General features: G+C 38.8%; 38 protein-coding genes and 2 pseudogenes. 11 read left to right on the forward strand and 29 right to left on the reverse strand.

Going from position 1 to position 45502, the window contains the following annotated elements:
- Both ACINWC141_RS17050 and ACINWC141_RS17055 read left to right on the forward strand, forming a co-directional pair.
- Positions 1–711, forward strand: a pseudogene (locus tag ACINWC141_RS17050) (IS3-like element ISAba22 family transposase); the annotation flags it as partial.
- Positions 712–1214: 503 nt separating this feature from the next.
- Complete coding sequence (locus ACINWC141_RS17055) at positions 1215–2633, forward strand: aspartate ammonia-lyase (RefSeq protein WP_009393346.1); 1419 nt, start codon at positions 1215–1217, stop codon at positions 2631–2633.
- A gap of 54 nt (positions 2634–2687) precedes the next feature.
- Here ACINWC141_RS17055 and ACINWC141_RS17060 read toward each other — a convergent pair whose 3' ends face one another.
- Entirely contained in the window at positions 2688–4865 is a 2178-nt protein-coding gene (locus ACINWC141_RS17060) for a TonB-dependent siderophore receptor (protein ID WP_034679026.1), read from the reverse strand.
- A gap of 554 nt (positions 4866–5419) precedes the next feature.
- On the opposite strand from ACINWC141_RS17060, the gene ACINWC141_RS17065 reads away from it, so the two are divergent.
- Positions 5420–6706: an MFS transporter gene (locus tag ACINWC141_RS17065; protein WP_009393348.1), complete on the forward strand. Its 1287-nt coding sequence runs from the start codon at positions 5420–5422 to the stop codon at positions 6704–6706.
- Between the two features lie 39 nt (positions 6707–6745).
- Here the strand turns inward: ACINWC141_RS17065 and ACINWC141_RS17070 are convergent, their stop codons facing one another.
- Genes ACINWC141_RS17070 through ACINWC141_RS17105 form a run of 8 tightly spaced genes read right to left on the reverse strand, consistent with a single transcriptional unit; the run spans position 6746 to position 13957 of the window.
- Positions 6746–7027, reverse strand: coding sequence for a DUF971 domain-containing protein (locus tag ACINWC141_RS17070; RefSeq protein WP_009393395.1), 282 nt, complete (start codon positions 7025–7027; stop codon positions 6746–6748).
- The gene (locus ACINWC141_RS17075) at positions 7011–8009 is read right to left on the reverse strand and encodes a HEAT repeat domain-containing protein (protein WP_009393407.1); all 999 of its coding nucleotides are present in this window, start codon (positions 8007–8009) and stop codon (positions 7011–7013) included. The genes ACINWC141_RS17070 and ACINWC141_RS17075 overlap by 17 nt, the downstream gene beginning before the upstream one ends.
- Positions 8006–8845, reverse strand: coding sequence for an ABC transporter ATP-binding protein (locus ACINWC141_RS17080; protein WP_009393344.1), 840 nt, complete (start codon positions 8843–8845; stop codon positions 8006–8008). Before ACINWC141_RS17080 ends, ACINWC141_RS17075 begins: the two co-directional genes overlap by 4 nt.
- 1 nt (position 8846) lies before the next feature.
- Entirely contained in the window at positions 8847–9701 is an 855-nt protein-coding gene (locus ACINWC141_RS17085) for an ABC transporter permease (protein ID WP_009393411.1), read from the reverse strand.
- Positions 9702–9735: 34 nt separating this feature from the next.
- Positions 9736–11166, reverse strand: coding sequence for an ABC transporter substrate-binding protein (locus tag ACINWC141_RS17090; protein ID WP_009393404.1), 1431 nt, complete (start codon positions 11164–11166; stop codon positions 9736–9738).
- A 19-nt stretch (positions 11167–11185) separates the two neighbouring features.
- Positions 11186–11431 (reverse strand): 4Fe-4S dicluster domain-containing protein, encoded by a 246-nt coding sequence (locus ACINWC141_RS17095; RefSeq protein ID WP_000864073.1) that lies wholly within the window; start codon positions 11429–11431, stop codon positions 11186–11188.
- Between the two features lie 20 nt (positions 11432–11451).
- A complete protein-coding gene (locus tag ACINWC141_RS17100; protein WP_009393394.1) occupies positions 11452–13185 on the reverse strand; it encodes a fumarate reductase/succinate dehydrogenase flavoprotein subunit in 1734 nt (577 codons plus the stop codon).
- Between the two features lie 28 nt (positions 13186–13213).
- Positions 13214–13957, reverse strand: coding sequence for a GntR family transcriptional regulator (locus ACINWC141_RS17105; RefSeq protein WP_000080816.1), 744 nt, complete (start codon positions 13955–13957; stop codon positions 13214–13216).
- A 241-nt stretch (positions 13958–14198) separates the two neighbouring features.
- Here ACINWC141_RS17105 and chrA point away from each other — a divergent pair, with 241 nt between their 5' ends.
- Positions 14199–15548 carry a chromate efflux transporter gene (gene chrA / locus ACINWC141_RS17110; protein WP_009393378.1) on the forward strand — a complete coding sequence of 450 codons (1350 nt, stop codon included), beginning with the start codon at positions 14199–14201 and terminating at the stop codon, positions 15546–15548.
- A gap of 18 nt (positions 15549–15566) precedes the next feature.
- On the opposite strand, the gene ACINWC141_RS17115 is transcribed toward chrA, so the two are convergent.
- Positions 15567–16421 (reverse strand): helix-turn-helix domain-containing protein, encoded by an 855-nt coding sequence (locus ACINWC141_RS17115; RefSeq protein WP_005305027.1) that lies wholly within the window; start codon positions 16419–16421, stop codon positions 15567–15569.
- 166 nt (positions 16422–16587) lie between these two features.
- Between ACINWC141_RS17115 and ACINWC141_RS17120 the strand changes: the two genes are divergently transcribed.
- Positions 16588–17505 carry a DMT family transporter gene (locus ACINWC141_RS17120; protein ID WP_009393377.1) on the forward strand — a complete coding sequence of 306 codons (918 nt, stop codon included), beginning with the start codon at positions 16588–16590 and terminating at the stop codon, positions 17503–17505.
- Positions 17506–17536: 31 nt separating this feature from the next.
- On the opposite strand, the pseudogene ACINWC141_RS17125 reads toward ACINWC141_RS17120, so the two are convergent.
- From ACINWC141_RS17125 to ACINWC141_RS17140, 4 genes and pseudogenes are all read right to left on the reverse strand, one after another.
- Positions 17537–18541, reverse strand: a pseudogene (locus ACINWC141_RS17125) (homoserine dehydrogenase).
- A 109-nt stretch (positions 18542–18650) separates the two neighbouring features.
- A complete protein-coding gene (locus tag ACINWC141_RS17130) occupies positions 18651–19442 on the reverse strand; it encodes a sulfite exporter TauE/SafE family protein (RefSeq protein ID WP_009393352.1) in 792 nt (263 codons plus the stop codon).
- A 250-nt stretch (positions 19443–19692) separates the two neighbouring features.
- Entirely contained in the window at positions 19693–21348 is a 1656-nt protein-coding gene (locus ACINWC141_RS17135) for a bifunctional protein tyrosine phosphatase family protein/NAD(P)/FAD-dependent oxidoreductase (protein ID WP_009393374.1), read from the reverse strand.
- A gap of 12 nt (positions 21349–21360) precedes the next feature.
- Positions 21361–22056 carry an MBL fold metallo-hydrolase gene (locus tag ACINWC141_RS17140; RefSeq protein WP_009393393.1) on the reverse strand — a complete coding sequence of 232 codons (696 nt, stop codon included), beginning with the start codon at positions 22054–22056 and terminating at the stop codon, positions 21361–21363.
- A 191-nt stretch (positions 22057–22247) separates the two neighbouring features.
- On the opposite strand from ACINWC141_RS17140, the gene ACINWC141_RS17145 reads away from it, so the two are divergent.
- Entirely contained in the window at positions 22248–23519 is a 1272-nt protein-coding gene (locus ACINWC141_RS17145) for a sigma-54 interaction domain-containing protein (protein ID WP_009393371.1), read from the forward strand.
- A 69-nt stretch (positions 23520–23588) separates the two neighbouring features.
- On the forward strand, positions 23589–24500 hold the full coding sequence (locus ACINWC141_RS17150) for a bestrophin family protein (RefSeq protein WP_009393363.1): 912 nt from the start codon (positions 23589–23591) through the stop codon (positions 24498–24500).
- Positions 24501–24548: 48 nt separating this feature from the next.
- Here ACINWC141_RS17150 and ACINWC141_RS17155 read toward each other — a convergent pair whose 3' ends face one another.
- From ACINWC141_RS17155 to ACINWC141_RS17180, 6 genes are read right to left on the reverse strand one after another with little or no spacing between them, the layout of a single operon-like run.
- Positions 24549–25607 carry a 2,3-butanediol dehydrogenase gene (locus tag ACINWC141_RS17155; protein WP_009393396.1) on the reverse strand — a complete coding sequence of 353 codons (1059 nt, stop codon included), beginning with the start codon at positions 25605–25607 and terminating at the stop codon, positions 24549–24551.
- A gap of 29 nt (positions 25608–25636) precedes the next feature.
- Positions 25637–26422: an acetoin reductase gene (locus ACINWC141_RS17160; RefSeq protein ID WP_009393368.1), complete on the reverse strand. Its 786-nt coding sequence runs from the start codon at positions 26420–26422 to the stop codon at positions 25637–25639.
- A 26-nt stretch (positions 26423–26448) separates the two neighbouring features.
- The gene (gene lpdA, locus ACINWC141_RS17165) at positions 26449–27852 is read right to left on the reverse strand and encodes a dihydrolipoyl dehydrogenase (RefSeq protein ID WP_009393397.1); all 1404 of its coding nucleotides are present in this window, start codon (positions 27850–27852) and stop codon (positions 26449–26451) included.
- A 10-nt stretch (positions 27853–27862) separates the two neighbouring features.
- Positions 27863–29398: a dihydrolipoamide acetyltransferase family protein gene (locus ACINWC141_RS17170; RefSeq protein WP_034679032.1), complete on the reverse strand. Its 1536-nt coding sequence runs from the start codon at positions 29396–29398 to the stop codon at positions 27863–27865.
- 1 nt (position 29399) lies between these two features.
- Positions 29400–30419 carry an alpha-ketoacid dehydrogenase subunit beta gene (locus ACINWC141_RS17175; RefSeq protein ID WP_004792520.1) on the reverse strand — a complete coding sequence of 340 codons (1020 nt, stop codon included), beginning with the start codon at positions 30417–30419 and terminating at the stop codon, positions 29400–29402.
- 13 nt (positions 30420–30432) lie between these two features.
- Positions 30433–31395, reverse strand: coding sequence for a thiamine pyrophosphate-dependent dehydrogenase E1 component subunit alpha (locus tag ACINWC141_RS17180; protein ID WP_009393349.1), 963 nt, complete (start codon positions 31393–31395; stop codon positions 30433–30435).
- A gap of 359 nt (positions 31396–31754) precedes the next feature.
- Here ACINWC141_RS17180 and lipA point away from each other — a divergent pair, with 359 nt between their 5' ends.
- Positions 31755–32741 (forward strand): lipoyl synthase, encoded by a 987-nt coding sequence (lipA, locus tag ACINWC141_RS17185; protein ID WP_009393362.1) that lies wholly within the window; start codon positions 31755–31757, stop codon positions 32739–32741.
- 156 nt (positions 32742–32897) lie between these two features.
- Complete coding sequence (locus tag ACINWC141_RS17190; protein ID WP_009393415.1) at positions 32898–34037, forward strand: hypothetical protein; 1140 nt, start codon at positions 32898–32900, stop codon at positions 34035–34037.
- 48 nt (positions 34038–34085) lie between these two features.
- Here the strand turns inward: ACINWC141_RS17190 and ACINWC141_RS17195 are convergent, their stop codons facing one another.
- Positions 34086–34838: an iron-containing redox enzyme family protein gene (locus ACINWC141_RS17195; protein WP_009393398.1), complete on the reverse strand. Its 753-nt coding sequence runs from the start codon at positions 34836–34838 to the stop codon at positions 34086–34088.
- A 319-nt stretch (positions 34839–35157) separates the two neighbouring features.
- On the opposite strand from ACINWC141_RS17195, the gene ACINWC141_RS17200 reads away from it, so the two are divergent.
- Entirely contained in the window at positions 35158–36387 is a 1230-nt protein-coding gene (locus tag ACINWC141_RS17200) for a GGDEF domain-containing protein (RefSeq protein WP_009393400.1), read from the forward strand.
- A 292-nt stretch (positions 36388–36679) separates the two neighbouring features.
- Here the strand turns inward: ACINWC141_RS17200 and ACINWC141_RS17205 are convergent, their stop codons facing one another.
- From ACINWC141_RS17205 to ACINWC141_RS17240, 8 genes are all read right to left on the reverse strand, one after another.
- Positions 36680–37405, reverse strand: coding sequence for a hypothetical protein (locus ACINWC141_RS17205; protein WP_009393409.1), 726 nt, complete (start codon positions 37403–37405; stop codon positions 36680–36682).
- 332 nt (positions 37406–37737) lie between these two features.
- Positions 37738–38829: a chorismate synthase gene (aroC, locus tag ACINWC141_RS17210; protein WP_009393354.1), complete on the reverse strand. Its 1092-nt coding sequence runs from the start codon at positions 38827–38829 to the stop codon at positions 37738–37740.
- 12 nt (positions 38830–38841) lie between these two features.
- A complete protein-coding gene (gene prmB / locus ACINWC141_RS17215; protein WP_009393381.1) occupies positions 38842–39846 on the reverse strand; it encodes a 50S ribosomal protein L3 N(5)-glutamine methyltransferase in 1005 nt (334 codons plus the stop codon).
- Positions 39847–40084: 238 nt separating this feature from the next.
- Entirely contained in the window at positions 40085–41290 is a 1206-nt protein-coding gene (gene trpB, locus ACINWC141_RS17220; protein WP_009393401.1) for a tryptophan synthase subunit beta, read from the reverse strand.
- Between the two features lie 37 nt (positions 41291–41327).
- Positions 41328–42515 (reverse strand): vWA domain-containing protein, encoded by a 1188-nt coding sequence (locus ACINWC141_RS17225; protein WP_009393405.1) that lies wholly within the window; start codon positions 42513–42515, stop codon positions 41328–41330.
- Positions 42516–42530: 15 nt separating this feature from the next.
- Positions 42531–43382 carry an AAA family ATPase gene (locus tag ACINWC141_RS17230; protein ID WP_004642719.1) on the reverse strand — a complete coding sequence of 284 codons (852 nt, stop codon included), beginning with the start codon at positions 43380–43382 and terminating at the stop codon, positions 42531–42533.
- A 29-nt stretch (positions 43383–43411) separates the two neighbouring features.
- Positions 43412–43798 (reverse strand): hypothetical protein, encoded by a 387-nt coding sequence (locus tag ACINWC141_RS17235; protein ID WP_081400208.1) that lies wholly within the window; start codon positions 43796–43798, stop codon positions 43412–43414.
- Positions 43791–44096, reverse strand: a complete 306-nt coding sequence (locus ACINWC141_RS17240) for a YcgL domain-containing protein (protein ID WP_005304960.1) — start codon at positions 44094–44096, stop codon at positions 43791–43793. Before ACINWC141_RS17240 ends, ACINWC141_RS17235 begins: the two co-directional genes overlap by 8 nt.
- A gap of 413 nt (positions 44097–44509) precedes the next feature.
- On the opposite strand from ACINWC141_RS17240, the gene ACINWC141_RS17250 reads away from it, so the two are divergent.
- Positions 44510–45502, forward strand: a protein-coding gene (locus tag ACINWC141_RS17250) for an IS3 family transposase (RefSeq protein ID WP_155757871.1) whose coding sequence is annotated in 2 segments (ribosomal slippage) — positions 44510–44762 and positions 44762–45502 — 994 coding nt annotated over the 2 segments. Because the reading frame shifts where the segments join, the coding sequence is not laid out codon by codon here. This gene is flagged as partial in the annotation.

Raw genomic sequence — 45502 nt, forward strand, 5'->3', positions numbered from 1 at the left:
GCCCATGAGGAGACAAAGCAGAGCTATGGTTATATTCGATTAACCAAATACTTACAAGCTCAGGGTATAAAAATGAGTATGTACGCTGTACGTCAGATAAAAGCGCTGAACCACCTGTATTGTAAGCGACACAAGCGTTTTAAAAGGACTACGAATAGTGACCATAATCGAGCGATCTATGAAAACCTGCTGGAGCAACAATTCTCAATGACTAGACCAAATCAAGCATGGTCAAGTGATATTACGTACATATGGACTGTTGAAGGATGGCTGTATTTAGCAGCGGTAAAAGACCTTTACACGAAGCAAGTGGTTGGCTATAGCTTAAATGAGCGCATGACAACACAGCTTGTTTGTAATGCGCTAAATATGGCTATTCACAATCAAAAACCAACCAAAGAACTGATTGTGCATTCAGACAGAGGAAGTCAATATTGCAGCCAGGAATATCGAAATATACTTGAGCAATATGGTTTTCAAGGTTCAATGAGCAAGCGCGGAGACTGTTACGATAATGCACCGATTGAAAGCTTTTGGGGAATACTGAAAAATGAGTTAGTGCATCATTACAACTATCAAACCAGAGAAGAAGCCAAAGCAGATATTATAAAATACATTGAGTTATTTTATAATCATCGAAGAATTCAAAAGGGTTTGGGTTTTAAGACACCAAATCAAATGGCCGAAGACTTTTATAAGTTGGCTGCCTAGAATCTCCCAAGGGAAAGTCTCCTGATAATTCAGCGTATATCATAGTATGTAAAACTACCCAAAATAATTAATGCAGCTGTGACTTTTAACATAAACTTAAAACTAAGATTTTTTCGTATTATAGTGATTTTTATGTGAAATGCATCACATTTTTATATAAATTTGTTAGATAAGCTACACTTCAAATGTTGTTATACGCGTAAATTTACTTGATATTTCACTTAAATTAATAAGTCTAAAATTTGCTATTCAGTTATTTTTTAAATTGCATATCCATTTCTTTCATCATAGAACTTTTTATTTTTAATTTTTCTAAAAAGTAAACCATTAATTTACAAAATAAAATTTAGATATAATTCATAAAGAAAAAATTTTTTCTATTTTCGGTTTGGAAAAGGGAAAACCTGTTATGCAAAAAATGCATAATTAACTTGATAAATGCATTAGAAGTGAAGCATTTCGAAAACTAATATGAATTATCTCCTCTACTAATTCGAAGTTTAATGATGAACGCTGAAATTACCACCCGTATCGAGAAGGATCTTATTGGTTATAGAGAAATCAATAATAATGATTATTACGGAGTTCAAACATTACGTGCTCTAGAAAACTTTAACTTAACACAAAGCAGAGTTGGAAATTTTCCTCATTTAATTAAAGCATTAGCAATGGTAAAGCTTGCTTGTGCTGAAGCTAACTATAATCTTAAAAGCTTAGATCAAACTAAATTTGAAGCAATTGAATACAGCTGTAATCAACTTATTCGCGGTAATTTTCACGACCAGTTTCCGATTGATATGATGCAAGGTGGTGCTGGTACTTCAACCAATATGAATGCAAATGAAGTATTGGCGAATGTTGCTTTAGAATATATGGGACATTCAAAAGGTCAATATCAATATCTACATCCAAATAATGACATTAACATGTCACAGTCAACAAATGACGTGTACCCTACTGCGATTCGTTTAGGTTTGTTATTAAGCTTAGATGAACTAAATCTTCCTTTTAATAACTTAATTTTAAGTTTCCGCAACAAGTCTCAAGAATTTGCTCATATCTTAAAAATGGGTCGTACCCAGTTGCAAGATGCTGTGCCAATGACATTAGGTCAAGAGTTTGGTGCTTTTGCGGTAACTTTACAAAAAGACCTTGAGCAAATTAATACGCTTATTCCAAATGTTTTGGCTTATATGAACCTTGGCGGAACAGCGATTGGTACAGGAATTACTACTGAATATAGTTACCGTGAACTTGCGATTCAAGCACTTGCAAAAATCTCTGGTAAAAAAATTAAGTCATCTCCTGATCTAATCGAAGCAACTTCGGATATGGGCGATTTTGTTCTTTTATCTGGTTTATTAAAACGTACCGCAACTAAACTTTCAAAAATTGCCAATGACTTGCGTTTACTTTCAAGTGGTCCACGTACTGGTATCAATGAAATTAACTTAGAAGCACGTCAACCAGGTAGTTCGATCATGCCGGGTAAAGTAAACCCAGTCATTCCTGAAGCAATGAACCTTGCTTGCTTCCAGATTATTGCAAATGATTTGGCTGTAACTTTAGCGGCTGAAGCAGGTCAACTCCAGTTAAATGCAATGGAACCTCTTATTGCTTTTAAACTATTTGAATCTATGGATTTGCTTGGTAACGCGATGGCCATGTTCCAAAGTAAATGTATCGATACGATTACGGCGAATCCTGAGCACTGTAAAGCTTTAGTTGAAAACTCAATTGGTATTGTGACTGCACTTAACCCATATTTGGGTTATGAAACTACAACTCGTATTGCTAAAACTGCAAACGAAACTGGACAAAGTGTATTGGCTTTAGTTCAAAATGAAGGTTTATTATCAGCACAAGTGCTTGATGAGATCTTGTCGATTAATAATATGGTTAAACCAAAAATGTCGGCTTAATTCCTGAAATAAAAAAGGAGCTTTTATAAGCTCCTTTTTTATTTGTTCTATACTTTAAAAACTAAAAGTTGTAGAGAACTGAGCTGTACGTGGATTACCTAAGAATAAATAGTCATCCCCCATAAATGCCCCTACATCACGCCAATATTTCTTATTAAATAAGTTATCAATATTGAATCTAAAAGTTGTGTCATGCCCAGCAAAACTTGTTTTATAGGCAGCACCAATATTAAAGACGCTATAGCCACCTACTTTTGCTGTTCCCTCTTTGTTTGCATACTTACTACTACTATATTGCATACCGCTGAGTAATCTTAACCCTTCAACTGAAGGTACTTTATAAGATAACTGTGCAGTTGCGCGGACCTTTGGTACATTTTGAGTTTGATGACCTTTGTAGCTGTCACTCTCAATATCAACAAGGCGAGATTTGGTATAGGTAATGCCAGAGCTTACATCGAGTGTATCAGTTAAGGCACCAGTTAAACCTAATTCAATACCTTGGTTGTGCTGTTCACCTTGCTCAACAAATTCTAATTTTCCTTCAGAATTTGTAGTCGCATATTGATTATCTTGTTTTAAATCAAAAATAGCTGCTGTTAATAAAAAGTTGCGTATTTGTTGCTTAACACCAAGTTCATATTGTTCAGAATTTCTAGGCGATAGAACTTCTAGAGCATTATTAGCAAACCATGGAGCCTCACCACCATCCGATAATCCTTTGGCATATGAAGCATAAAGATTAGTTTTAGCAGTTGGGCTATACATGAGCGCTAATTGCGGTAAAAACTTATTTAAATCTGTGTCTCGACTTTGCTGCCCATCTGGCTGATAGGCTTGCTCATCAAGATGAATAAGTTTTCCACCCAATAACGTTGACCATTGATCATTAAATTGAACTCGGTCAGATATGGTGAAAGCAGTCTGATCACTCTCTAGAGCTTTGTAACGATCACCTGGACTTTCTGATGATGGACTGTAGTCAATCGTATCTTCATAGATATTGCCTGTTCCTACCGCTACATTTAGTGGTGTATGGTGCTTTAAGGTTTTATATGTACGTTGTAATTCGAAAGTTACTTGATGCTGAATATTGCCAGTGTTGAATTGACCATTTAACCCAGCAGCGAACTGGTTAGTAATACGTGTATCATCTGGGCTGCGAAAATCGTAAATATCATAATTACCGTGTTTATCAAAAGTATTGCCTAAACCAGTAACTTCACAAATATCGTTATAACATCCCCATGGGAAAGCACTATTATCATCAATCACAACACGACTTTGTGATGCACTTAAGCTACCATTCCATTGATCGTTAAATGCATATTGATATTTTAAACTCGCATTTACACTGTTATTTACAACCGGTTTACTCCAAGACTGATAACCCAATAAACGGTCTTGATCTACATTTGTTGGTACTTCTTGCCCATCAAGCAGTTGATAACCCGGTACAGAACGTTGACTTTGATGCTGAGCTTCAACATCAAACAGTAACTTAGAGCGATCATTAATTTTCCAGTCTAAAGCAACTGAACCAAACTCACGTTTACCATTTGCATGATCGACATTTGGGTGAATACTTTCATGCGCTAAATTGATTCGATAGCCAAACTTTTCATTAATAAAGCCACCTACATCTGTTGCTAGTGTATAACCACCTTCTGAATTTGCATCGACGGTAATAGTTTTAACATCGGCAGGTCTTTTCGTTACATAGTTGACTACACCACCTGGAGTCGACATGCCACTTTGAATCGCAGAAATACCTTTTAATATTTCAACTTGCTCTTTATTTTCTAAAGCTACATTTTGCTCGCCACGTATGGTATGGCCATTAATGAGATAACTTGTGCCTAAATCGAGTGCAAAGCCACGAGCCATAAAATTAGGATAATAACCAATTGCAGCGTAGCCATCCCCTAACGATGAATCATTTTTAATAACATCAGTCAGTGTTTTTGCATGTTGATCTGCTAGGCGCTCCGAGGTAATGGTCGTAATAGAGGCAGGAACTTTCTTTACATCGCCTGTTTGAAAACCAGATAAATTAACTTTTTTTGGTGTATATAGAGCATCACTATTTTGTGTGGCGTTCACAGTAATGGTTGGGAGCTGCGAAACCTCCGCTTCATTTGCATAAACAACAGATGCTATAAGTGCAATAGATGAAGCCAATGCTGTTTTAGAGCATGTTATGAAGTGAAGATTTAACGTGTGTCTTTCCATTGAATAACGACCTGCTCATAGCGTACATAATATAAGTGTGCTAAAAATCGGAGGTATTCCCTATTTTTGGCCCCGAAAGAATACAGTGACAAATATCCAGAAACAACAGATTATCTAATTTTTAGATCAAGTAAATTTTGTGTAATAAAGCGTCATCATTATATGAATTTCATTTATTTTCTTTGAAATTGGGACTATAACTTTTTAAGTATTACCAAATAATCAAAATGAAACTAAGCTCAGAAATAGGTCTAGACCAAGGAGGAATACAATAAAAAATATGCTGGATAAATTAGATGTTTGATTTTAAATAAAGTTTATAGTGCAGTGATCATTTAATTAAATTAAGGAAATGTTCGATAATCGATAAAAATATCTTTAAATCGAACAAAAGATCATAGAATCACTAGAATGGAAATTTAAAATTATAAAAAATGAATGGAGAGAAATTCTAAGAAAGTACTCAGGATTGAGTGATATTTAAAAATTCATTCTATTTCCTGTTCAGTACATCTGAAAATTTCTATTTTTTTCTGCTAACTGACGGAATATCTATGACATATACTAAGGAAGAAAAGAGCAGCAGAATACGAGGGATTGTAGGCGCAGCTTCAGGTAATTTGGTTGAATGGTTCGACTTTTATATCTATGCAGTATTTGCTGCTTATTTTACTCAAGCTCTAACTGCACCAGACATGGATAGTACGACCAAATCTATTTATGTTTGGGGTGTATTTGCAGCAAGCTTTTTTATGCGTCCTATTGGTAGCTGGATATTTGGGCGCATTGCAGACCGGCACGGTCGAAAAAAATCAATGATTGTCTCTATTTGCCTCATGGCTTTGAGCTCTTTTCTATTTGCAGCCCTACCAACTTATGACCAAGTTGGCCTATTTGCCCCTTTTCTTTTGCTAGTCGTGCGCTTGCTTCAAGGCTTATCGGTGGGTGGTGAATATGGTGCAGTCGCAACATATATGAGTGAATTAGGCTTAAAGGGTCAACGTGGTTTTTATTCCTCTTTCCAATATGTCACCCTCTCTGGTGGTCAATTACTTGCCAGCTTACTTGGCGTAATTTTATTAACGTTTTTGAGTGAGGACCAATTGCTTAATGGCGGTTGGCGTATTCCATTTGTTATTGGTGGTATTGCAGCAATTTTATCTTTGCTCGCACGTAGTCGTTTAGAAGAAACACTTTCTCATCAAGATAGTGAACGCAAAGAGTCTGGTAGCTTAAGAGAGCTCTTTAAAAAGCATTGGAAAACCTTTTTATTGGTGGTCGGATACACTTCTGCTGGTTCATTAACGTTTTATGTAGAAACCGTTTATTCAAAAACCTATTTAACTAATTTAGGTATGGATGGAAAAACCGTTGGTTATATCATGACCTTTGCGCTATTTGTCTATATGTGTGCTCAACCTGTATTTGGTTCCATTTCGGATCGTATTGGGCGACGTTCTTCAATGTTAGCATTTAGCTTATTATCTGCGATTTTTATCTATCCAGTGATGGCAATTGGCATGCCTAATTATATAGATTCGCCGATCATCATTACCTTGCTACTCATTTTTATGATGATGATTTTGAGTTTCTACACATCTATTAGTGGCCTAGTAAAAGCTGAGATGTTCCCACCTCACGTACGCGCACTCGGGGTAGGATTTTCATATGCGGTAGGTAATGCTATTTTTGGTGGTTCTGCACCTTCGGTTGCCTTGCAATTCAAAGCTGCCGGAATCGAAAACACCTTCTTTATTTATGTCATTGTCATGCTGATTATCTGTTTCTTGTGTAGCCTCGCGCTTCCTAAAAAACCAGACTATTTAGAACATGATCATTAATTAAATGAGATGCCTTCTGTCCCAAGCAGAAGGCATTTTTTAGCACTTAGCAAATTCTTTTAAAAAAGCCCACGGAAAAATCCCTTTATCATGCCCATCGCTAAAACAAATTTGGGCACCGTAACCTTGATCAAACATTGCTGTTACTTCAACATTTTGATGCTCTATTTTAATTTGTTTGATCCGCTTCGCTCGGCAAAAGCCACATGGGCAAATTTCCCTTAAATTTTGATGGCTCAGAGTTATGCTCAAACCATCGGTCCAGATAAAGTGAACCTGTTTGGTTATCGTATCCACATGAATATCAGGTCTGGCTTGCATATTTCACCTCATCAATTTGATTTAAACCAATACGAATCGCTTTTCGTACTTCTGGGTCGGAGTCATTTTGATGTTGTTTTAATAGATTCTGAGCTTCTGATGTGCCAATTTCACCGAGTGCTAAAGCGACCTCTTTACGTAAATTACTAATTTCATGATTAAAGTTATCAGACAAATGAGCAACTGCCAGACGCGATTTGAGTAACCCTAAGCTTCGAACTGCGGCAATACGTACTTGCCAATATAAGTCAGATAAAGCATGAATTAAGGGAGTTTCGAGCTGAACGATATGTAATTTTCCAATCGTAAGTGCAGCTTCGACTCTTAATTGCCAACTTTCCGAGGTTAAAGAATGTTGAAGCGCTTGGATAACATCAGCTGTTATGTTCTGACTATAAGCCAAACCACCTGTTGCAATGCGGCGGACTTCATCGTCAGTATCTGTTTCAGCAGTTTTTGCCAATATGGTAATCGCTTGGTCTTGTTGTAACCAACTTAATGCACTGATTGCCTCCCGGCGCACAAGAGCATCTTCATGGTGTACCAAAGCGGATATCTCTTCGAATAATTGTTGTGGTCGTAAAGGTTTTAAAGCACGTAAAATTGCGCTAAGAGCAAAAGAATCCGTGTGCTTTAAATAAGGTGCCAGTATCTGGGCTGATGCCGCATTTTTGACTTCGCTTAAGCTTTGGCTGGCAGCTTGTTTCACATTAACATCTGCATCAAATAAGGCTTGAGCCAATACTTGCAAACTGGTTGGATCTTCCCAACTTTCTAGTTTTTTTGCCGCCTCTTCACGAACTAAAGCTGAAGAATCGTGTTGTAGCGCTGCATGCAACCAAGGAAGCAAATCCGGATTTTCTTCATCACCAATATTCATTAAAGCGACAAAGCGAATTTTTTCATCTGCGTGATGAAGCTGTGCAAGAAATTCCTGATTATATTCATCGAGGTCATCTAAAGCTTGATAATAAAAACTCATTCGTATTCCTTAATTTGTGATTTCTTTCCAAGCCCTAATGGATTTAAACGGCTTAACTCTTCTTGTTGAGTAGCTTCTTTTAAAGTCCGGATGCAATGTTTCTTAATGGCTGTAAATTCAATGCTCGTGACAAGCTCAACATCTCGTGGACGTTCAAACTTAAGCGGAATTTCTTCAATAATTCGCCCTGGCCTATGGCTCATAATCAACACTCGATCCGCTAAAAAAAGTGCTTCATCAATATCGTGGGTAATGAATAAAACCGATGTTTGGATTTCTTGCCAAATTTCGAGCAATAGCATTTGCATTTTTAAACGAGTTTGGGCATCTAATGCACCAAAAGGTTCATCCATTAATAAAATGCGAGGTTGATTAATCAATACTCTCGCAATTTCAACCCGTTGCTGCATGCCACCAGAAAGTTCGGCTGGAAATTTATGTTCAAAACCTTTAAGCCCGACCAGATCAATCATTTTCTGAGCTTGTTCAATACGCTTTTGTTTAGCGATGCCTTTCATTTTCAAACCAAAAGCAATATTTTCAAGCACGCTTTTCCATGGAAATAAAGTGTGTTGCTGAAACACCAAACCTCTATCTGGATGCGGTTCAAGAATAGATTCATTATCAACCGTTAAAGTCCCAGAACTAATCGGTAAGTGCCCTGCCAAAGCACCTAATAATGTTGATTTTCCACAACCAGATGGGCCAAGTAGACAAATAAACTCACCCGGTTGTATTTCGAAATTAACCCGATCTAATGCCTGAAAACGATTTTTAGCTTGCCCTAAATGTAGCGATAGATTTTGAATACGCACATGGCCTTGTGTAATTGACATTTTAAGACTTCCTCAATTGATACCATGGGGTAAATCGGTTTCCAATCACACGCACCAATGTACTGCTAAACATACCTAACGCTCCTATCAGCACCATGCCAACCACAATATTGCTATAGTTTTGCAAGGTGAAAGATTCCCATGTGAAATATCCAATTCCGTGTTGACCCGAAATCATTTCGGCAGTCACTAAACAGAACCAACAAGTACCCATTCCAATAGATAAACCCGTAATAATGTTAGGTAATGCCCCCGGAATAATGACTTCATAAATGATGGCCAGATCAGAAGCACCCAGACTTTTCGCTGATGCAACGAGCCTTGGGTCAACCGCACCAACGCCATGTACGGTGTTTAATAAAATTGGAAATAAAGCCCCAATAAAGGTAATAAAAATCATGGAAGCTTCTGAGGATGGAAAAATCAGAATTGCTAAAGGAATCCATGCAACTGCTGGAATTGGACGTAATACTTCTAATGGCGGCATCAGAAATATAGCCAGTTTTTGATAACGTCCTGCTAACAAACCAATACCTACACCAATTAAAGCCGCTAGCACAAAACCAACCACTACGCGAAAAACACTAGATTCAACATGTTCAAATGCAGTGCTGAGTTGAAAGAAAGCCCATAGCGCATGAATGACATCTAAAGGTGTCGGGACATTGCTAAAGTTCACAATACCTAAATTTATTTTAAACTGAGCAAGTCCTTGCCAAATGACTATCCAAAAAGCTATAGATGTAAAAGCAATGGCATAGCTTTTTAAATGTGTTGGGCATAACCTCAATTGCTGAAAAAATTTAATCAAAAATGTACTTTGGTTTTTAGGTTTTGTTTGGACTAAACTACTCATTCGTCACCTCCTGCTCATTAGGTAAGACAACACATCAGCTCTGTATTACAAGCTGAATAGCTTTAAAGTCATATACTTTTCCGCCCTGTTGTTTAGCCCATTTTTCAGCATCATCTTTTAATAAAAAGGCCTGAATTTGTCCTGCTTTATCTGTGGCATACCATGCCAGATTGGCAAGTAACTTAATGTCGGACTGATGATCTTGGCTATAAACCACACGCACCGTTTTTCCAGCTGCTTGAACTTTCTTTAAATCAGAAAAAGCATGCTCAGGTGTTTCATAGCTACGCACTTTTTCTTCACTCTTTACCCAAATTTGAGTTACCCGATCAAATGTTTTGATGGGTTGGCCCATTAAAGCGTCATTGGCAACCAAAGGTGATTTTGCATAGTCGGCCAGTTGCTGGCTATAATTAAGTCCGGATGCTTGAAATGCGTCCTTAATGTATTGATCATCAATAAATTTATTTACATCAAGCGTACCATCGTTTTTGCCTAAAACTTTTAAGGTGTCTATCGCAATTTGAGTCGCTTTTCGATATTCAGGTTTCCACGTTAAGTCACGAGTTTGTAGACCTAGTGGACCATGAAATAAATAGACAACTTCGGCAGGAATACCCGTTTTTTCGGCAATAAGCTCACTATATTTTTCGGGTTGTTCTCGAATCAGGCGATTTGCTTCAATGGTTGCCTGTAAATAAGCCTTTATAACTTCTGGATGCTGCTGTGCATAATCCTTGCTGGCAAGCGAACCATGAAATGTAGGTGATTTTGCTTGTGAACCATCATAGATTTTTTTAGCAAAGCCTTGGTAAGCAAATAACTCTCCAAATGGTACGAAGTCAGCATGCGCAGCAATCTTATGACTTTTTAATGCAGGCCCCGCCACTTCTGGCGCCTGAGCAATCACTTTAATATCTTTATCAAGTTGCCAACCTTCAGCTTGAATTGCTCGCAATAATAGTCCGTGAGCAGTTGAGGCAAAAGGTACAGAAATAGTCTGCCCCTTTAGCTCTTTAAGTGAAGTTACTTTTGAGTCAATTGGAACAACAATCGCATTACCACTGCCATTAATGCTGCCTGATAACGGTGCTAAAAATATGCTTTCTTTTCCAGCTTTTTTAAATGCCGCTAAATTATTAACAGCAGGAAAGTCAGCCATTGCTCCCAAATCTAGTCGGCCAGCCACCATCTCACTGGTAAGTGGTGCACCAGAGGTAAAGTTTTTCCATTGAATGTCATATTTAACATTCTTGTATTCACCATCTTTGGGTAAATATTTTGATAATAAATTCAATTCACGAATGAGCAACCCACCTGTTGCACAGTTAATAGTGGTGTCTTGCGTACCAATCGCTACACGAACAGTTTCTGTTTTACTGCCGCACCCCACAGTGCCAAGTACAATGGCACCAATTAAGCTACTGAGTAATAGTTTTTTATTGATCAATTTATTTTGTCTCATATTGAGTATTCCAAATTAATTATTTGAGTAGGTATGGGATATTTACTTTGACTGCATCTGTTGGGCAGTCCTTTTCACATGGCATGCAGTACCAACATTCATCAAACTGCATGAAAGCTTTTTGAGTTGTGGGATCGATTGCTAATAAGTCCATTGGACAAACATCTACACAGACTGTGCATCCTTTATCAGCAATACATTTATCTTCATCGATAATGACGGGTGCGACAGTACGGTGCTGAACTTCTTTAAAAATAAAAGCCATGATTTGAATTCCTGATTTATTTAGTCTGCAAGAGCAACATCTTTTTGAATACGTAAACGGTCATACGACACAGCCTCATCTTGATTAATCGGAACCACATAAGGCTCGATTGTTTTTTTGAAACTGACCATGTTGCCCTGTTCATCTTTTTTTAAATGCGCGTGACAGAACCAATCTAAGTTATTTTTTTGAGGGAAATCTGCTCTATAGTGGTACAGTCCCCAGCGACTTTCTTCCCTAAACAATGAAGCTCTAGCTGCCATTTCCGCACAGTCTCGAATAAAAGAAACTTCAGCGGCACGCATCAACTCATGAGGGTTTCTTGCAGAGATTCGCTTAATATCCTGTTTGATTTCTTCAAAACGCTTGAGCCCAATTTCCATTTTTTGGCGAGTTTTAGGTGGTTGCAAATAGTCATTTACAAAACGGCGCAGCTTATATTCCACTTGCTCTGGAGATAAACCTTCTGAGCAATTCAGTGGCGCAAATATTCGAGCTTTTTCTGCTTCTATTTCACCTTGGTTTAATTCGCTATCTTTAATTGCATTCACATATTGCGCGGCATTTACACCCGCAAACCATCCGTAGGTAAATGCACCAAGCATATAGTTATGAGGTACAGCCGCCATATCGCCAGCGCTATATAATCCCTTAACCGAAGTCTCGGCTTTTTCATTGACCCATACACCAGAAGCACTATGTCCGCTACAGAAACCAATTTCTGAAATATGCATTTCCACCATATCTTGACGGTAATTGGTTCCTCGGCCTTCATGGAAACGACCACGGCTTGGACGCTCATTGGTATGTAGAATCTCTTCAATAGTTTGAATGGTTTCTTCAGCCAGATGATCTACTTTTAAATAAACAGGACCATTACCACTTTCCAGTTCTTGGTAAAACTCCCACATCATTTGACCACTCCAGTAGTCACATTCAATGAAACGTTCACCTTTACTGTTGGCGGTATAACCTCCTAAAGGACCTGTGACATAGGCACAAGCTGGGCCGTTATAGTCTTTAATCAGTGGATTAATCTGGAAGCATTCTAAGTTGGCAAGTTCAGCACCTGCATGGTATGCCATTGCATAGCCGTCACCTGCATTGGTTGGGTTTTCATAAGTGCCCATCAAGTAGCCTGAAGCTGGCAAACCTAAACGCCCTGCAGCACCACAACATAAAATGGCAGCTTTCGTTTTAATGACATAAAAGTCACCACTACGACAGTCAAAACCAAGTACACCATTGATTGCACCTTGCTCATTTTTTAAAAGCTTTGTGGTGACAATCCGATTATTAATTTTGACTTGGGCTCGCTTTAACTGACGATATAAAACTTTTTTAACGTCATGACCTTCGGGCATTGGTAAAACATATGCACCCATGTGATGTACTTTTTTTACTGCAAATTCACCGGTCTCATCTTTTTCAAACTTAATGCCCCATTGATCGAGCTGTTGAATGGTTTTGAAACTATGCTTCGCATATGCATATACAGTGGTTTGGTTAACTACCCCATCGTTGGCAATGGTAATTTCTTTGGTGTATTGCTCAGGTGTTGCGTAGCCCGGAATGACAGCATTATTCAGCCCATCCATTCCCATTGAAATCGCCCCACTACGTTTTACATTCGCTTTTTCAATGAGCAAGACTTTTAAATTCGGGTTTTCTTGTTTGGCTTTAATCGCAGCCATTGGCCCTGCAGTTCCACCACCAATCACCACAATATCGAACTCAAGATATTTAGTTTCCATTGTAAAATCCTTATTTTTATCTGAGTTATTAACGATGAATACGTAAACGGTACTGGAAGGTATCGCCCGAGAAATAGAGATATTCATAGTCAATCGGTTGACCATTTGCGTCATGAGTTAAACGTTCAACCCGTAATACTGGAGTTCCGATTTCGACTTGCAATAAAGCCGCCAATTCTTCATCCGCCACCGTGGCATCAATACTTAAATCCGCATGTCCCAAAGGGATGTCACACTCTTGTTCTAATGCCTTGAAAATATCGGTTGTACGTAAATCAATCGCTTTTTCTTTCAGCTTTAAACCAATATGTTCTGGCAAATAAGTCAACTCATAAGACACTGGCTGACGGTTGAGTAAACGAACACGTTGAATTTCATACACATTGGCTTTAACAGGTAACTTTAATTTGGGTACAACATGCATCGGGATCTGCTTAAGCTCGGCCGAGATGACACGGTTTAAAATTTCGTGACCAGCAGATGACATTGCTTCCGCAAAACCCTGCAAACTTGAAATGTTCTGGAATGTTTTTGGCTTACTTACAAAGGTCCCTTTACCTGGCACCTTAAAAATATAGCCTTCCAACTGTAATTGGTTGAGTGCTTGGCGAACTGTGATTCGGCTTACACCGAACTGTTCAGCAAACTCATTTTCAGATGGAATTTGGCTCAGCACTGCATATTCCCCATTTACAATTTTGTTTAGGATGAGCTCCCTTAACTGATCGTAAAGAGGTTTATGATTTTTGGGGTCTTGGGGTAGCTGGCTCACAATGCACAACCTGTTATAACAACTTGAGCAAATAATGTTTAAAATGTTTCAGCTTTGGAAATAATTTAAAGCGATAACTTTAGTTGAAAAAATAATTTCAATTCATATCAATGAATTAATGAATAGTTATCTATAAAAGTTGAATCGTTATCATAAAAAATACATTTGTGTTTGTTATGCTATAAAACATACTCCGTTATGCCATAAACGTAAAAATTACTATTATTTTTTAGGGGATAATATGCAACAAAAACAACAAAGTAACCCTGATGATTCAGTGGAGCAAGTCACCTTCTGGCAAGCCTTTTTATTTTGGCTCAAGCTTGGTTTTATTAGTTTTGGGGGGCCAGCTGGACAAATCGCTGTGATGCATCAGGAACTCGTTGAACGAAAGCGCTGGATATCTGAAAAAAGATTTTTGCATGCCCTGAACTACTGCATGTTGTTACCCGGCCCTGAAGCACAGCAATTAGCAACCTACATTGGTTGGCTTATGCATAGAACTGCTGGAGGATTGGTTGCAGGTATTCTATTTGTATTACCCTCCTTATTTATTTTAATCGGACTGTCTTGGGTTTACATAAAATTTGGAGATGTTCCCGTTATTGCAGGCATTTTCTACGGAATCAAGCCTGCCGTTACCGCAATCGTCTTTCATGCAACGTACCGTATAGGTAGCCGTTCGCTTAAAAATAAATTTTTATGGTTCGTCGCGATTGCTGCGTTTCTTGCCATTTTTGTCTTAAAGCTACCTTTCCCGGTTATTGTTTTATCAGCTGGTATTGCTGGCTATTTAGCGAGTAAAAAGTACCCAGAACTATTTTCCTCAACGGTTGGACATAAAGCCAGTCAAAAAGATTATGGACCGGCATTTATTGATGATAATACTCCAACACCAGCACATGCCAAATTTCATTGGTTAGGCTTATTAAAACTTATTTTAATTGCTATCGGGTTATGGTTATTGCCTATTTTAGTTTTAGGTTCATATTTTGGATGGCATCATTCTTATACTCAAATGGCGTGGTTTTTTACTAAAGCCGCATTGCTGACTTTTGGGGGTGCATACGCGGTTTTACCTTATGTCTATCAAGGGGCTGTAAATCATTTCGGTTGGCTTTCACCTACCCAAATGATTGATGGATTGGCACTTGGGGAAACTACACCCGGCCCACTGATTATGGTGGTTGCCTTTGTTGGTTTTTTAGGAGGTGTCAATCATTCATTACTTGGGTCTGAGCATCTATTTTTTGCTGGAGCATTAGGTGCTGTCATTGTGACTTGGTTTACTTTTCTCTTTTCATTTGTATTTATTTTTGCCGGTGCACCCATTATTGAATCTACACATAATGAAATTAAGTTTACGGCGCCACTCACGGCAATTACCGCGGCTGTGGTCGGCGTCATTTTAAATTTAGCATTATTTTTTAGTTATCACGTGTTATGGCCACACGGTTTTTCTGGTCACTTTGATGTTATCGCAGCCTTAATTACCATTGCTGCATTTATTGCCTTATTCCGTTTTAACATTAACGTGTTATATGTCATTTTTGCATCAGCACTGATTGGTTTAGGTGTTTATCTTATATAAATATTAGTCATGAGTCCCTTAACGTAACTGTGAAGGACTCATGCCATAAAACTGTTTAAAGCGATGGCTTAAATGGCTCGCTGAACTAAAACCACATACAAGAGCAATATCTTGTAAAGAAAGCTGAGATGACTGAATGAGCCCTTTTGCCTTAGTTAAGCGTCTTTGCATGACATATTGATGAGGCGCCATATTCATGGATTGCTTAAACATATGAGCAAAATGGTATTCGCTTAAATTCACAACATTTGCTAAATCAGACAAAGTGAGTGCTTGGTCTAAATGCCCTTCAATCCAGTCTTGAATATATTTAAGTTTATGAGGTGCCAATCCACCTTTAATGACAGGTTGCTGCCACTTAACATTGCTATATCTTCGAATTAAATGATTTAGCAATAAACTGGCAGTTGTACTCATTTGTAAATGGTTTGATGAATCATTCCAATCACAATCTAACAAGAAAAACTGATATAGCGCACGAATCTTTTCGTCGTCATTAAAGACAACTTCGTTTAGTTCAATTTGATTGGGCTCTTTGTCCCATATTTTTTCAGCAACATCACGCAAATGTTGGTCGGTATAATACAAATGAACGAATTTAAGCCCACCTCGTATATCCCAAGTCGACTCCTGATGTTCAGGCAACAAGCAAAAACGACCCGGCCCACCGCCATTTTTCCAGCCGGCAGGGGTTTTTTGATAGCTTTCATAGCCATCTTGAATATAAAGACTTAAAGTATGGTGATCGCTACAGACACTTACACGATCTTGCTCATTAGACCAAAATGCAAGTTGCATATTTTCATCAAGCACCACAGTTTCGTGAAGCTTGGCTTTAGATTGCTGTAGCTGTTCTAAAGTTTGATAGGCCATGCAAAATTAAAACGAATATCATTGAGCTTAAGTTAACCATATTCAGCAAAATTCAGCTAGTTCAGTTATATAAAAAGCGCAAGATCTTGCATGTATAACACAAGAATATATACGTGAAAAATTAAGCATTCCTAGATACTTAAGTTTGGTAATCGAGGATGAAGTTATGAATATTTTACTCTATGTTGCGGTGGTGTTGATTTGGGGAACAACATGGATTGGAATTGCCGTTCAAAGCCATTATGCAACACCCGTTGTCGCGATTTTATGGCGTTTTGCCATTTCAGCCTTATTACTTTGGGTTGTTTTACTATTTTCAGGAAAATTACAGCGAATTGCTTTAAAAGACCATTTGTTTTGTATGCTGCAAGGCCTTTGTGTTTTCGGCCTAAACTTTATTTGTTTTTATACCGCCGTTAAATATGTAAATAGCGGTTTAGAGTCCGTTATTTTTTCGATGGCTGTTTTCTTTAATGCCATTAATGCGCTTATCTTTTTTAAGCAAAAACCTTCCCCAAACTTTGCTCCAGCTGCACTTTTAGGACTTGGTGGTATTGTTTTACTGTTTTGGCATGACCTGATTAATAGCCAGTTTAATGCGCAGTTATTAATGGGTATTGGACTATGTGCAATAGGCACTTACGGTTTTTCTTTAGGAAATATGATTAGTGTTAGACACCAAAAACGTGGCCTAAATATTTTTTCAACAAATTGCTATGCTATGACTTATGGTGCATTGGTGATGTTAAGTCTAGCTTTATTTACAGGCCAAAATCTAATGCCTCCAATGAATTTCCCATTTTTAAGTTCGGTACTTTACTTGGCTGTATTTGGTACGGTTATTGGGTTCTCGGCTTATTTTTCTTTGGTTGGGCGAATTGGTGCAGCCAAAGCAGCTTATAGCACATTACTTTTCCCTTTAGTCGCTCTAACAGTTTCTACCTTCTTTGAAGGATATGAGTGGACCTTAAATGCATTATTTGGAATTTTACTAATCTTACTCGGCAATTACTTAATGTTCAGTAAGTTTGAAATTGGAAAGAAGTTATTTAGCAGTCAAAAAAGTTGTGAGAAGCAGGCCTAAAAGCCTGCTTTTTTATAAATCATAATTAATTTTAGCAGCCCGTTTTTAGCATCAACTCAAAATCTTTTAAAGCCGCAGCTGCCGTAGCTAAAGGTGCGGATGCTCCTCCACTTACAACAAGTTCACCCATTTCTTGCGTTAACACCCGAATGCATTTATTAGAACCTTGCAGGTGAGCAAAAGGATGATTTGCTGGAACTAATCTTAATTCAACACCTGTTTGAATTTGCTGATTCTTAATATGAATAAAACCGACTAAACGAGGAATTAGATTTTCTTTTTTCCAATCACGAATGTGATCGGCTGTGACATGGCTGATTCCTTGTCTTGGAATATCTTGAATTTTTACCTCAGCTCCTAAAACAGTATTGGCTAGTATGGTAATTTTAGCAGCGGTATCCCATCCATCTACGTCGAAAGAACTGTTCGGTTCCGCAATACCTTTTGCTTGAGCTTTTTCAAGAGATTCTGCAAACGCACATTCATGTTGCAACATATCATTCAAAATAAAATTTGTAGTTCCAGTAAAAACACCTTCTATTTCTAAAATTTGACAACCAGCTAAGTTATATTCAAACAAATCAACAGTCGGTAAAGCCGCAGCTGTCGCACCGCTAAAAAATAATTTTTTATTGTGTTGATGAGCCAAGTTAATTAATTTTTTACCTTCTACGACTAAAGCACCTTTAGATACTGCAATCGCATGCATTCTATGTGTTAAAGCATAATTTAAATAAAATAGGCCTTTCCCACCTGTCACATAGTCACTTGGCCCTGTCTCAATAATGACATCTGCTTGAACCTGTTCTAAAAACTTTTGCTATGTTAGGCCTAGTTGATATTGTGTTTTATCCAGCCACTTTGAAGCTTGTAAACCATCTTGGTTAATTAAACCTGATGATGAGTTGCAGACACCTACTAAACGGGCATCAATTTGATATTTTTGTTTATAGTATGTCGATCGATTAAAAAGAAGCTCTGCAATTTGTTGCCCAATCCGTCCAAAACCACAAATTGCCACGTTAACTCGCTTCATATCGCTTTCTCAAAAATTTAAATGGTTTAAATGAAATTTCCAAAGATAATTTTAATATCTCATCTTTGGAAAATTGCTATTTATAGAGAAGGTTAAAATACTATATCGCTCAGATATTTGTTAGATTAACAATCTTAATAACCATATAAATTGCGACAGCAAAAACCATTAAAGCAAAGACTTTTTGTACAATGGCAGCCGGAATAAAACGTATAGCTCGGCATCCTAATAACATACCAACTGCACATGCGAGCGCAAACGCACTAGTAATGCCTACTGGATAGTGAAAACCCTCTGCAATATGCATCACAATACTCATTCCACTGATGAGAAAAATAATCATAAGTGAAGTTGCAACAATGCTATGCATATCCAAATTTGTGACTTTTCTAAGCGCGGGCACAATTACAAAGCCGCCACCAACCCCTAGCATGCCAGTTAAAAGCCCAGCAATAATTCCGATGCTGGCAAGAACGCTTCCCGTTTTAAAATTCCAGATAAAGCGTCCCGTACTTGGGTTGACCTGACACGGCGGGTTATGAAAGTCTGATACTCGGTTACTAATAAGTCGATAGCCTACTGTAAACATGACTAAGCTAAACATTAACATGAGCCAGACAGGTGAAATCGCGTTGGCTATTAAAATTCCGATATGTGCCATTGGAGCACCAATTAAGGCAATCCAGATCGCAGCACGATAACGAACTATCTTTTTAAATAAGCCTTCAATGGTTCCAATGAGTGTAGATAGCGCAACTGCCAACAACCCAATCGGCGCAGCTTGAGCCACGCTCCAGCCTTGACTGGTCATGAGCGCGGGTACAGCAAGAATACCGCCACCTGCGCCAGTAAGACCAAGTAAAAAGCCAATCACGATGCCTTCAACGACAAGTAATAACATATCAAAAGCCTAAAATTGCATATACATCATTTGCAGTAGACTGCTGGTTAATGAGTGAATAGATCTCGTCTTCTTGCGAAGCTTTAGTCGTTTCTCAAAACAAAGCGTTGCTTTGTTTATCCTCTTAACTCGAACATAGTTCTTGTCTTCTTACGAAGCTTCAACCGCTTCTCAGGACAAAGGTTGCTTTGTTTATCCCCTTAACTTGAGCACAGCTCTCGTCTTGCGCTCGGGTAAAGCGTTGCTTTGTTTATCCTCGCTCAGGTTTGACCATCCATTCGCGGCCCTTGAGCATGCCTTGCCAGTAAATCGGTGGTAAAATCTGTTCTTTAAGCAACCATGCCAACCGAGATGGCTTTTGCCCATCAATCACCCATTTCGGAAAACTAGGAAGTAATTTACCGCCGTAACCAAACTCAGCCAGAACGATTTTTCCACGCTCTACAGTGAGTGGACATGAGCCATAGCCGTTGTACTCGCAGAAATTCTGCTCACCATTCAGTTGTGCGAGAACATTTACAGCAACGATTGGGGCTTGTGCCCGTGCCGCAGCAGCAGTCTTGGCATTAGGCGCATTCATCACATCACCTAAAGCGAAAATATTGGCATGTTGTGTGTGTTGTAAGGTTTGAGGATTCACACTCACCCAGCCTGCTTCATCAGTAAGCGTACTTGCACGAATAAAGTCTGGCGCTTGTTGTGGTGGAACAACATGCAACATATCGAAATCAGTTTCGACCAATGCGGCATTTTCATCGTTCACCACCTTAAACCATGCTTTTTTTGCAGGCCCATCTACTTTGACAAGTTGATGGTTAAAGTGCAGTTCCGAGCCATATTTTTCGACGTATTGCATTAGTGCAGGTACATATTCCTTCACACCAAATAAAACACCGCCGCTGTTATAAAAATGGATAGAGATATCTTTAAGTTTGCCTTGCTTTAGCCAGTAATCGGCTGAAAGGTACATCGCTTTTTGAGGAGCACCTGCACACTTAATTGGCATAGGCGGTTGGGTAAAGATTGCCTTTCCACCGTTTAGTTGTTGCACCAGTTCCCATGTATACGGCGCTAAATCATAACGATAGTTAGACGTCACCCCATTTTTACCTAAGGTTTCGACTAAACCTTCAATTCCATGCCAGTTGAGTTTTAAACCAGGACAGACAACCAAAGCTTTATATTGAATCGGTTGGCATCCTTCCAAAATGACCTGACTGTGTTCAGGGTCGAATCCAGCAACGGCAGCTTTCATCCATTTCACTTTTGAAGGAATTACACTTGCCATTGAGCGTGCGGTTACTTGGGGTTTAAAGATACCACCACCGACCATAGTCCAACCCGGTTGATAGTAATGGGTATCTGCCGGATCAATAATGACAATATCTAAATGAGGTTCACGAGACAGTAAGCTCGATGCTACAGAAATTCCTGCTGCTCCAGCGCCCACAATCACAACGCTATAACAAGGAATTGTCGCTGGTTCATGATCACGTTTTAAAATACGTGGCACCAACCCTTTCAAGTTAAAACCAAGTTTGTTACTCGACTCTACTAAAAGCGCTGCATCTTTTGGAGCAACTTCAGCCAAAGCCCACAAACTGACTGCACGCATACCAGAGCGACAATATGCTAAAACGGGCTTCTGAGCACTTTGATAAAGCTGTTTGAAATCAGCAACTTGCAGATCGGTAATTTTACCACTGGTCACAGGCTGATAAATTACGTTTAAGCCATATTGCTGAGCTGCTTCTTTAATTTCAATCACATTAGGTTGGTCTGCACCTTCTCCATCTGGGCGGTTACATATCAGAGTTTTTACTCCCTGATCTGCAATTTTTGCGATATCGTCGGCAGTAATCTGTCCAGCAACATAAAAATCTTGATTAACTTGTTTAAGTTCCATATTGCCACCTTTTTATGATTGTGAAGTTGAGCCACAGGCCTGATTCGCAGGTAGCGCTTTATCAATTTGTTTTGGATATGGAAGATTCAAATTATTCATTAATTTAATAAAATCTTCTCTTGAGCGATTCTGACCTAAACGCGAATTCTTTAAACGCTCATAACCAACCGTTGAAGACAAACGTCCCTTATAGTCGTGTCCTGGATACACAATAGTGTCATCAGGTAAGCTGAAAAGTTGTTTATGAATACTGTCATACAGTGTGCCCGCATTACCCTGCTGGAAGTCAGTTCGACCACAACCGTCAATTAATAATGCATCACCCGTGAAAACCATATTTCCTACCAGATAACTCGTACAAGCATTGGTATGACCTGGTGTATAGCGTGCTTCAATACTGAGATTGCCAACTTTAAGCATGCAACCATCTGTGATTAAAATATCTCCGCAATTTACATCTGAATTTCGATGTAAAACCGATTTGCAATGGAAACGTTCACGAAGTAAATTTGCAGCGGTAATGTGATCTGCATGAACATGTGTATCTAAGGTATAGATGAGCGTAAATTGATGCTGCTCTAATTCTTCTGCATAAATCTCTATATCTGATGCAACTGGGTCAATTAAAATAGCCTCTTGTGTTTCTTCACATCCAAGCATATATGTATAAGTCGAACTTTCCTGCTCAAAAAACTGCTTAAAGAACATGATTTATACCTTAATAATTTATTTCTTTCCTATATTTTGCAAATAAGATGCCAATTATTTAAAATTAAATAATAAATATAAAAATCAAAAATTTATAATATTAATTAAAATTAAAGTTGAGAACCCAATTGAACTTGATGTTCCTTTGAAACTCAAGTATGTTTCAATGAAACGATTATGAAACAAAGACAATGGCAAAGTTAAATTTTGAGTCAGAACAAGATTTTTTTATTTTATTTGAGCAATTAAAAGCTTTATTCCCAAATGCGAGTCTGTTTTTAGCAGACACAACGACTCAAGCAATTCACTATAAATTTAATACAGACGACATTTCTGTTGAGAGTATGGCAGCGCTTACTCAAGACCATCACAATCAATATCTCGAAATCAATACTTCTAAAATGAGAAAGCGATTTATCTATCAGGAAAATGATATTTACATCGCAGAGCATCGTATTATCGGGAAATTGCATATTTTACAGCCCGTTAGCATAGAGAATGATATTAGTGATGAAGTAGAGCTAACAAAACAGTTGCAAGACTTAAGCAAGATCTTTAATAGTTGCTCACCAGAAATGGCCCGTATGTTTTCAATCATTCAGAGAGTGGCGATTACTGAATTTCCAGTGCTCGTCCGCGGCGAATCTGGTAGCGGCAAAGAACTTGTAGCACAAGCAATTCATGATTATAGCCAACGTAAAAATAAGATTTTTGTAGCGATTAACTGTGCTGCTTTAAATTCTAATATTTTAGAAAGTGAACTATTTGGGCATGTGAAAGGTGCTTTTACAGGAGCAATTCGTGACCATAAAGGCGTGTTTGAACGTGCCGCAGGCGGAACACTGTTTCTGGATGAAATTGCCGAGATTCCTTTAGAGCTACAAGCTAAATTATTACGTGTGTTGGAAACAGGTGAATTTACTCCTGTCGGTGGAGAAAAACCGATTCAGGCCAATGTCCGGATTATTACCGCAACGCACAAAGCTTTACGCGAAGAAGCTAAGACTGGGCGTTTCCGCCATGATTTGCTCTACCGTTTACGCGTAATTCCAATTTTTATACCACCACTCAGAGAACGAAAAGTCGATATTCCACTCATTGTCGATCAAATTTTAAAAGAAAGCTCAACTCAACTCGACACAATGCCTCGTCACGTCAATCAAAAAGCCATGCAAGTTCTATTAAATTATGATTGGCCAGGAAATGTTCGTGAGCTTAAAAATACATTGCTTTATGCTTTAACTATGGCAAATGGTAAAGATGAAATTGAAGTTGAAGACTTACCAAATGAACTCTTAAATGCCGATGATTACGTTAAATTACCTGAGACAAATACAGAGCTTAGTCCTGAAAATGTGCAAGCAGCTTTAGAAAAATATAACCATAATCTGAATATGGTTGCGAATATTTTTGGAATTAGCCGTACTACACTTTGGCGATATAGACAAAAACATAAGCTTTAGGTAGGTATTTATCTGATCTAAGGCGTATCATATTGCACTTGGTTAGGTTCGTTAGTTCAAAGGCGTTATATGATTGTTCGTGATAAAAGCAATGTATTTAAATTATTATTTGCTTGGAAAGGAACAGTTCTACCCAAGGTTTTGCCAGCGCTGAGTTTTGTTGTTCTTATTTCTGCCTGTGTAGTTTGGCTTTCTTATTATCACTGGATTCAAATTCCTACCGTACCCGCAATTGGTTTTACGATCTTTGGTGTGATCCTTTCCATTTGTACTGGTTTTCGCAATAACGCGTGTTATGACCGTTGGTGGGAAGGCCGCAAACTTTGGGGCGCACTAATTGCAAATGCCAGACATATAGTCCGAGATAGCCATGTTCTATCCAAAGAACAACGTGAACATTTAATTCATCAAGTTTTAATTTTTACTAATTTACTGCGTGATCGGCTGCGACAGCAAACGGCCGAGCCAACAAAATTTCTTGAACATGCCTATTTGAGCAATTCTTCACTTGATCATTTAAATGAACATATTAATGCACCCCAGTTTGTGCTCGAAAATATTCAAAAAGATTTAGTCAAAGCTCTAAAAGACGGAGAAATTAGTGACATTATCTATGGCACATTGACGCGTCATATTGTTGAACTAGGCAATATCCAAGCAGGTTGTGACCGAATTGCCGGGACACCTTTACCCTACTCTTATTCAGTACTTTTACACCGTGCCGTTTACTGTTTTTGTTTCATATTACCGTTTAGTCTTGAAGCAGCTTTAGGCATTTGGACACCACTTATTGTCGGCTTAATCGCTTATATGTTTTTAGGTTTAGATGCCTTAAGTGCTCAAATTGAAGAACCTTTTGGTTTGCAAGAAAATGATTTACCACTAGATTCAATTGTGCGTTTGATTGAACGTGAGTCTCTAAGCTCTTTAGGGCAGCCATTACCCCCTATTATTGAAGCTCAAAACAACAATTTACTTTAATAAAAAAAGAGCGAATCATCGCTCTTTTTTATAGGCTTGAATGTCTATTTATGGATGTACAATAATCTTAACGGCTGATTCATTGTTATGAATTAAGGTCTCAAAACCTTGTGAAATCAAATCATCAAGTTGAATACGCTGCGTAATAAAAGGTTCCAGATTTATTTTACCTTCTTCGACCAGTTTAATGGTTTCCTGATGGTCATTTACATAGGCAATTGTGCCGCGTACATCAAGCTCTTTCATTACTACACTATGCACATTAATTGATGCTGGATGGCTCCAAATCGAAACAATAACAATAACGCCTGTTGGTTTTACTGCCGCAACCAAAGTATCTAAAACTTTATTGACGCTACTACATTCAAAGGCAACATCGACGCCATCGCCATTGGTAATTTTCATGACCTCAGAAACAACATCAACTTCTGATGGGTCTAAAATATAATCTGCAACATCCGACTCTTTGGCTTTTTCTTTACGTTTTGCACTTAACTCGGTAATTATGACCTTAAGACCTTTCGCTTTTAAAATTGCCGAAAGCAACAAACCAATGGGACCTGCACCACCAACAAGTGCAATATCACCAGCCTTTGCACCACTGCGCACATAGGCATGATGACCTACAGATAACGGTTCAATTAGTGCCGCCTGATCTAGCGGAATTTTATTGGAAATTGGATGCACCCAACGGCGTTTAACCGCAATTTTCTCCGATAAACCACCGCCACGTCCGCCTAAACCAATAAAGTTCATATTTTTGGAAAGATGGTAATTATCTCCCGGTCCAGTCGGTACATCATCGGCCACAATATAAGGCTCTACGACTACATGCTGACCAATTTCAATATCATCAACACCTTCACCTACGGCATAAACTACACCTGAAAATTCATGTCCCATAGTAATCGGCGCAGATTCGCCTGAAATAGGATGCGGATGTCCACACGGTGGAATAAAAATTGGCCCTTCCATAAATTCGTGCAAATCTGTACCACAGATTCCACACCAAGCCACCTTTATACCTACAGTGCCGGGAGTAACTTCTGGTTCAGGGATATCTTCAATGCGAATATCGCCTCTGTCATAAAAACGCGCTGCTTTCATTATTATCTCCCTCAAATCAGGATGTTGTTTTAGCGATAGACTATTCCGCCGTCCGTTAAAATAGATTGACCCGTAATATAGTCCGAATCTTCACTTGCCAGAAAAGCAACTAATGCGGCTACATCATCAGGTGTTTGGGCTCTACCTAAAGCAATACCTTCTACATACTTTTTATAAGTGTCACCGATTTCAGCACCGGTAATTTCAGCAAAACGTTTATCGATTTCAACCCACATGTCCGTTCCGACAATTCCGGGGCAATATCCATTTACCGTAATACCGTGACTGGCATATTCTTTTGCCGCAGCTTGGGTAAGTGCACGTACCGCAAATTTGGTTGCTGAGTAGATACCGAGTAAAGCAAACCCATCGTGGCCTGCAATTGAGCAAGCATTTATGATTTTGCCTTTATGTTGGCGTTGCTTAAATTTTGCAGCAGCAGCCTGTATTCCCCACAGCACTCCACCAATATTAATATCAACAATTTTTTGAAATTCATCCGGTATGATATCCGCAATCGCCTGAACCTGTGCAATTCCAGCGTTATTAATCATGACATCAAACCCGCCAAGACTTTCTTCAGCATGATTTATAGCGGCATAGACTTGCTCGCGGTCACTGACATCGGCAATAAATGTACTCGCATTTACACCTAAAGCTTGAATTTCCTGCTGTACACCATTCAGTCGATCTTGTTTCATATCGACTAATGCAATATGTGCTCCTTCTTGCGCCAAACGCAGGGCAATCCCACGGCCAATGCCTTGAGCTGCCCCTGTAACTAGTACAACTTTATCTTTTAGTCCCTTAACCATGTTCAACTCCTGTAAATGCAGAATTTCTACATATGAATCGCTCGTTGCATTGAGGCCAAAATGGACTCATGCATGGCTTCTGATAAGGTTGGATGCGGGAAAATCACTTGAGCTAAACTTTCATCAGTTGCTTCTAGATATTTGGCAATCGCAAAGCCTTGAATATGCTCAGTCACTTCATGGCCGACCATATGTGCACCAAGTAATTCACCCGTTTCTGCATGAATGATTGTTTTAACGAAACCTGACGCATCTCCAATTGCTAAAGCTTTACCATTTGCAGTTAAAGAAAACTTGCCAATTCGTATAGGCAGATTCTTAGCTTTGGCTGCATTTTCTGTTAAACCAATACTCGCCACTTGTGGATGCGTAAAAATACAACCGGGTATCTGGCTATGGTCGAGTGAATGGACGTTTGCCACACCAGCAATTTTCTCGACACATATCATGGCTTCATGACTTGCTTTATGGGCAAGACACGGTGCACCAGCCACATCACCAATTGCATAAAGCCCTGCTACATTGGTTTTACAATAGTCATCAATTGCCACAAAACCTTGTGGGTTGAGTTCTACACCTAAACGTTCTACTCCTAGCCCCGTGGTATTCGGCTGTACACCAATTGCCGATAGTACACGGTCAAAAACAAGAGTTTGAATATCATTTGCCGTTTCAATCACACAGTGGACTTGCTCATTTTCGATTTGAATACTTTGAACGACAGCATCCGTTAAGACCCTCATTCCTTTTTGTTCAAATTGTTTTCTAACAAATTGAGCAACTTCTGCATCTTCGGTCGGTAAAATTTGTTTAGCCAAATCAATAAGGGTCACCTGACACCCCAAGTCTTGATAAAGACTAGCAAACTCACTACCAATTGCACCTGAGCCCACAACTAGTAAGCTTTTTGGTAACTGCTCTGGAACAAGTGCTTCTTTATAGCTCCAGACATATGTTCCATCGACAGGAAGTTGAGGAACATGTCGAGCTTTAGCTCCAGTTGCCAAAATGATATGTGGTGCACTCAAAGCCTGACTGTTACCTTGAGCATCGGTCACTTCAAGTTTTTCTTTAGCCGTAAGTTGAGCACGGCCATTAAACACTGTCACCTGATTCTTTTTAAGTAAGTAATCGATGCCTTGTACCAGCTGAGCTGACACTTGGCGGCTATGTTGCACAAGCTTTTGAATATCAAAATCGAGTTGAGATACCTGAAAACCAAACTGTCCAGCATGTTTAAACTGGTTTGCAAGCTCTGCGCCTGCAAGCAAAGCTTTAGTTGGAATACAGCCCCAATTTAGACAAATTCCGCCTAAATGTTGCTCTTCTACAATTGCGGTTTTTAAGCCGAGCTGGGCTGCACGAATTGCAGCCACATACCCACCCGGTCCCGCGCCAATCACAATTAAATCAAATTGAGTTTCTGACATGCGGGTTCTCCTACACCAAAATTAAAGCAGGGTTTTCAACAAACTGCTTAAAGCTGGCCAAGAATTTCGCCCCAACCGCACCGTCAATAACTCGGTGATCGCAAGACAACGTCGCTGTAACAATCTCACGAACCACTACATTGCCACTTTCGACAACAGCGCGAGATTCTGAGGCACCTAATGTCATAATTGCACCTTGCGGTGGATTAATAATGGCGTCGAACTGTTTAATGCCTAACATTCCTAAATTTGAAATGCTAAAGCTGCCTCCCTGAAACTCATCAGGTTGTAACTTGCCAGTCTTGGCACGCGTTGCCAAATCACGCATGTCATCGGAAATCTGAGCTAAAGACTTCTGATTCGCAGCTTTCACAATGGGTGTAATTAAACCGTTTGGAATCGCTACAGCCACCGAAATATCCGCTTGAGAGAACTGTAAAATTGATTGAGTCGCCTCATCAAATTGGACATTTACCTCAGGTACTTTAATCAGTGCCGCGGCAGCTGCTTTAATTAGCATGTCATTAATAGAAAGTTTGACTTGTGGAACGGTCTCATTAATCTGTTTACGTAAATTTTGCAAAGCTTCTACGTTTAGATCGACCACTAAGCGGAAATGCGGTGCATTACGTTTTGCAGCCTGTAACCGTGAAGCAATCGCTTTACGCATACCATTCATCGCGACAGTCGTAATAGTCGATTGTTGTTGAACAGCACATTGAGTCGATGGTTCATTTACCGACGTTGGGTTATTACGATAATAAACCGCTTCAACATCTTCTTTACAGATACGGCCACGAGTACCTGAAACACGACAATCATTTAGGTTAATGCCCCACTGCTTTGCTAAACGACGTGCTACAGGTGTCGCTGAAACTCGGCTATCATCGGCCGTAGATTTAACCTCTTTAACTTTAGTTTGCTGCTTAATATCAGGCCACTGACCACCAGCAGCTTGTACAGTTTTCTGGATGTCTTGAACACTAATACGTCCTTCACGGCCAGAACCTGTGACTTTTGCTAAGTTTACATTGTGCTTTTCTGCAAGCTTTAAGGCATGCGGTGTTGTAAACAACTCATTAGGTGTTTGATAGCCTTGTAATGACTCGGGTACAGCATAGTCACCTTTAGCGACCTTTGCAGGAGCTGAAGCACTAGCTGCTGCAATCTGTGGCTGTTCTACTTTTTCAGCAACAGGTGCAGATGTTTCCGCTTTACTTTGCTCCGAAGGTGCTTCCGGGGCTTTAGCTGCTGAACCACCTAGTGATGCAATAAAAGTTTCAATTTCTGCATCAGAAACTTGGCTTTCAGCACATACAGCAATAAGACCACCGACAGGTAAAGTATCACCATCTTTTGCTAAAATTTTACGGAGCGTTCCAGCAAAAGGCGCTTCTAATACATTGACGATTTTTGTGGTTTCAATTTCACAAATTTCATCGCCCTTATTAAAGCTATCGCCTTCTTTAATCAACCATTGGGCAATCGTGCCTTCTTCCATGGATAATCCCCATTTCGGGATCTCCAACGTTTTAATTTCGCTCATCCTAAGCCTCCAATGTTTTTCGCACAGCTTGCTCAATACGCTCTACACTTGGAATCCATTCTTTTTCTAAAACCGGAGAGAATGGAACAGGCGTATGTGGTGGCGTTACAAGCTCAACAGGTGCTTTCAAATAGTGGAAACCTTTTTGTGCGACCAGCGCAGCAACATCATGACCAAAACCACAGCGCGCTGCTGATTCATCTACAATCACAACACGTCCAGTCGATGCCACAGATTCTAAAATTCCTTCTTCATCCAAAGGAGAAATTGTACGAGGGTCTACCACTTCAACCGAAATACCATCTTTCGCCAGTTTGTCTGCCACTTCATTGGCACGATGCACCATCAGTCCTAACGCAATAATGGTAACGTCTGTCCCTTCACGGGTGTAATTTGCTACACCAAAAGGAATGGTGTAGGCATCATCTGGAACTTCACCTTTAATGTCATAGAGCATTTTGTGCTCACAAAACACCACTGGGTCGTCATCTCGAATAGCCTGAATTAACAGCCCTTTCACATCGTATGGACTAGATGGAACCACAACTTTTAAGCCGGGAACTGCAGCAAATACGTTATATGGAGATTGAGAGTGCTGAGCTGCTGCAGAAAAACCTGCACCAATCATCCCGCGTACCACCATTGGCGCTTTTGCTTTTCCACCGAACATATAACGGAACTTTGCAGCTTGGTTATAAAGCATGTCATGACAAACGCCATAGAAGTCCATAAACATTAAGTCCGCAACAGGACGTAAACCTGTTGCTGCAGCACCAGCAGCCATACCGATAATTGCTGATTCAGTAATTGGCGTATCAATAACACGCTCTGAACCAAACTCTGTCCATAAACCTTTAGTTACACCCAGCACACCACCGAAGCCTTCAAGCTCATTCTCTTCGGTATTTTTACCGCCATGACCACCACGCACATCTTCCCCCACCACAAACACAGTTGGGTCACGGCGCATTTCTGATTCAATGGCTTCTTTAATTGCATTACGAAAACTTTTATTTGGCATCTTTACTATTCCTTTAGTAAGAGACATAGACGTCGGTAAGGAGTTGTTCTGGTTTTGGATATGCCGCAGCGCGAGCTTTAGCAACTGCATCATCAACGTTCGCCTTAGATGCTGCATCAATCTCATCTAATTTGGCTTCATCAATTTTGCCTTTAACTTTTTCTCGGAAAATTTTCAAAGGATCTTTATTTTCTTTAACGAAGTCGACTTCTTCCTTAGAACGAATCAAGCCAGGATCACCTTCGAAGTGGCCATAAAAACGGTTTGTAATAGTTTCAATCACGCTTGGACCTTCGCCACGGCGTGCACGTTCAATCGCAGTTTGAGCGGCCTCATAGACTGCAAAGAAATCGGTACCATCGACTTTAACGGCTGGTAAACCAAACCCTGCTGCACGTCCTGCAATGTCTTTACTTCCGACGGCGTAATCATGGCCAGTACCCTCACCAAAACCGTTATTTTCAAAGACAAAAATAACTGGAAGTTTAAGCACAACTGCCATGTTCATTGCTTCGAAAGTAAGACCTTGGTTTGAACCTCCATCCCCTGTAAAAGACAGCCCGACACCACCAGTCTTTAAGGTTTTTGCTGTCAATGCTGCACCAATTGCCAGCGGAGGCCCGCCACCCACAATCCCGTTGGCACCGAGCATACCTTTATCTAAATCGGCAATATGCATAGAACCGCCTTTTCCACGGCACAGTCCATCATCTTTACCGAAAATTTCCAGCATCATGCCGTGAATGTCACAACCTTTTGCAATACAGTGACCATGTCCACGATGGGTTGAAGTGATATAGTCTTTGTCGGTTAGGTTTTCACAAATCCCGACTGCTACCGCCTCTTCACCACTATATAAGTGAATAAAACCTGGAATATCACCATTGGTATTTTCTTCGTGAAGTCGATCCTCAAATTCACGAATATCACGCATGCTTTTATATGCTGCGAGTAATTGCTCTTCCGTTAATTGCATATCCTTTTCCTTTATTATCTTGATTATTTAAAACCAACCAAGTTTCAGCAAAAAATATATTTCGCTATAAATAATAAAGCTCAAATCAAATTAATATTCTATTAGACTAAAAAGTTTTAAATAAATTTAATGGTTATTAATTTTTTATTTTCAAAAACTTAACTAGCAAAAATAAATTTAAAAAATTTTTATAATTTTCAACAAGGTATAAAACAAACCTTTAACCAACCTTTATTATTTTAGAATATTAGCCACACCCTGTGCTTTAATTAATTTTGATTATTAAAATGATTTAAATAAATCTACAATTTAAAGAAACAGGAGTTTAAGCAAGTTTTAAATAAAATGGAATTAATAATATGGATTTTAAAAGACAAGTGGAAGCTGGTATTAAATTACGGGGAGCTGATAAAGTAGCTCGCATTCCTATTAAAGTTTTACCAACAGAAGAATTACCGACTAAGCCAGACTGGATTAGAGCCAAAATAACTGATTTTGAAGAAATCAAACGTATAAAAAATTTGCTGCGCCAACAGAAATTACATAGTGTTTGCGAAGAAGCAGCATGTCCAAACTTACCCGAATGTTTTGGTGGAGGTACGGCAACATTTATGATTATGGGAGACATCTGTACCAGACGTTGTCCATTCTGTGATGTCGCTCATGGCCGCCCAAACCCCTTAGACGAAGATGAACCTAAACACTTGGCAGAGACGGTCGCAAACTTAAAGTTAAAATATGTCGTGATTACCTCTATAGACCGTGATGATCTACATGATGGTGGCGCCGCTCATTTTGTAAAGTGCATTGAAGAAATTAGAAAACGCTGCCCAGAAACTTTGATTGAAATTTTAGTGCCAGATTTTCGCGGACGTTTAGAGACAGCTCTTTCGACTTTGAGCTTATCTCCTCCTGATGTATTTAATCATAATATTGAAACTGTTCCGCGTTTATATAAAGCAATGCGCCCAGGTTCAGACTATCAGCACTCATTAGAGTTACTAAAGCGCTTTAAAGCATATTGTCCTGACATCAAAACCAAGTCCGGTTTAATGGTTGGGTTAGGAGAAATTGAAGCAGAAGTTATTGCTCTACTCAATGACTTAAAAGATTATCAAGTAGATCTGATTACCATTGGGCAATACTTGCAGCCTTCAAAGTCACATGCGCCTATTCATCGGTTTGTAAATTTACAAGAATTTGAAAGATACACACAACATGGTAAACGGTTAGGTTTTAAAAATATCTGGAGTGCACCTATGGTCCGTTCTAGCTACTTTGCTGATCGGCAATATTTTGGAGAATCTGTACCAAAGCCTTTTAGTCGACAAGATGTCCTATCGTAACGATCAGACAATTAACAAAACTTATCCAATAGAATAATGGTCAAGACTTATAAAAGTATTTAAGGTAAGGAGATAACGAGGAAATAGTCACAATAAGAAAGTTATACCTGTTGAGCGGCTACGGATACGCCATTTCAATGATAAAGGAATTTCGATATGGATATGTCAGAACAATTATCATCGCCTTTTATAGATACTACGCCGTCTTTATTCCGGCCAGAAAAGTCATCTCATTCTCAACAATTAGGAAAAAAGCCACCCGTTGACCTTGAAGCGGCTCCGTTATTTGACCTCACTGAAGAGTGGGAACATTCATTATTCGGGCGTTCTATTCATGAGTGTCACCGGAATTTAATGCATATTGCTGAAGATGCCGATATGGCAATCGGCGTGACCGACCCACATGGTACGCTACTTTGGACATGGAGTAGCCATCCCATGCGCTCATCAGCAGAACAGGTTCATTTTGTTGAAGGTGGTCAATGGTCTACTCAAGCAGTAGGACAAAATGCAATTGGTTTAGCGCTAAACACCCATTCAGCTAACTGCGTTTACTCACATGAAAACCAAATGAATAGCGTCAGAGACTGGGTCTGTTATGCAGCACCGATTACTGATACACATACAGGCCAATTTTACGGCATTATGAATTTATCGACTAAATCTCATAAGCATAATTCTCTTGGTCTTTTAGCTGTTGAGCGATGTGCTGATATTGTGAAGCAAGCAATTCAGCTTCATCAAAAAAATATTTTATATATTAAGGCCTTTGGAACACCAAAAATTCAATATAACCAACACAGCCTGACATTAACTCAACGTCAAATTGAAATTCTATGCATTCTCACGCTTTGTCCCGAAGGAATTAACCTTGAAGAGCTTCACTATGCTTTATATGGCGACCGGCCAGTAAGTACCACCACTTTAAAAGCAGAACTTTCTCAACTCAGAAACTTGATTCCCGATGTAATTGAGTCACGCCCTTACAGACTTAATTGTGAAATCCAATGTGATTTTTTAATGGCCGAGCAAGCCTTAAATTTAGGCTTCACAGCAACAACATTAACGCTCTATAGAGGGAGTTTTTTAGCTAAATCGGAAAGTCCATTTTTGTGTGCATGGAGAGACTGTTTTGATGCTCGCTTAAGTCATGTGATTTACCAGATTGAAGATGTTGACCAATTATTACGGGTAGTCAGCCGTGTTCCAGACCGTGTAGATGCTGTTGAGCGTTTGCTTGAATTATTACCCGAAGAAACGCCTTATCGAACAAAGCTGTTAAAACTACTCGAATAAAATAAAAGGGAGAATATCCATACGATATTCTCCCTTTTTAAGGTGAGATCAAGCAGAGGCTTGAAGCTGTACCTTATAGCAATCATCTAAGGCTAATTCATAATACCGCAGCCCTTCTTCAGCAGCATGAAATGCTTTTCGCTGCCAGTCAGGACGATCATTACATAAACGCTTAATCAGCTCCATAGCTTCATAAGGATGAAGATCATCATAGTGGGCATGAGCACGTAACCAAGCCAAAGAACGTTTATCAATCGTTACTTCAGGATGATTAGTATAGGTATGAATCCCCTTATAGACTTGAATGGACCAATCTCCGGTTGCCCATTCAATTGCCAAATTTGTTGCAGCAAGGCATTCTGCTAAATTACCCCGATGACTCATATTCCATAAGAAATGGTTCACCGCATTCATAGCAGCAGGCGGTCTTACGTTATCAAGCTCATTAACAGTTAAGCCAAAACCTCCAGCCCAATCGCGATACCATTTTAAGTGTCGCTCTTCTACCTTAATATTTTGGATTAACCAATCTCGTGCTTCTGTAACTCCGGGTTCAGAGAACATAGTGGCTTTGGCTAATGCTCCAGCCATATATGACGGGAAATGGGCGACTAAAGGATAGAAATTAAGTAAAGCATAACGGAAACTATTTAGGCTCAATCCCCCATTGGCCATTTCTGAAAAAAACGGATGTTTACTTACCCGTTCTTTCGCTGGTAGCAGGTCATCCCAGAACTGCTGTGACCATCCATTATGCGGTGTAATTTCTAAATGCATTCCATATTGATTTAGAGCAGTCATTGCTAATTTTCCTATTTATATGACAGCAATCATCTGTATTTCACGCTACAAGTCTATCCGAAAATGATAAAGATACAATCGTTAATCGACCATTTGTAACTTTTTTCGATGGATTGTAACTCTTTAGATAATTGTTACGCTAATCATTGAAATGTCGTGATTTTTATCACACTTAACACAGATAAAAATCATTACTTTTTTAAAAAAACTGTATTATTATTTTGAATAATCCACACATTATATAATCAATATTTTTAGATGGAACTTTACTAAAATAAGTCTCATTTTATGACAACTTCCAATATAGAGAGCATTAATTATGAAGTTGCAGGGTTCCAATATATTGGGACAGGAACAAATAGATTTATTAACCACACGAGGATTAAACTTCGTATGGTTTCCAAAGCAGCTTGAAACGATTTATCGTTTTCAATACCAAAATGGTGCTGCCTATGAGTTCCGCTATAGAGCGCCTATTATTTTAATATTATATATATTTTTAAGCTTTGGTATATATCAAGTTTTACCAACTGAACAAGTTTTACCCTGGTTTAGTTATTATTCTTGGGTGGGTGTAATTATTTTTCTTGCCTGGATTTTATCGTTTATTAAAAAATTAAATCAGTACTTTGATTATTATGTAGGAATTGGCTCAGCTTTAGCGGTAGCAATTACTTTTATTTTAATTAACGTTATAGAAAATGGCCAAGAGAACGTTCTTTTTCATGCAGCCATGATGTATGCGATTGTAATTATCTATGGTGCAGTGGGTATGCGTTTTTATACCGCCATATTTGCTGGATGGATTGGAGGACTTGTTGGAATTTTGGCAAGTAACTATTTAAATGGGGTGATCGACTGGACTTTCTTGAACCGAACTTACACCTTCAGTAGCTTCTTGGGAATGACCCTCGCCTATGCAACTGACCGCCAACATCGAGAAAACTACTTACAAAACTGCATGATCGAGCTGAATCGCATTGAGCTGATGCAGCAAGCACAGCAATTATCTTTACTTTCACAGCAAGATGCACTTACTGGTTTAGCCAATCGACGCTATCTAGACGAAACACTGGATAACGAATGGCGCCGTGCTTTACGACATGAAACACCCCTTACGATCATGATGGTCGATATCGACTATTTTAAATCTTACAATGATACCTTGGGACATCTAAAGGGCGATGAATGCTTAAAAGAAATCGCAATTGCTATTTCTTCGATTGCTGCTCGTAGTGGTGATTTAGTTGCTCGTTATGGTGGTGAAGAGTTTTTACTACTATTTCCAATGACAAACGCTCAGCAAGCCTTGATCCAAGTCGAACGTTTAATGAATGCTATTAATAAAATTGCAATTAAACACCCATGTAGTGAGGTATCACCAAATGTCACCATTAGTGTTGGAGTTGCAACCACAATTCCACGACTAAATGATTCAATTTCTGCTTTTGTAGCCCGTGCTGATCATGCTTTGTATAAAGCAAAAACTAATGGACGTAATCAATATAAAATTGCTGTAAACGAAGAACAAATTGTAGATTTAACTTAAAAAGTCAGACTTGTATTCAAAATAATTTTTGACTAATTATTATCTTTTAGTTTCTTTTATCACTTCTTCTCTAATTAAAATGAATAGAAATACACAATTAGCTTTTCCATCCGTGGTAAAGCTAAAATTTAATTTAGAACTCGTAAGTAGGAAATTTTCTTTTATTTAAGTTTAAACCATTTGTTAAAAATGACTTATATAAAATTAGCTCCTTTCTATGCATCAAGATATTATTTTTAGTTAGTAAAAATTACTAACCACAGCTAATCTAATATAGAAAAAATCAAGTTCATTAGAGCTCACCTTTCAACTTCTTCCAAAATCTTATTAAAAAATAAAATAATGAATTTTGATCTACTCTTTGCGGTGTAGTGGAAATAGCCTCAGCTGAAAATGGTAGGATCGACACAATATTCTCATGTATTGTTTCATAATTTGGATAGGCTTCCTTTTTTATTATTTCTATAATTTTTTGTATTTCATCAATAGATAAATTTAAAAACCTCTTAATTTCTTGAGCTGTTTTTGATTCAATAGATAATAAAGCACAAACTCTAGTAACATTAACAATCTGCTCTGCATGAATATTTTTAAAGTTTGGATAACAAACAAGCTTATAAATAATTTTTGTTTCCAAGTGTTTTGTAGTTACCCTATTTTCTTTATTAATTATACGTTCTTGATGTCCGATTTTAAAATATTCATTCTTCTCAACCTCTTGTAAAATATTTAGAAGTTCTTGATATCTTATAGGTCTCTTCAAACCATACTGATAGCCCTTTAAGAGCTCAGGGTTATTACTTAATACAATCTTAATTTTTTTAGGAATAAGTATATTGGTATAGCCACTATCTAAATCAATAATATGTATATCTGGATTATCTTCACCGTATATCCAATTCCCTAAAAGATGAGATGACAAAGATAAGTCATGAATAACTTTTATCATTGCCTGTAAATTTTTAGGCAATAGCCTATCCTTTGACATACAGCCAATTCTATATGTACTCTGCTTCATTGATATTTCCCCAATTTCAATGATGACGTTGAAAACTATTTGTTTAAAGTAATAAAAATTTAAATATGTAATAACTTATATAAAAGCAATTTGAGTCAAATTAACTTTAAGAGATAAATATAAATATCTGGTGCAGCAAAAAAATTAATAAGATTTAATCTCCGACTTCTACAGATAAATATATTCAAAATAAATCGGACGATATTATATTTACAGAGAGATTATAAAACAAGAAATAATTTAAAATTAATCAAACTCAAGAACATAAAAATTTAAACCCCCCATATTTAATTTAAATATGGGGGGTTATTTACTCAAGTCAAAAATTATGACTACGGTTCAATTGGAGAAAATGGCGGAATAACGTCTGCATTTTGAGCACGATGGCGTAGAAAATGGTCCATTAACACAATTGCTAACATTGCTTCAGCAATCGGTGTCGCACGTACACCCACGCATGGGTCATGACGACCTTTAGTCAACACATCGGTATCTTCACGATTCAAATTAATCGTTTTACCCGGTGTGGTAATGCTGGCTGTTGGTTTTAGTGCAATAGCGACTCGAATGGACTGACCACTTGAGATACCACCTAAAATCCCACCAGCATGATTCGCTAAAAAACCATTACTGGTCAATTCATCACGTGTTTCATGACCAAACTGTCCAGCAACCGCAAAACCATCACCAATTTCAACACCTTTAACCGCATTAATACTCATCATCGCATGAGCAATGTCAGCATCTAAACGGTCAAAAACAGGCTCACCCCAACCTACAGGAACTTTTTCAGCTAAAATTTCTAGCTTCGCACCACAGCTTGTTCCCTGTTCACGCAAAGAAGTCACCAAAGCTTCAAAACGTGAAACAGCGTCTACATCACCACAGAAAAATGGATTATTCGGAACTTCATTCCAATCCAGTTTTTCAGCAACTTCATTGCCTATTTGAGTAACATGACCACGAATCAAGACACCAAATTTTTCTGCTAAATATTTTTTAGCTATTGCGCCCGCTGCAACACGCATAGCTGTTTCACGAGCACTTGAACGGCCACCGCCACGATAGTCACGGAAACCGTATTTTTGCGTATATGTATAGTCGGCATGGCCAGGTCTAAAAGTTTGGGCAATATTACCATAATCTTTCGATTTTTGATCAGTATTCTCAATCAATAAACCAATTGGCGTACCTGTCGTTTTACCTTCGAAAACACCCGAAATGATTTTAACCTGATCAGGCTCTTTACGTTGAGTCGCAAATTTAGAAGTACCCGGTTTACGACGGTCAAGGTCTTTTTGCAAGTCTTCTTCAGACAGCTCAAGGCCCGGTGGCACACCATCAACAATTGCCATTAAGCCAACGCCATGAGATTCGCCACAAGTAGTTACACGAAAGAGTTGTCCAATACTATTCCCTGCCATATGCCCAACTCCTTATATTTGCTCTTCAAATAGTTTTCTATAACGGCGACATTGTTCAGCAGTCAAAGCAAAAATACCTGAACCACCTTTTTGGAAAGTGAGCCAGTTGAAATCAATCGTATTAAAGTTCTGACGCATTGACCATTCAGAATTACCGACTTCAATGACAATAAGGCCATCTTCAGTTAAGTAATCTGCCGCTTGTGCAAGCATTTTGCGAACTAAGTCTAAACCATCTTGGCCTGCTGCCAGTGCAAGTTCAGGCTCATGCAAAAACTCTTCTGGTAAGTCAGCCATATCTTCAGCATCAACGTACGGTGGATTACTTACAATTAAATCGTACTGGTTTTCAGCTGGAATCTTGGCAAACAAGTCAGACTCAAGTAATGCAACTTGATATTGCTTATTGTGATGTTCTGTATTAATTGAAGCAACTTCTAAAGCTTCTTTAGAAATATCAGTTGCATCTATTTCAGCGTCTGGATATGCATAAGCCAAAGCAATTGCAATACATCCAGAACCTGTACACATATCTAAGATACGTTGTGGCGTTTTAGGTTTTGTATTTTCTGGCAAATTATTGAGAGCTTCGCGCATTTGACCATTTTCATCTAAACAATATGGTGCAAAACGTTGCTCAATTAATTCTGCAATTGGTGAACGAGGAATGAGTACGCGCTCATCTACATAGAATGGCTTATTAAAGAAATAAGCAAGGTTTAATAGGTAAGATGTTGGAATACGGTCATTGATACGACGCTCCAATAAACTTAAGAATTCTGCTTTCTCACTTGGTAAAAGTTTAGCATCTAGAATTTCTGCGTCTGCTGACCATTCAAGAGATAAGGTTTGTAAAACTAATGCAGAGCTTTCTGCAAAATAATCTTCAGTACCTTGTCCTAAATGTGCATCATGTTGACGTAATGCTGATACCCCAAAACGAATAAAATCTCGAATTGTTGATAAATTTTCAGCCGCTTCCTGTAAATTTTCAGGGCTAATCGTCGGTCGCTCCACTTAGGCGTCTCCAAAGGCAAATTTTGCAAAGTGACTATTCTACTGAGTGAGGTACAGCAAAGCAACGCTTTGCCTTGTGAACAGGAGTTTTACAGGTCTATCTCTAACAATCACACATTAAAATCAGAATACTTTGTTTTAATTAAGAAATAATGAACTTTATAAGTAGCGTTAGATGTAGTCTTTGAAACAAAAAAAGCGGCCTTTAAATACTGACCGCTTTTCGAATTTAGGCGGCTTAAAGCTTAAGCTTTTCGGCAACGTAGTCAGAATCTTTATCTCCACGCCCCGACAGATTTACCACAATCATGGTTTCTTTGGCTAATTGCGGAGCTTCACGAATTGCCCATGCGACAGCATGTGAGCTTTCAAGCGCAGGAACAATGCCTTCAACACGAGAAAGTGTCATAAAAGCATCTAAACATTCTTGATCAGTTGCAGTGCTATATTCAACACGCCCTAAATCTTTTAAAAAACTGTGTTGTGGTCCAACACCTGGGTAGTCTAATCCTGAAGCAATAGAATGCACGGGTAAAGGTTCACCAGCTTCATTTTCAAGCACATAACATGCCATACCATGAATTTGACTTGGCTTGCCTAAAGTTAGCGTTGCTGAATGCATATTGGTGTTTAAACCATGTCCAGCTGGCTCAACGCCTACTAGTTTTACATCTGAGTCATTTAAAAATGCAGTAAATGCACCTATTGCATTTGAACCACCGCCGACACATGCCACAACATAATCAGGGCTTTTCCCAAAACGCTGATGCGTTTGTGCTTTAATTTCATTGCCAATAATCGATTGAAAATCACGAACCATTTTAGGAAATGGATGCGGGCCTACGACAGAACCAATGGCATATATAAAGTTTTTTGGATCTTTTAAATATTCTTCAAATGCACTATCTACAGCATCTTTTAACGTGGCTGTACCACGTGTTACTGCAACCAAATCAGCACCCAAAATTTTCATTTTGACCACATTTGGATGTTCTTTTTCAATATCTACTTGACCCATGTGAATTTCACAGGGAATGCCTACTAATGCACAAGCGGTTGCCAAAGCAACGCCATGCTGACCAGCACCTGTTTCAGCAATAACTTTCTTTTTGCCCATATATTTAGCAAGTAAAGCTTCGCCTAAGCAGTGATTGATTTTGTGAGCACCTGTGTGGTTCAAGTCTTCACGCTTTAAATAAATTTGTGCACCACCTAACTGTTCAGAAAGACGTTTCGCGTGAAATAAAGGGCTTGGGCGGCCTACATAATTTGAAAAGAGGTCTGATAGTTCATCTTGAAATTCAGATGTATGGCGAATTTCTTCATAGGCAACATTAATTTCATCCATTGCTTCTTTTAAATGTGGAGGAATAAACTGTCCGCCATATTCACCAAAAAATCCTTGTTCATTCGGCAAAGCAATACCATTAATTTGATGTTGCATATCATCCCTCTTTTTAAAATTATTAAAGTTATTAAGCTTATCGAGAAAGGTAACGCGTTAAATCCTCAATGCCTTTTAGTGTCATTGGATACATATGATTTTCAAAAATCTCTTTGATCCAACCAATGGTTTGAGTGTAATGCCAATACCCTTCTGTTTCAGGGTTTAGCCACGCTGTTTTATCAAAATGTTGACGTAGGCGACGTAACCAAACCTCACCTGTTTCATCATTCATATATTCAACCGAGCCACCCACCGATTTCAACTCATACGGTGCCATACTGGCATCACCGACTACAATTACACGATAGTCGCGTCCATAGGTGTGAAATAGATCCCATGTATTCATACGCGTGGCTGTACGGCGATGGTTATCTTTCCAAACATAGTCATAGAGACAATTATGGAAATAGAAGTACTCAAGTGTTTTAAACTCAGTTTTAGCGGCACTAAAGAGTTTTTCGCATTGGGCAATGTGAGCATCCATCGAACCGCCTACATCGAACAACATCAGCACTTTTATTCGGTTTCGACGCTCAGGTACCATTTGAACATCAAGAATACCTTGCTTGGCTGTTTCACGGATTGTACCGTCAACATCCAACTCTTCAGCTGCACCTTGACGGGCAAATTTACGCAAACGGCGCAAAGCAATTTGCATCTGACGAGTACCAAGAACTTGGTCATCATCTAGATTTTGATATTTACGCTGTTCCCAGACTTTAACCGCCGAACGTTTACGCCCTGGTCCACCAATTCTGACACCTTCTGGATGGTCACCAAAAGCTCCAAAAGGTGAAGTACCGCCAGTACCCACCATGCGGTTACCCCCCTGATGCTTTTTATGCTGTTCGCGTAACCGCTCTTCCAGCATTTTCATCAGTTCTTCTAAGGAACCTGCTTTTTGGAGTTCAGCTCGTTGTTCAGGAGTTAAATGCTTTTCTAAAAGTTCTAAATCAAACCAGTCTTTTGGCAACTTATGAACTTGCTTGAGTAACTCGTCCAGATCAAAGGTTTCAATGCCATCAAAATAATCTTTCATGGCACGATCAAACTTGTCAAAAAAGCGTTCATCTTTAACTAAAATAGTTTTAGCAAGTTGATAAAACTCTTCTTGATCAGCAAAAACCAAACCTTCACTTACTGCACGGTTTAAGTCAATGAGTTCACGAGTTGTAACTGGAACACCGTATTTACGTAAGGTGTAAAATAACCGCACAAACATGGGTTATTCCCTCCTTTAACGTCGAGACATGAAAGCCAAACGTTCGAGGAGTTGCACATCCTGCTCGTTTTTGATCAGCGCACCATATAAAGGTGGTATAGCTTTAGATGTATCGCGATTGCGTAATACATCTTCAGGCATATCATCTGCCATGAGCAAGCTTAACCAATCAATTAATTCAGAAGTTGATGGTGGTTTCTTCAAATTAGGAATTTCACGTAGTTTAAAGAAAACCTGTAAAGCTTCGTTGACCAGTGTTGCAGAAATATTCGGGAAATGAACATCGATAATTTCTCGCATGGTCACTTCATCTGGAAACTCAATGTAGTGAAAGAAACAACGACGCAAGAAAGCATCTGGTAACTCTTTTTCATTATTCGAGGTAATAATGACGATTGGGCGTTGTGTTGCCGTAATGGTTTCGCTCGTTTCGTAAACATAGAAAGACATTTTATCGAGTTCATGCAACAAGTCATTTGGAAACTCAATATCGGCTTTGTCAATTTCATCAATTAACAAGACACAACGCTCTTCACTTGTGAAAGCTTCCCACAATTTACCGGGTTTAATATAGTTCTTAATATCGTAAACGCGATCATCACCTAACTGGCTGTCTCGTAAACGAGAAACAGCATCATATTCATACAACCCTTGCTGTGCTTTGGTTGTGGATTTGATATGCCAAGTAATGAGTTTTAAACCCAAACTTTCTGCTACTTGTTCAGCGAGTAAAGTTTTGCCCGTACCAGGTTCACCTTTAACCAGTAAAGGCTTTTGTAAAGCACGAGCTGCTTTTACAGCGAGCTTAAGACTATCAGTCGCGATATATTGATCTGTACCGGTAAAATGTTGGGTATCAGCAGACATGTAAAGACCTTATTTTTCTATTTCAATGGTTAGATGGAACGCATGCTTTTGTTTATTGTATATTTTGACCAACAATAGCCAATAACCAAACCTAGACCAACTACAAACAGAATTAAAGATAAATTTGACCAAATTAGAGGGCTATCTTTGGTTAAAACACCAAATAGTAGTCCAAAAATAGCAGGTGCTACCGATGCATTTGGCCCTTCAGACACTGTTGGTGTAACTAAAATAGCAAATACAACAAGCCAGCTAATTGCACCAAAGGTTGTAGGAAGACGACGCATTAATCGCCACCAACACCATAAAGCAATAATAGCGCCTATTCCATAAGCTGTTAAAGCAATAGCATCTTCAGGAATAACATCCAAAAAAGAGAATAATTGATTCATTATTCCAGTTTGATTTTCACGCACCACGTAAGCCCTCTGGTTCAACCGCATTTGGATTAATTAACCCTTCTGGCGGCATCTGAATAAAGAAACCTTTTGTTTGTAATGAGTCTAAAACATGTAAAACATTAGCACGCGCCAATTTACGTGTTGGAGCTAATTCTAAATGCATGACAAACGTTGCACGACCAAACGCTTGTAAAACAGCTTCAGGAACATTTTCAAACGGATCAGCTTGTTCCGCATCGTCAGGATAGTTTGGACGAGCAATATACATGTACATTTCATCTTTTTTGCTCGATCTATAAATATCACAGTGCATTTCAAATCAACTCTTGAACTAAGGACAGCATACATGAAAAAAAACGACTCACACACGCAGGTTTGTTTACGCATCAGTCGTTTTTTTAATTCTTAGGAAATATTAACCTACAACCTTGATTAAGGTCGATAATAACTTTGTTCCAGACAAAAGTTAGCTTTCCCATAAAACAAATAACTATTTGATTTTAAATAATTAAATAAAATTATTGATTTTGATAAAATAAAAACAATTTTAGAAAAAATAAGAAAACGTTCGTTACTGAATACTTTTTGTGATCTGTTTTTTTACACTTCTACCCTTTAATACCATGAAATTTATCATATTAAAGTTAGGTATTTCGGTAATCCCCCCTAAAAATAAAAGGATCTAAAAGTAGAATTTTCTCTTAAGATACGAGCAGGAGATTCTGCATGAAAACATCTAAATTTACTGACAGTCAGATCATGTCCATCTTGAAACAGGCAGAATCTGGCACACCTGTAGCGACCCTTTGCCGTGAACACGGCATGAGTAATGCTACCTTTTATAAATGGCGTGCCAAATATGGTGGTATGGATACATCATTAATGGCTCGACTGAAAGAGCTAGAAGCCGAAAATACCAGACTTAAAAAGATGTATGCGGAAGAGCGATTAAAGGCCGAAATCATCCAGGAAGCGATGGCAAAAAAGTGGTAAAGCCATCTTGCCGGCGTAAGATGGCACAACAGGCAGTTGCCCAGCATGCCATTAGTATTCGTTTGGCTTGTAAAGCATTTGGCATTAGTGAAACCTGCTACCGCTATCAAGCCAAACTCAGCGATGACAATGCACTCATTGCTGAACAGCTCATTGAACTCACTGAGGAAAATTCCGATTGGGGCTTTGGTTTGTGCTTCTCGTATTTACGGCATGTTGAGAGTTGCTGCTGGAATCACAAGCGGGTTTACCGCATTTACTGTGAGTTGGCACTGAATCTGCGTATTAAACCGAGAAGAAGACTAAAACGGCATGCGCCTGAACCATTGAAAGAACCAATCCGAGAAAATCAGGTTTGGTCATTAGATTTTATGCATGATCAGCTTTCCGATGGTCGCAAGTTTCGATTATTGAATGTGATTGATGATTACCGCCGCGAAGGCCTAGCCATTGAAGCAGGGTTCTCATTGCCCACAATCAGGGTTATTCGTACGTTGAATCAATTGCTGGAGTGGAGAGAAAAACCGTTAGTGATCCGATGCGATAATGGTCCCGAATTTATCAGTCACGAATTTGTGCGCTGGGCTACTGAGCACGGTATTCGTATTGAATATATTCAACCGGGTAAGCCACAGCAGAATGCGTATATTGAACGCTATAATCGGACCATACGTTATAGTTGGCTGAGCAAGCATTTATTTGATACTTTGGATGAAGTACAAGATT

Origin of the sequence: Acinetobacter sp. WC-141, from assembly GCF_000313935.1 — a bacterium.
In the GTDB taxonomy this organism is placed as follows: domain Bacteria; phylum Pseudomonadota; class Gammaproteobacteria; order Pseudomonadales; family Moraxellaceae; genus Acinetobacter.

Bases quoted from the DNA above. Each gene is read 5' to 3' on its own strand.
- ACINWC141_RS17055 (WP_009393346.1), top strand. From the start codon at position 1,215: ATGATGAACGCTGAAATTACCACCCGTATCGAGAAGGATCTTATTGGT.
- ACINWC141_RS17060 (WP_034679026.1), bottom strand. From the start codon at position 4,865: ATGGAAAGACACACGTTAAATCTTCACTTCATAACATGCTCTAAAACA.
- ACINWC141_RS17065 (WP_009393348.1), top strand. From the start codon at position 5,420: ATGACATATACTAAGGAAGAAAAGAGCAGCAGAATACGAGGGATTGTA.
- ACINWC141_RS17070 (WP_009393395.1), bottom strand. From the start codon at position 7,027: ATGCAAGCCAGACCTGATATTCATGTGGATACGATAACCAAACAGGTT.
- ACINWC141_RS17075 (WP_009393407.1), bottom strand. From the start codon at position 8,009: ATGAGTTTTTATTATCAAGCTTTAGATGACCTCGATGAATATAATCAG.
- ACINWC141_RS17080 (WP_009393344.1), bottom strand. From the start codon at position 8,845: ATGTCAATTACACAAGGCCATGTGCGTATTCAAAATCTATCGCTACAT.
- ACINWC141_RS17085 (WP_009393411.1), bottom strand. From the start codon at position 9,701: ATGAGTAGTTTAGTCCAAACAAAACCTAAAAACCAAAGTACATTTTTG.
- ACINWC141_RS17090 (WP_009393404.1), bottom strand. From the start codon at position 11,166: ATGAGACAAAATAAATTGATCAATAAAAAACTATTACTCAGTAGCTTA.
- ACINWC141_RS17095 (WP_000864073.1), bottom strand. From the start codon at position 11,431: ATGGCTTTTATTTTTAAAGAAGTTCAGCACCGTACTGTCGCACCCGTC.
- ACINWC141_RS17100 (WP_009393394.1), bottom strand. From the start codon at position 13,185: ATGGAAACTAAATATCTTGAGTTCGATATTGTGGTGATTGGTGGTGGA.
- chrA (WP_009393378.1), top strand. From the start codon at position 14,199: ATGCAACAAAAACAACAAAGTAACCCTGATGATTCAGTGGAGCAAGTC.
- ACINWC141_RS17115 (WP_005305027.1), bottom strand. From the start codon at position 16,421: ATGGCCTATCAAACTTTAGAACAGCTACAGCAATCTAAAGCCAAGCTT.
- ACINWC141_RS17120 (WP_009393377.1), top strand. From the start codon at position 16,588: ATGAATATTTTACTCTATGTTGCGGTGGTGTTGATTTGGGGAACAACA.
- ACINWC141_RS17130 (WP_009393352.1), bottom strand. From the start codon at position 19,442: ATGTTATTACTTGTCGTTGAAGGCATCGTGATTGGCTTTTTACTTGGT.
- ACINWC141_RS17135 (WP_009393374.1), bottom strand. From the start codon at position 21,348: ATGGAACTTAAACAAGTTAATCAAGATTTTTATGTTGCTGGACAGATT.
- ACINWC141_RS17140 (WP_009393393.1), bottom strand. From the start codon at position 22,056: ATGTTCTTTAAGCAGTTTTTTGAGCAGGAAAGTTCGACTTATACATAT.
- ACINWC141_RS17145 (WP_009393371.1), top strand. From the start codon at position 22,248: ATGGCAAAGTTAAATTTTGAGTCAGAACAAGATTTTTTTATTTTATTT.
- ACINWC141_RS17150 (WP_009393363.1), top strand. From the start codon at position 23,589: ATGATTGTTCGTGATAAAAGCAATGTATTTAAATTATTATTTGCTTGG.
- ACINWC141_RS17155 (WP_009393396.1), bottom strand. From the start codon at position 25,607: ATGAAAGCAGCGCGTTTTTATGACAGAGGCGATATTCGCATTGAAGAT.
- ACINWC141_RS17160 (WP_009393368.1), bottom strand. From the start codon at position 26,422: ATGGTTAAGGGACTAAAAGATAAAGTTGTACTAGTTACAGGGGCAGCT.
- lpdA (WP_009393397.1), bottom strand. From the start codon at position 27,852: ATGTCAGAAACTCAATTTGATTTAATTGTGATTGGCGCGGGACCGGGT.
- ACINWC141_RS17170 (WP_034679032.1), bottom strand. From the start codon at position 29,398: ATGAGCGAAATTAAAACGTTGGAGATCCCGAAATGGGGATTATCCATG.
- ACINWC141_RS17175 (WP_004792520.1), bottom strand. From the start codon at position 30,419: ATGCCAAATAAAAGTTTTCGTAATGCAATTAAAGAAGCCATTGAATCA.
- ACINWC141_RS17180 (WP_009393349.1), bottom strand. From the start codon at position 31,395: ATGCAATTAACGGAAGAGCAATTACTCGCAGCATATAAAAGCATGCGT.
- lipA (WP_009393362.1), top strand. From the start codon at position 31,755: ATGGATTTTAAAAGACAAGTGGAAGCTGGTATTAAATTACGGGGAGCT.
- ACINWC141_RS17190 (WP_009393415.1), top strand. From the start codon at position 32,898: ATGGATATGTCAGAACAATTATCATCGCCTTTTATAGATACTACGCCG.
- ACINWC141_RS17195 (WP_009393398.1), bottom strand. From the start codon at position 34,838: ATGACTGCTCTAAATCAATATGGAATGCATTTAGAAATTACACCGCAT.
- ACINWC141_RS17200 (WP_009393400.1), top strand. From the start codon at position 35,158: ATGAAGTTGCAGGGTTCCAATATATTGGGACAGGAACAAATAGATTTA.
- ACINWC141_RS17205 (WP_009393409.1), bottom strand. From the start codon at position 37,405: ATGAAGCAGAGTACATATAGAATTGGCTGTATGTCAAAGGATAGGCTA.
- aroC (WP_009393354.1), bottom strand. From the start codon at position 38,829: ATGGCAGGGAATAGTATTGGACAACTCTTTCGTGTAACTACTTGTGGC.
- trpB (WP_009393401.1), bottom strand. From the start codon at position 41,290: ATGCAACATCAAATTAATGGTATTGCTTTGCCGAATGAACAAGGATTT.
- ACINWC141_RS17225 (WP_009393405.1), bottom strand. From the start codon at position 42,515: ATGTTTGTGCGGTTATTTTACACCTTACGTAAATACGGTGTTCCAGTT.
- ACINWC141_RS17230 (WP_004642719.1), bottom strand. From the start codon at position 43,382: ATGTCTGCTGATACCCAACATTTTACCGGTACAGATCAATATATCGCG.
- ACINWC141_RS17240 (WP_005304960.1), bottom strand. From the start codon at position 44,096: ATGCACTGTGATATTTATAGATCGAGCAAAAAAGATGAAATGTACATG.